This is a genomic window from Novosphingobium sp. (assembly GCF_031424035.1).
Classification (GTDB): Bacteria; Pseudomonadota; Alphaproteobacteria; order Sphingomonadales; family Sphingomonadaceae; genus Novosphingobium.
Map to the genome: position 1 here is coordinate 1 of NZ_JANPGP010000014.1, position 56,571 is coordinate 56,571.

General features: G+C 63.1%; 50 protein-coding genes and 3 tRNA genes (1 of these 53 only partly in view). 18 read left to right on the forward strand and 35 right to left on the reverse strand.

Translation table 11 applies throughout. The annotated features are described in order from the left end of the window. Positions 1-226: 226 nt before the first annotated feature. Positions 227-1,075, reverse strand: a complete 849-nt coding sequence (gene serB / locus RMO89_RS01600) for a phosphoserine phosphatase SerB (protein WP_310530818.1) — start codon at positions 1,073-1,075, stop codon at positions 227-229. A 28-nt stretch (positions 1,076-1,103) separates the two neighbouring features. Here serB and miaA point away from each other — a divergent pair, with 28 nt between their 5' ends. The 4 genes from miaA to ilvC all read left to right on the forward strand — a co-directional run bounded on the left by miaA (position 1,104) and on the right by ilvC (position 5,552). Then, positions 1,104-2,051 (forward strand): tRNA (adenosine(37)-N6)-dimethylallyltransferase MiaA, encoded by a 948-nt coding sequence (miaA, locus tag RMO89_RS01605; RefSeq protein ID WP_310530819.1) that lies wholly within the window; start codon positions 1,104-1,106, stop codon positions 2,049-2,051. Positions 2,052-2,200: 149 nt separating this feature from the next. Beyond that, positions 2,201-3,943, forward strand: a complete 1,743-nt coding sequence (gene ilvB, locus RMO89_RS01610) for a biosynthetic-type acetolactate synthase large subunit (RefSeq protein WP_310530820.1) — start codon at positions 2,201-2,203, stop codon at positions 3,941-3,943. Between the two features lie 15 nt (positions 3,944-3,958). Beyond that, positions 3,959-4,474 carry an acetolactate synthase small subunit gene (gene ilvN / locus RMO89_RS01615; RefSeq protein WP_310530877.1) on the forward strand — a complete coding sequence of 172 codons (516 nt, stop codon included), beginning with the start codon at positions 3,959-3,961 and terminating at the stop codon, positions 4,472-4,474. Positions 4,475-4,532: 58 nt separating this feature from the next. Then, positions 4,533-5,552 carry a ketol-acid reductoisomerase gene (gene ilvC, locus RMO89_RS01620; RefSeq protein WP_310530821.1) on the forward strand — a complete coding sequence of 340 codons (1,020 nt, stop codon included), beginning with the start codon at positions 4,533-4,535 and terminating at the stop codon, positions 5,550-5,552. A gap of 66 nt (positions 5,553-5,618) precedes the next feature. Here ilvC and RMO89_RS01625 read toward each other — a convergent pair whose 3' ends face one another. Beyond that, positions 5,619-6,764 carry an epoxide hydrolase gene (locus tag RMO89_RS01625; protein ID WP_310530823.1) on the reverse strand — a complete coding sequence of 382 codons (1,146 nt, stop codon included), beginning with the start codon at positions 6,762-6,764 and terminating at the stop codon, positions 5,619-5,621. Between the two features lie 139 nt (positions 6,765-6,903). Between RMO89_RS01625 and RMO89_RS01630 the strand changes: the two genes are divergently transcribed. From RMO89_RS01630 to leuA, 3 genes are all read left to right on the forward strand, one after another. Next, entirely contained in the window at positions 6,904-8,154 is a 1,251-nt protein-coding gene (locus tag RMO89_RS01630; RefSeq protein WP_310530824.1) for an MFS transporter, read from the forward strand. Positions 8,155-8,248: 94 nt separating this feature from the next. Continuing rightward, positions 8,249-9,049, forward strand: a complete 801-nt coding sequence (locus RMO89_RS01635) for a sterol desaturase family protein (protein WP_310530825.1) — start codon at positions 8,249-8,251, stop codon at positions 9,047-9,049. 398 nt (positions 9,050-9,447) lie between these two features. Further along, complete coding sequence (gene leuA / locus RMO89_RS01640) at positions 9,448-11,118, forward strand: 2-isopropylmalate synthase (RefSeq protein ID WP_310530827.1); 1,671 nt, start codon at positions 9,448-9,450, stop codon at positions 11,116-11,118. A gap of 40 nt (positions 11,119-11,158) precedes the next feature. On the opposite strand, the gene RMO89_RS01645 is transcribed toward leuA, so the two are convergent. Both RMO89_RS01645 and RMO89_RS01650 read right to left on the reverse strand, forming a co-directional pair. Continuing rightward, positions 11,159-12,322 carry a MaoC family dehydratase N-terminal domain-containing protein gene (locus RMO89_RS01645; protein WP_310530828.1) on the reverse strand — a complete coding sequence of 388 codons (1,164 nt, stop codon included), beginning with the start codon at positions 12,320-12,322 and terminating at the stop codon, positions 11,159-11,161. A 14-nt stretch (positions 12,323-12,336) separates the two neighbouring features. Then, positions 12,337-13,515, reverse strand: a complete 1,179-nt coding sequence (locus RMO89_RS01650; protein WP_310530829.1) for a MaoC family dehydratase N-terminal domain-containing protein — start codon at positions 13,513-13,515, stop codon at positions 12,337-12,339. A 160-nt stretch (positions 13,516-13,675) separates the two neighbouring features. On the opposite strand from RMO89_RS01650, the gene RMO89_RS01655 reads away from it, so the two are divergent. Continuing rightward, positions 13,676-14,656 carry a nitronate monooxygenase family protein gene (locus RMO89_RS01655; protein WP_310530830.1) on the forward strand — a complete coding sequence of 327 codons (981 nt, stop codon included), beginning with the start codon at positions 13,676-13,678 and terminating at the stop codon, positions 14,654-14,656. Here RMO89_RS01655 and RMO89_RS01660 read toward each other — a convergent pair. From RMO89_RS01660 to RMO89_RS01675, 4 genes are all read right to left on the reverse strand, one after another. Further along, positions 14,653-15,261, reverse strand: coding sequence for an AHH domain-containing protein (locus RMO89_RS01660; RefSeq protein WP_310530831.1), 609 nt, complete (start codon positions 15,259-15,261; stop codon positions 14,653-14,655). The genes RMO89_RS01655 and RMO89_RS01660 overlap by 4 nt on opposite strands. Beyond that, positions 15,246-15,995, reverse strand: a complete 750-nt coding sequence (locus tag RMO89_RS01665) for a hypothetical protein (RefSeq protein ID WP_310530832.1) — start codon at positions 15,993-15,995, stop codon at positions 15,246-15,248. Before RMO89_RS01665 ends, RMO89_RS01660 begins: the two co-directional genes overlap by 16 nt. Positions 15,996-16,104: 109 nt before the next feature. Continuing rightward, positions 16,105-16,593: an NAD(P)H-dependent oxidoreductase gene (locus tag RMO89_RS01670; RefSeq protein WP_310530833.1), complete on the reverse strand. Its 489-nt coding sequence runs from the start codon at positions 16,591-16,593 to the stop codon at positions 16,105-16,107. 18 nt (positions 16,594-16,611) lie between these two features. Continuing rightward, positions 16,612-17,805, reverse strand: a complete 1,194-nt coding sequence (locus RMO89_RS01675; RefSeq protein ID WP_310530834.1) for a hypothetical protein — start codon at positions 17,803-17,805, stop codon at positions 16,612-16,614. Between the two features lie 190 nt (positions 17,806-17,995). Between RMO89_RS01675 and recJ the strand changes: the two genes are divergently transcribed. From recJ to RMO89_RS01690, 3 genes are all read left to right on the forward strand, one after another. Next, on the forward strand, positions 17,996-19,792 hold the full coding sequence (recJ, locus tag RMO89_RS01680) for a single-stranded-DNA-specific exonuclease RecJ (RefSeq protein ID WP_310530835.1): 1,797 nt from the start codon (positions 17,996-17,998) through the stop codon (positions 19,790-19,792). A 79-nt stretch (positions 19,793-19,871) separates the two neighbouring features. Continuing rightward, positions 19,872-19,946 (forward strand) — tRNA-Glu (locus tag RMO89_RS01685). A 45-nt stretch (positions 19,947-19,991) separates the two neighbouring features. Continuing rightward, positions 19,992-20,066 (forward strand) — tRNA-Glu (locus RMO89_RS01690). Between the two features lie 5 nt (positions 20,067-20,071). Here RMO89_RS01690 and RMO89_RS01695 read toward each other — a convergent pair. The 3 genes from RMO89_RS01695 to RMO89_RS01705 form a co-directional block, all read right to left on the reverse strand. After that, positions 20,072-20,266, reverse strand: a complete 195-nt coding sequence (locus tag RMO89_RS01695; protein WP_310530837.1) for a hypothetical protein — start codon at positions 20,264-20,266, stop codon at positions 20,072-20,074. After that, positions 20,239-20,460, reverse strand: a complete 222-nt coding sequence (locus tag RMO89_RS01700) for a hypothetical protein (protein ID WP_310530839.1) — start codon at positions 20,458-20,460, stop codon at positions 20,239-20,241. The genes RMO89_RS01695 and RMO89_RS01700 overlap by 28 nt, the downstream gene beginning before the upstream one ends. Positions 20,461-20,551: 91 nt before the next feature. Next, positions 20,552-24,034, reverse strand: a complete 3,483-nt coding sequence (locus tag RMO89_RS01705; RefSeq protein WP_310530840.1) for an error-prone DNA polymerase — start codon at positions 24,032-24,034, stop codon at positions 20,552-20,554. A gap of 169 nt (positions 24,035-24,203) precedes the next feature. Here RMO89_RS01705 and RMO89_RS01710 point away from each other — a divergent pair, with 169 nt between their 5' ends. Continuing rightward, complete coding sequence (locus RMO89_RS01710) at positions 24,204-25,094, forward strand: alpha/beta hydrolase (protein ID WP_310530841.1); 891 nt, start codon at positions 24,204-24,206, stop codon at positions 25,092-25,094. Positions 25,095-25,100: 6 nt separating this feature from the next. Here the strand turns inward: RMO89_RS01710 and RMO89_RS01715 are convergent, their stop codons facing one another. The 4 genes from RMO89_RS01715 to RMO89_RS01730 all read right to left on the reverse strand — a co-directional run bounded on the left by RMO89_RS01715 (position 25,101) and on the right by RMO89_RS01730 (position 30,068). Continuing rightward, positions 25,101-26,549 (reverse strand): UdgX family uracil-DNA binding protein, encoded by a 1,449-nt coding sequence (locus RMO89_RS01715; protein ID WP_310530842.1) that lies wholly within the window; start codon positions 26,547-26,549, stop codon positions 25,101-25,103. Next, positions 26,546-27,793 carry a putative DNA modification/repair radical SAM protein gene (locus RMO89_RS01720; RefSeq protein WP_310530843.1) on the reverse strand — a complete coding sequence of 416 codons (1,248 nt, stop codon included), beginning with the start codon at positions 27,791-27,793 and terminating at the stop codon, positions 26,546-26,548. Before RMO89_RS01720 ends, RMO89_RS01715 begins: the two co-directional genes overlap by 4 nt. A 72-nt stretch (positions 27,794-27,865) precedes the next feature. After that, positions 27,866-29,401 (reverse strand): DUF6504 family protein, encoded by a 1,536-nt coding sequence (locus RMO89_RS01725; RefSeq protein ID WP_310530844.1) that lies wholly within the window; start codon positions 29,399-29,401, stop codon positions 27,866-27,868. Further along, complete coding sequence (locus tag RMO89_RS01730) at positions 29,340-30,068, reverse strand: hypothetical protein (protein ID WP_310530845.1); 729 nt, start codon at positions 30,066-30,068, stop codon at positions 29,340-29,342. Before RMO89_RS01730 ends, RMO89_RS01725 begins: the two co-directional genes overlap by 62 nt. A gap of 122 nt (positions 30,069-30,190) precedes the next feature. Here RMO89_RS01730 and RMO89_RS01735 point away from each other — a divergent pair, with 122 nt between their 5' ends. Next, on the forward strand, positions 30,191-30,682 hold the full coding sequence (locus RMO89_RS01735; RefSeq protein WP_310530846.1) for a pyridoxamine 5'-phosphate oxidase family protein: 492 nt from the start codon (positions 30,191-30,193) through the stop codon (positions 30,680-30,682). A 69-nt stretch (positions 30,683-30,751) separates the two neighbouring features. On the opposite strand, the gene RMO89_RS01740 is transcribed toward RMO89_RS01735, so the two are convergent. After that, a complete protein-coding gene (locus tag RMO89_RS01740; RefSeq protein ID WP_310530847.1) occupies positions 30,752-32,347 on the reverse strand; it encodes an amino acid permease in 1,596 nt (531 codons plus the stop codon). Between the two features lie 353 nt (positions 32,348-32,700). On the opposite strand from RMO89_RS01740, the gene panB reads away from it, so the two are divergent. Both panB and RMO89_RS01750 read left to right on the forward strand, forming a co-directional pair. After that, positions 32,701-33,570, forward strand: a complete 870-nt coding sequence (gene panB, locus RMO89_RS01745) for a 3-methyl-2-oxobutanoate hydroxymethyltransferase (protein WP_310530848.1) — start codon at positions 32,701-32,703, stop codon at positions 33,568-33,570. A 71-nt stretch (positions 33,571-33,641) separates the two neighbouring features. Beyond that, positions 33,642-34,691, forward strand: coding sequence for a DUF475 domain-containing protein (locus tag RMO89_RS01750; RefSeq protein WP_310530849.1), 1,050 nt, complete (start codon positions 33,642-33,644; stop codon positions 34,689-34,691). Here the strand turns inward: RMO89_RS01750 and RMO89_RS01755 are convergent, their stop codons facing one another. From RMO89_RS01755 to RMO89_RS01770, 4 genes are all read right to left on the reverse strand, one after another. Then, positions 34,692-36,455 (reverse strand): tetratricopeptide repeat protein, encoded by a 1,764-nt coding sequence (locus RMO89_RS01755; RefSeq protein WP_310530850.1) that lies wholly within the window; start codon positions 36,453-36,455, stop codon positions 34,692-34,694. After that, the gene (gene prsR, locus RMO89_RS01760; RefSeq protein WP_310530851.1) at positions 36,448-37,812 is read right to left on the reverse strand and encodes a PEP-CTERM-box response regulator transcription factor; all 1,365 of its coding nucleotides are present in this window, start codon (positions 37,810-37,812) and stop codon (positions 36,448-36,450) included. Before prsR ends, RMO89_RS01755 begins: the two co-directional genes overlap by 8 nt. After that, positions 37,813-39,855 carry an XrtA/PEP-CTERM system histidine kinase PrsK gene (prsK, locus tag RMO89_RS01765; protein ID WP_310530852.1) on the reverse strand — a complete coding sequence of 681 codons (2,043 nt, stop codon included), beginning with the start codon at positions 39,853-39,855 and terminating at the stop codon, positions 37,813-37,815. A gap of 70 nt (positions 39,856-39,925) precedes the next feature. Continuing rightward, the gene (locus tag RMO89_RS01770; RefSeq protein WP_310530853.1) at positions 39,926-41,311 is read right to left on the reverse strand and encodes a TIGR03013 family XrtA/PEP-CTERM system glycosyltransferase; all 1,386 of its coding nucleotides are present in this window, start codon (positions 41,309-41,311) and stop codon (positions 39,926-39,928) included. A 214-nt stretch (positions 41,312-41,525) separates the two neighbouring features. Here RMO89_RS01770 and RMO89_RS01775 point away from each other — a divergent pair, with 214 nt between their 5' ends. Next, a complete protein-coding gene (locus tag RMO89_RS01775; RefSeq protein WP_310530854.1) occupies positions 41,526-42,035 on the forward strand; it encodes a hypothetical protein in 510 nt (169 codons plus the stop codon). Between the two features lie 4 nt (positions 42,036-42,039). Here RMO89_RS01775 and RMO89_RS01780 read toward each other — a convergent pair whose 3' ends face one another. From RMO89_RS01780 to efp, 7 genes are all read right to left on the reverse strand, one after another. Beyond that, on the reverse strand, positions 42,040-42,636 hold the full coding sequence (locus tag RMO89_RS01780) for a DUF3501 family protein (protein WP_310530855.1): 597 nt from the start codon (positions 42,634-42,636) through the stop codon (positions 42,040-42,042). Between the two features lie 4 nt (positions 42,637-42,640). Further along, on the reverse strand, positions 42,641-43,966 hold the full coding sequence (locus tag RMO89_RS01785; RefSeq protein WP_310530856.1) for a heterodisulfide reductase-related iron-sulfur binding cluster: 1,326 nt from the start codon (positions 43,964-43,966) through the stop codon (positions 42,641-42,643). Between the two features lie 79 nt (positions 43,967-44,045). After that, positions 44,046-44,468, reverse strand: coding sequence for a rubrerythrin family protein (locus tag RMO89_RS01790; protein ID WP_310530857.1), 423 nt, complete (start codon positions 44,466-44,468; stop codon positions 44,046-44,048). Between the two features lie 158 nt (positions 44,469-44,626). Continuing rightward, the gene (locus RMO89_RS01795) at positions 44,627-45,940 is read right to left on the reverse strand and encodes an amidohydrolase (protein WP_310530858.1); all 1,314 of its coding nucleotides are present in this window, start codon (positions 45,938-45,940) and stop codon (positions 44,627-44,629) included. Positions 45,941-45,984: 44 nt separating this feature from the next. After that, a tRNA-Leu gene (locus RMO89_RS01800) sits at positions 45,985-46,068 on the reverse strand. Between the two features lie 53 nt (positions 46,069-46,121). Next, on the reverse strand, positions 46,122-46,946 hold the full coding sequence (locus tag RMO89_RS01805) for an inositol monophosphatase family protein (RefSeq protein ID WP_310530859.1): 825 nt from the start codon (positions 46,944-46,946) through the stop codon (positions 46,122-46,124). A 7-nt stretch (positions 46,947-46,953) separates the two neighbouring features. After that, a complete protein-coding gene (efp, locus tag RMO89_RS01810; RefSeq protein ID WP_310530860.1) occupies positions 46,954-47,520 on the reverse strand; it encodes an elongation factor P in 567 nt (188 codons plus the stop codon). A 193-nt stretch (positions 47,521-47,713) separates the two neighbouring features. On the opposite strand from efp, the gene RMO89_RS01815 reads away from it, so the two are divergent. Next, the gene (locus RMO89_RS01815) at positions 47,714-48,091 is read left to right on the forward strand and encodes a hypothetical protein (protein WP_310530861.1); all 378 of its coding nucleotides are present in this window, start codon (positions 47,714-47,716) and stop codon (positions 48,089-48,091) included. A gap of 3 nt (positions 48,092-48,094) precedes the next feature. Here RMO89_RS01815 and RMO89_RS01820 read toward each other — a convergent pair whose 3' ends face one another. The 4 genes from RMO89_RS01820 to thiE form a co-directional block, all read right to left on the reverse strand. Beyond that, complete coding sequence (locus RMO89_RS01820; RefSeq protein ID WP_310530862.1) at positions 48,095-50,032, reverse strand: OPT family oligopeptide transporter; 1,938 nt, start codon at positions 50,030-50,032, stop codon at positions 48,095-48,097. 162 nt (positions 50,033-50,194) lie between these two features. Continuing rightward, positions 50,195-50,758 carry a M23 family metallopeptidase gene (locus tag RMO89_RS01825; RefSeq protein ID WP_310530864.1) on the reverse strand — a complete coding sequence of 188 codons (564 nt, stop codon included), beginning with the start codon at positions 50,756-50,758 and terminating at the stop codon, positions 50,195-50,197. A 79-nt stretch (positions 50,759-50,837) separates the two neighbouring features. Continuing rightward, the gene (locus tag RMO89_RS01830) at positions 50,838-51,974 is read right to left on the reverse strand and encodes a L,D-transpeptidase family protein (protein ID WP_310530866.1); all 1,137 of its coding nucleotides are present in this window, start codon (positions 51,972-51,974) and stop codon (positions 50,838-50,840) included. A 71-nt stretch (positions 51,975-52,045) separates the two neighbouring features. Then, the gene (gene thiE / locus RMO89_RS01835; protein WP_310530867.1) at positions 52,046-52,681 is read right to left on the reverse strand and encodes a thiamine phosphate synthase; all 636 of its coding nucleotides are present in this window, start codon (positions 52,679-52,681) and stop codon (positions 52,046-52,048) included. Between the two features lie 77 nt (positions 52,682-52,758). On the opposite strand from thiE, the gene RMO89_RS01840 reads away from it, so the two are divergent. After that, entirely contained in the window at positions 52,759-53,136 is a 378-nt protein-coding gene (locus RMO89_RS01840) for a hypothetical protein (RefSeq protein ID WP_310530868.1), read from the forward strand. Between the two features lie 69 nt (positions 53,137-53,205). Here RMO89_RS01840 and RMO89_RS01845 read toward each other — a convergent pair whose 3' ends face one another. The 4 genes in view from RMO89_RS01845 to gap are tightly spaced (at most 51 nt apart) and all read right to left on the reverse strand, a layout consistent with a single transcriptional unit that may run on beyond the window. Then, positions 53,206-54,102, reverse strand: a complete 897-nt coding sequence (locus tag RMO89_RS01845) for a fructose bisphosphate aldolase (RefSeq protein ID WP_310530869.1) — start codon at positions 54,100-54,102, stop codon at positions 53,206-53,208. Between the two features lie 51 nt (positions 54,103-54,153). Continuing rightward, on the reverse strand, positions 54,154-55,356 hold the full coding sequence (locus RMO89_RS01850) for a phosphoglycerate kinase (RefSeq protein ID WP_310530870.1): 1,203 nt from the start codon (positions 55,354-55,356) through the stop codon (positions 54,154-54,156). Continuing rightward, positions 55,353-55,823 carry an MOSC domain-containing protein gene (locus RMO89_RS01855; RefSeq protein ID WP_310530878.1) on the reverse strand — a complete coding sequence of 157 codons (471 nt, stop codon included), beginning with the start codon at positions 55,821-55,823 and terminating at the stop codon, positions 55,353-55,355. Before RMO89_RS01855 ends, RMO89_RS01850 begins: the two co-directional genes overlap by 4 nt. 2 nt (positions 55,824-55,825) lie before the next feature. Beyond that, positions 55,826-56,571, reverse strand: partial view of a type I glyceraldehyde-3-phosphate dehydrogenase gene (gene gap, locus RMO89_RS01860; RefSeq protein ID WP_310530872.1) — the 3' portion only. Its footprint extends 262 nt past the window's final position; only the last 746 of its 1,008 coding nucleotides appear in the window; its start codon lies off the right edge, out of view; it ends in the stop codon at positions 55,826-55,828.

A 56,571-nucleotide genomic window follows, 5' to 3' on the forward strand; every position in this document is an offset into this window, starting at 1 on the left:
AAGATGTGGAAGACCTGCGTGGTATCTTCCTTGTTGCGGATCAACGCGCGGAAATGCGTCCAGGCGCGCTTCCAGTCGTACCGGGGATTGAGGCGACCGGGGATCAGGATCGGCGTTTCGGCGCGCGATTGCTGCGCGGCGATTGCGAATGCGTCATGGCTTGCTGGCATTTCCATGAAGCCTAGCTAGGATTAACTGACACTAATGTCAATAGTTCGTCCTGCGACTATTCCCACACCCAGCATTCGCGCGGGATGCCGAGCAGTTCAAGCACGCTCGTCAGGTCACCACGATCGATCCAGCCGTCCGCCGCTGCGCGCGCCTTCGGCTTGGCGGCATAGGCAAGGCCGTAAGTCGCTGCCTCGATCATCGGAATGTCATTCGCACCGTCTCCGGTGGCGAGCGTGACAGCCCCCTCGCCCAAGCGCGCCGCTTCTTCCAGCAAGACTGCTTTCTTGACGCTGCTATCGGTGATCGATCCGATCAATCCGCCGGAAAGTTCGCCACCCAGAACCTCCAGCCGATTGCCGACGACCATCTCAAAGCCAAGCTGCTCCGCCACCGGATCGGCAAACTGGTGGAAACCACCGGTGACAAGCACCGTCTTGCAGCCATGGGCCTTGAGCGTTTCGACCAGCACTCGTGCGCCGGGCATCGGCGAAATTCGCGTGGCAAGGCATTCGGCAATTGCACCTTCCGAAAGCCCCCGCAGCAGCAGCACGCGCTCACGCAGCGCCGCCTCGAAATCGAGTTCGCCCTGCATCGCGCGCTCGGTAATCGCGGCGATCTGCGGCTTCAGGCCCGCGAAGTCCGCCAGTTCGTCGATGCATTCAGCCATGATCATCGTCGAATCCATGTCTGACACGAAAAGCGAGGGCACGCGCGGCACGTGATCGGCGACGATCAGGTCGCTGGGCTTGAACTGCGCGTCAAGTACTTCGCGCACCACAAGCGGATCGCCATCGACAATATCGAATTCGAGGACATTGGCGCAGGCATCGAGCATCGCCGCCCCCGCCACCTTGCAACCGCGCACGGTCATGCTGGCAATCGCCGCATCGACGTGTGCCGACATCTGGTCTGGTTCTGCTATGACGCGCGCGATGAGCAACGTAGATTCTCCTGATAAGCCGCCGCTGGCGCTCATTGCAGGGCCGACGGCGAGCGGCAAGAGCGATCTGGCAGTCCGGCTGGCCAAGGTGCTGGAATCGGTTGGCCGGCGCGGCGTGGTGATCAATGCCGACAGCGCGCAGGTCTATGCCGACCTCGAGGTTCTCAGCGCCCGCCCATCCGTAGATGAGATGCAAGGGGTGGAGCACCGGCTCTTTGGCGATTGGGATGGCGCGCAGGCCTGTTCCGCCGCGGACTGGGCTGAACGCGCGCGCGTTGAGATCGAGCTCGCCCACGAAGACGGCGCGGTCCCGATCCTCGTCGGCGGCACCGGGCTCTACATCCGTACCTTGCTTGACGGGATTGCCCCCGTCCCTCCCGTCGACCCGCAGGTGCGGGAAGCCGTGCGCGATATGCCCCTGGCTGACGCGGCCATGGCCTTGCAGGCAGAGGACCCGGATCGGGCAGCACGGCTTGGCCCGGCGGATTCAGCGCGTATCCGGCGTGCTCTGGAAGTGGTGAGGTCGTCGGGCCAACCCTTGGCACATTGGCAGCAACAGCTGAGCGGCGGCATTGGCGGAGCGGTAATCCTGCACCCAGCGATCCTGCTCCCTGACCGTGCGTGGCTCTACGAGCGATGTGACCGCCGCTTCGCCGCCATGCTGCAACGCGGCGCGATTGCCGAAGTTGAAGCATTGCTGGCCCGGCAACTTTCCCCTGACCTTCCCGTCATGCGTGCCATCGGTGTGCCGGAGATCGCTGATTTCCTGCGAGGAACCGCCATTCTTGAGGATGCGTTGGCACGCGGCAGCCAGTCGACGCGCAATTACGTCAAGCGCCAGATCACCTGGCTCCGCCACCAGCCCCCGACCGATTGGCCAAGGGTAGAGTCAGAACATTTTAATGAGGGCAATATATTCGCATCATTATTACGTGATTAGCTATTGACACGTTATTTCCTGTCGCCTACCGCGCTGCACAACGAGCCACCCCGGTGGTTCTAGCGAGCTGGAGAGGTGACCCGGCGCAGTAACCTGTGCCGGGTCAGTCTTTTTAGCGGCCCAGAGTGGTAATTTGAGGAGTGAGTACTGTGAGCCAGGAGCGCAGCGGCGCAAGCATTCTGGTCGAAAGCCTGGTGCGGCAGGGTGTCGAATTCGTATTCGGCTATCCCGGCGGCGCGGTGCTGCCCATTTACGACGAACTGTTCGCCGAACAGCGCGTCCGCCACATCCTCGTCCGTCACGAAGCCGGCGCGGCCCACGCTGCGGAGGGCTATGCCCGCTCGACCGGCAAGCCTGGCGTCGTGCTCGTCACCTCCGGCCCCGGGGCGACCAATGCTGTCACTGGCATTGCCGACGCTTTCCTCGATTCGATCCCGCTGGTGGTCATCACCGGACAAGTGCCAAGCTCGCTGATCGGATCGGACGCGTTCCAGGAAGCCGATACAATCGGCATCACCCGGCACTGCTGCAAGCACAACTACCTCGTGAAAGACCCGAGCGAGCTCGCCGCGGTCATCGACGAGGCGTTCCAGATCGCCACCACCGGCCGTCCCGGCCCGGTTGTCATCGACATTCCCAAGGACGTCCAGATCGCCACGGCGACCATGTCCGATGGCCCGCCGCAGCGCCGCAACCGCTACAACCCGCGCACCTCGGCGAGCGAGAGCGAAATTGCCAAGGCGATCGAATTGCTCGCCAATGCCAAGACGCCGGTGTTCTATACCGGCGGCGGCGTGATTAATTCCGGCCCGCGCGCCAGCGACCTGCTGCGCCAGTTGCAGACACTGACCGGCGCCCCGCTGACTTCGACGCTGATGGGCCTTGGCGCTTTCCCGGCGGACCATGCCGACTGGCTCGGCATGCTGGGTATGCATGGCACTTACGAAGCCAACATGGCGATGAATCAGGCGGACCTGATCGTCTGCGTAGGCGCGCGGTTTGATGACCGCGTTACCGGACGTCTGGATGCCTTCGCGCCCAATTCGACCAAGATCCACATCGATATCGACCGCAGCTCGATCAACAAGACCGTTGCCGTCGACCTGCCGATCGTGGGCGATTGCGCCGAAGTCCTTGGCCAGCTGATCGAGGCATGGGGCAGCCGCAAGGCGCAGGACCTGACCGCGTGGAAGGCCCGCGTTGAGGAATGGCGCGGCAAGAAGAGCCTGTCCTATACCAAGTCGAAGAGCGAAATCGCTCCGCAGCTGGCTATCGAACGCCTGTTCCAGCTGACCAAGGACAAGGACCCGATCATCTCGACCGAGGTCGGCCAGCACCAGATGTGGGCGGCGCAGCACTTCCACTTCTTCGGCCCGAACAAGTGGCTCACCTCGGGCGGTCTTGGCACGATGGGCTATGGCCTGCCCGCCGCCATCGGCGCGCAGCTCGGCAATCCGGACAGTCTGGTCATCGATATCGCCGGCGAAGCTTCGATCCAGATGAACATCCAGGAGCTTGGCACTGCCAGCCAGTTCCGCCTGCCGGTGAAGATCTTCATTCTGAACAACGAATACATGGGCATGGTCCGCCAGTGGCAGGAACTGACCTATGAGAGCCGCTATTCGAACTCCTATTCGGACAGCCTGCCCGACTTCGTGAAGCTGGGCGAAGCCTATGGCTGGAAGGGCATCCGCATTGAAAGCGAAGACCAGCTCGACGCCGGCATTCAGGCGATGATCGACCATGATGGGCCGGTGATCGTCGATTGCATGGTCGCCAAGCAGGCCAACTGCTTCCCGATGATCCCCTCGGGCGCGGCGCATACGGACATGATCCTGCAGGGCGATGTTGTCGCCGGGACCATGGATGATGAAGCCAAGGCGCTGGTGTAAAGGGGGGACCTCATGATGAAGATCAAGCAACAGGAATCCGAGCGACACGTCCTCGCCATCACAGTCGATAACGAGGCGGGTATTCTCGCCAAGATCGCCGGGCTGTTCACCGCGCGCGGCTATAACATAGACAGCCTGACCGTGGCCGACATTTCGGAAAACCACGCGGTCAGCCGGATCACCATCGTCACCCAGGGCCCGCCCGCAGTGATCGACCAGATCCATGCCCAGCTTGAACGGCTGGTGCCGGTGCACAAGGTCGTCGACCTCAGCGAAAACGGCCCGCATGTTGAGCGCGAACTGGCGCTCATCAAGGTTGCCGGCAAGGGCGACAGCCGGGTCGAGGCGCTGCGCGTCGCCGACGTGTTCCGCGCAAAGGTGGTCGATACCACGACTGCCAGCTTCATTTTCGAACTGACCGGCACGCCCGAAAAGATCGACAGCTTCATCGCCATCATGCGCGAACTGGGGCTGGTCGAAGTGGGACGCACCGGCATCGTCGGCATGACGAGGGGGCCGGAGGGGGCCTGAAATTTCGCTGCGCCGCAGGGCGCGGCTTCATCTGCATCAATATTCAAGAGGAAGTGACATGAAGGTCTATTACGACGCCGATTGCGATATCAACCTGATCACGGACAAGAAGATTGTCGTGCTCGGCTATGGCTCGCAGGGCCACGCCCACGCCCAGAACCTGCGCGACAGCGGCGTCAAGGACGTCGCCATTGCCCTGCGCGAAGGTTCGGCCACGGCGAAGAAGGCCGAGGGCGCCGGCTTCAAGGTGATGTCGAACAAGGACGCAGCTGCCTGGGCCGACATCATCATGATCCTCGCTCCCGATGAACATCAGGCCGCGATCTATGCCGAAGACCTGCACGCCAATCTGAAGCCCGGTGCGGCGCTGGCCTTCGCTCACGGCCTCAACATCCACTTCGGCCTGATCGAGCCCCGCAATGACATCGACGTGATCATGATCGCGCCGAAGGGCCCCGGCCACACCGTGCGCAGCGAATACCAGCGCGGCGGCGGCGTTCCCTGCCTCGTCGCCGTCCATCAGGACAAGACCGGCAACGCGCATGATGTCGCCCTCGCCTATGCCTCGGGCGTTGGTGGCGGCCGCAGCGGCATCATCGAAACCAACTTCCGCGAAGAATGCGAAACCGATCTGTTTGGCGAGCAGGCCGTGCTCTGCGGCGGCACCACCGCACTCGTCCAGGCTGGCTTCGAAACGCTGGTGGAAGCCGGCTACGCCCCCGAAATGGCCTATTTCGAGTGCCTTCACGAGCTCAAGCTGATCGTCGACCTGATGTATGAAGGCGGCATCGCCAACATGCGCTATTCGATCTCGAACACCGCCGAATACGGCGACATCAAGACCGGCCCGCGCATCATCACCGAAGAGACCAAGAAGGAAATGAAGCGCGTCCTCGCTGACATCCAGTCGGGCCGCTTCGTCAAGGACTTCGTGCTCGACAACCGCGCCGGCCAGCCCGAACTGAAGGCTTCGCGCATCGCTGCGAAGCGCCACCAGATCGAGGAAACCGGCTCCAAGCTGCGCGCCATGATGCCGTGGATCGGTGCCAACGCACTGGTCGACAAGTCGAAGAACTGATCCAGCCTTACCGCTGACAACAATGCAGGCGCCCGGTCATCACGACCGGGCGTTTTGCGTTGGGGCTCAGCGCGGGTCGATCGCGGCGAAGGCGGCGCGCAGTTCGCGGGCGAAGATATCCGGCTGCTCCCACGCGGCAAAGTGTCCACCCTTCTCCGCCGGGTTCCAGTAGACGATATTGCGGAACATTCGTGTCGTCCATTTGCGCGGGGCCTTGGTGATCTCGCGCGGGAACGGGCTGAACGCGGCAGGCACATGAACCTCGCCGGTCTGGGCGATGGCGTCGAAGCTCTCCCAATAGAGCCGTGCGGCGGATGCGCCGGTCGCGGTCAGCCAATAGACCATGATGTTGTCGAGCACCGTGTCATAAGACAGCGCGTCTTCAGGCCGGCCGGCATTGTCGGTCCAGGCCCACATCTTCTCATAGATCCACGCGGCGAGCGCAACGGGACTGTCGACCAGCCCATAACCGATCGTCTGCGGCCGGGTGGACTGGATCTTCGAATAGCCCGAATCCCAGTCCATGTAGTGCCGCCCCGCCCGCAGCGCCTCCTTGACTTCGGCGTCATCATCGAGCCGATCCTCGGCAGTCGGCCGCGCCATCGGCATGTTGAGATGCAGGCCTGCCAGGCCTTCCGGGGCCTGCGCGCCCAGGGCTGCCGTGACGATCGCTCCCCAATCGCCGCCCTGCGCGAACCACCGCCTATACCCGAGCCGCGCCATCAGCTCGGTCCAGGCGCGGGCAATCCGCTGGACGTTCCAACCAGCGCTCGCCGGTTTACCAGACCAGCCGTAACCCGGCAGCGATGGCACGACGACGTGGAAGGCATCACTTGCCATGCCGCCATAGGCCTCTGGATCGGTCAGGCGCGGGATTGCTTCGAGGAATTCGATCACCGACCCGGGCCAGCCGTGCGTCAGGATCAGCGGCCGCGCATCCACGTGCCGCGAACGGACGTGGAGGAAATGGATATCGAGCCCATCGATCTCGGTGACGAATTGCCCGAAGCCATTGAGACGATCCTCGCACTGCCGCCAGTCATACCCTTCGCGCCAATAGGCAACGAGGCCTTGCAGCGCCGCGAGCGGAACCCCCTGTGACCAATCGCTAACGCATTCGCGCTCTGGCCAGCGGATACGGGCAAGCCGTTCCGCCAGATCGTCAAGTTCCCCCTGGCCAATCTGGAGCGCGAACGGCCGAATCGTTGTCATTGCCGCATCATGCCCCCGCGATGAATGTTTCGCGACGCCCTGCATGGCATTTCACCCGCTTGGTCATCTTTCCTTTCCCGCCGCGACGTTCATAATCGCCGGAAATCGGGCAAGCATCGCCCGAGTACAGGGAGACGGCATGGAACGCTCATTCGCAGTCGGTTGGCGGCAAGTCGGGGCCTGCATGGTCTTGCTGGCGGTTACGGCGATGATCACTTCGTCCTACAGCGTGCTGGCCGTGCCGCTTGGCAAGGAATTCCGGCCGAGCCGAATGGTCCTCATGTTCACGATGACCGTCCTGTCGGGTGTGTCCGCAGTCATATCGCCCAGTGTCGGCAAGCTCCTTGACCGGGTGTCGCTGCAGGCCGCGATGGCAGTGGGGGGAGTGCTGCTCGCGCTGGGGTTCATCGCCATCAGCTTTGCGCAGACCTTCAACCAGGTGCTCATCGTTTATGGCGTGCTTGTCGCCCCGGCAAACCTCCTAATCGGGCCGCTGGCCTGCACGGTGCTGCTGACCCGCTGGTTCGCCAAGCGGCGCGGGGCGGCGCTGGGCGTGGCTATCGCCGGCATTGCTGCGGGCGGCGTCATTTTTCCGCCGATCATCCAGTACCTGCTCGCCGAGTACGAATGGCGCATGGGGCTGCGACTGCTGTCGCTGATCGTCCTTGCCATCACCCTCGCGGCGGCAGCATTCGTAGTGAATAATCCGGCCGAGCGCGGGTTTCATCCCGACGGCGCGACGGTTGATCCCGAGGCTGCGGTAGAGGTCAACAAGGTGCGCACGATCGCAGCCAGCACCCTGCTGCGCGATCCGTCTTTCTGGATGGTAGCTGTGCTGGTGGCGACAGTCACCGCCGGTCTCAAGGGCATGGTGACGAACCTTGTCTCCCTGGCCACCGATGTCGGCATCGCGGCAGGTTCTGCGGCGTTCCTCGTCTCGATGTACGCTTCCAGCGGCTTCGTGGCCAAACTCGGTTTTGCCGCGATGGCTGACCGGATGAACCCGCGCCACCTGATGGCCACCAGTCTTGTCGGCTATGCCGTTGGCTGCGTGGCGATGATCTGGGCCGACGCCGGCTTTGCCGCGATTGCGCTGGGCGTCATGCTGATGGGGTTTTTCGGTGGCATGATGATGCCGATGGAGAGCTTCCTGATCCCGCGCATCTGGGGCCGCGAAGTCGTCGGGCGCGTCGGCGGTATGCTCAATCTGGTCATACTCTCGTTCCTGCTGATTTCGCCGCCCCTTTTCGGGCGGATCTATGACATCACCGGCAGCTATGACGTGATCTTTGGCCTGTTCGCCGCACTTGCCATCATGATGCTCTTGCTGGTTCCAGTCGTCCGCCTGGGGGCCGCCAAACCTTCGATCGAGGCAGATCCGATCGCCTGATCGTTTTTGCGCTCGATCAAGGATGGCACTGGCCGTCTTCGTCTAAACCGCGATTTGAGAACACCGTTCTCAGCATTTGCCGGAGGACAAGACAATGGATCTGATACCCGCCAGCCTCGCTGCCAATTACAACTGGCAGCAATCGCTGATAGCCGCCGTGGCCATCATTGCCATCACCATGGCGCTGCGTGCTCTGGGCACTGCCCTAATACCCACGTTCCGCGAATCCGCGCGGATCAACAAGGCCAGCTATGTCGAAAAGATGCAGCGCCCAACCTATGCGGCCAACCAGGCCTGGAACCGCAAATGGGGCTTCTTCTTTTGGGTAGTGATCTTTGCCGCCATCGTTCCGTTCGCGATATCGACAGAACTGCATTCGATTGGCCGGGTTCTGCGCGACTGCGCGATCATCCTGCTGGTCTACGACTTCTTCTACTACCTCGTGCACCGCTTCCTGTTTCACGATAGCGGCTATTTCAAGGGCCCGCTGATGTGGGTCCATGCCGTCCACCACCGCCAGCACAACCCGTGCCGGGGCGATTCGAGCTTCATCCATCCAGTTGAAGTGGCGGGCGGTCTTGGCCTTTATGTCGGGACGATTCTGGGACTGTCCTTTCTGCTGGGCGTGTTCTCGGTGCCAACCGTCGTCATCACGTGGATCGCCTTTTCGGAGATCAACCAGCACAACCACGATCTGTGGCCGACCGACAAGTTCCCGTTCAAGTACCTGAACACGATGTCGGTGATGCACCACAACCACCACGCCCATTTCACCGGCGGCAACTTTGCGACGATCAGCCTGCTTTATGACTGGATTTTTGGCACGCTCGATTACGGCAAGGGCTATGGCAATGTCGTTCATGCCCGACCCAAGAAGGAAGCGACCGAAGCCTGAGCGGGGCGGCTTTCCTACAGGCGGGGACAAGGTGTATGCTTCCCCCCTCCTGCACCCGAATACACCCATACGATGCCGTTCCGCTTCAATCTGTTCGAACTCTTGAAAGCCGCGCCGTTGGCGCGGCTTTCACGCATCCGGGCCTGCGCTTATGGAAAATTCACGCGAATGGTTCAGCGCGTATTTCATCAACTTGCATTTCGCGCAATTGGCCGAAACTGGGGCTTTACAAGGCCCGCGCGCTTGCCCATAGGCCTTGGTCATGATCAGGAACCTCGGACTTACGCTGCGACTTACACGCCCTTGGGCGTGAATTGCCGTGTCGGCTCTCCCGGCGCGGCTAACGCCCAAGGGATTGACCGCCGAACGCACCGCAGCCCGATTTTCCGAGTAACGCCATGACCATGTTGAAAGATCCTTCGGCCAAGTACCGGCCCTTCCCGCAGATCCAACTGCCTGACCGGCAGTGGCCATCACGCACGATCACCAAAGCTCCGCGCTGGCTTTCGACTGACCTTCGCGATGGCAACCAGTCGCTGATCGATCCGATGGGCGCGGAAAAGAAGACGCGTTTCTTTGATCTGCTGATCAAGCTGGGCCTCAAGGAAATCGAAGTTGGTTTCCCCGCCGCCGGCGCGACCGAATATGACTTCATTCGCGGCCTCGTTGATAACGGCCGCATCCCGCAAGACGTATTGGTCCAGGTGCTGACCCAGTCGCGGGAAGACCTGATCCGCACTTCGTTCGAGAGCCTCGCCGGCGCCCCTGCGGCCATCGTCCATGTCTACAACGCGGTGTCGCCACTGTGGCGGCAGGTCGTGTTCGGCATGGAAAAGGCCGACATCCGCGCCATCGCCGAGAACGGCGCAAAGTATCTGCGTGATAACGCCGCGCGCTTCCCACAGACCGACTGGCACTTCGAATATTCGCCGGAAACCTTCTCCACTGCCGAAGTCGATTTCTCGATCGAATGCTGCGAGGCGGTGATGAATATCCTGCAACCGACGCCCGAAAAGCCGATCATCCTCAATCTGCCAGCCACGGTGGAAGCCTCCACCCCGAACATTTACGCCGACCAGATCGAATACTTCTGCCGCAACCTGCCGAACCGCGAGAGCGCAGTGATTTCACTGCACACCCACAACGACCGGGGCACCGGCGTTGCGGCGGCGGAATTGGGCCTGATGGCTGGCGGCGACCGCATCGAAGGCTGCCTGTTCGGCAACGGCGAGCGCACCGGCAACTGCTGCCTGGTGACCGTCGCGCTCAACCTCTACACGCAGGGCATGGATCCGGAACTGGACTTCTCGGACATCGACGAGGTCATCCAGACGGTCGAATATTGCAACCAGCTCAAGGTGCCTGAGCGCCATCCCTATGGCGGCGAACTTGTCTTCACGGCATTTTCAGGCAGCCATCAGGACGCGATCAAGAAGGGCTTTGCGGCGCAGGAAACGCGCAACGATCCGCTGTGGTCGGTGCCTTACCTGCCGATCGATCCGGCGGACCTTGGCCGTTCTTACGAAGCCGTGATCCGCGTCAATTCGCAAAGCGGCAAGGGTGGTTTCGCTTGGGTGCTCGAACAGGATCAGGGGCTGAAACTGCCCAAGCGGATGCAGGCGCATTTCAGCCGGCATGTGCAGGATCTGGCCGATGAACTGGGCCGCGAATTGCAGGCGCCGGACATCTGGGACGTGTTCCGCAAGGTCTACCGCCTCGACGATCCGCAGCACTTCCAGTTGGTCGATTACGAGGAAACCAAGGCTGCCGATGGCTCCCGCCTGTTTGCCGGCAAGATCGGCGTCGATGGCCGCGAGCAATCGGTTTCGGGACGCGGCAACGGGCTGATCTCGTCAGTCTGCGCGACCTTGGCCGAATCCTTTGAAATCCAGCTTGAAGTGCGCGACTATTCCGAACACGCAATGGGCAAAGGCGCCGATGCGCGCGCCGCCGCCTATGTCGAATGCGTCGGACCGAATGGTCAGGTGATCTGGGGCGTTGGTATTGACGAAGACGTTGCCACAGCGGGCGTCCGCGCCGTGCTCAGCGCGGCGAATGCCCTGAAGTAAAAAGCGGCCTCCTCCCTGACTGCGGGAGGAGGCTGGCTTTTCAGTCAGCTTTTTTCGGCAGCCAGATTTCGGCGGTGCCGGTGCACATCTTCACGCCGCGCTGGTTTTCCATCAAGTGCTTGACGTGGATCAGGTGGCGGCCCTCTGTGTCGACCGACTTTTCGGTCACTTCGGCAGTCTGGATGGTGACATCACCAGTCAGCGCCGGACCGCGATAGTTGGCGGTGGAATGCACGACCATGCCGTGCTCCCCTGCCCAGCCCGACAGGTAATCCGTAACCCACGAGCCCATTGATGCGCCGTAACCATAGCCGCGCGGCATGCCGATGCGGCGGGCATATTTGGGGAACAGGTGCCCGCGTGACGGGCCGTAATAGGCGCCGTCGGTCAGGAACGTGTTGTCGAGCAACATGTCGGGATCGTTCTCGTACCCGGCCATCTCGCGCGTGAAGCCCAGCGCTTCGAGATCGTTCTTCCGCAGGTCCATCGTGCCCCAGTTGTTCACCAGATAGGCGCGCCATTCGGTGGTGAAACTGGCGACCGAATGTGGCCCGAACAGGCGTTCATCCAGCTTGTCACCCACTGAGACGTCATCCCACCAGCGCTCCTTGTGGCCTAGGTCGCGCAGCATCTTCACCCAGGTGAAGCGGCGCGCATCGAAGGCGTCCATGTCTTCGTCGGTCCATTCCGGCTCAGCGAAGTCGGCCTCGTTGACAGAACCGCCGCCCGCCGAAGCGAGATAGCGGATCGCAGTCGAACGCTGCCTGGCAATCGCCTCGCCGTTCTGGTTGACGTAATTGTTGTCACCGCGTTGGAAGCAGGTCGGGCCAAAGCCGGTTTCCTTGACGACATAGTCGAAGGGAACACGCTTGTTTTCCACAGTGTCGCCCGGAAGGATCCGCGGGCCATAGAACCACCATTCGTCGCCGCCGAACAGCAGGTGCGAATTGGCGATCTTGCCAACGCAGGCCGGACCGGCGCCGTGTCCGTCATCGGTAGCAATCGCGAAGCTCTGCGGTGCGACCAGCTTGGCGAACCGGCCCTCTCCGGCGAACTTCGGATCAAAGTGCAGCAGGTTGGGATAGTGCATCGCATGGACCCACCGGCGGATGTCATTCCCGGCGATTGGCTCGCGCAGAAATGACTGATCCATCGGCTTGCCGAGGTAGTTGTCGATATCCGAACAGTCGAAGACTTCGGCCATGCTGATTGCTTTCCTTATGCCGGGCGCACGGGCAGTTCGACCGTGGTCTTGGCCGTGGCCAGAACCGAACCGAGCTGGTTGGTCATGCGGACGTCCATCTTGACCATGTGGCGGCCGTCTTCATCGACGAACTTGTCGGTGATCTTGGCGGTCTGAATGGTGATGTCGCCGGTCAGCGCGGGGCTGCGGTAGTTGCAAGCCGAATGGCGGACCATGCCCCATTCACCGGCCCAGCCCGAAGCATAGTCAGTCAGCCATGCGCCCATCGACGCACCGTAGCCATAGCCGCGCGGCATACCGATGTAGCGAGCCCAGCGAGGGAACAGGTGGCCGCGGCTCGGCCCAATGTAGGCGCCGTCGGTCTGTTCAGGGTTGATCCGTTCCAGCGTGGGGTCCTGCTCCTTGCCGGCCATGGGGCCGACAAAGCCGAGCGCCTCGATATCGAGATCTGTGCGGCGGTGCGTGGTGCCCCAGCTTGTGAACAGGTAGCTGCGCCATTCAGTGGTGAAGCTGACGATCGAGTGCGGCCCGAACACGCGCTCGGGCAGGTCCTCACCAACGGTGACCGTGTCCCAGTAACGCGGCGAATGGCCAAGATCGTGCAGCATCTGGATCCAGGTGAACTTGCGATCCTCCAGCGATTCCAGCTCTTCATCGGTCCACACCGGATCGTCCTGACCTTCGGTGCTGCCGCTCTGGCTCGCTTCGCCGGCGGCCTGCAGGTAGCGGATCGAGGTCGAGCGCTGCTTGGCGACGAGCTCGCCGTCCTGATTGTAATAGAAATTGTCGCCGCGCTGGAAGCAGGTAGGGCCGAACGACGAGGTGTTCTTGACGTTGTAATCAAACGGAATACGTTCATTGAAAACGCGCTCGCCCGCCTTCAGCGTCGGGCCATAGAACCACCATTCATCACCGCCGAACAGCATGTGCGAATTGGGGATCATGCCGATGCACGACGGCGCCGAACCGTGCGCGCAATCCATCACCACCGGGAAGCTCTGCGGAGCGACCAGCTGGCCGTGGCGGCTCTGCGAGGCGTAGTTGTGATCGTAGTGCAGCAGGTTGGGATAGTGCATCGCCTGGACCCAGCGGCGGATATCGCTGTTGGCGATTGGATCGACCATCCGGGCCGGCTGCATCGGCTTGCCGATGTAGTTGTCAAGATCGGAACAATCGAGTTCTGGCGCGCTCATCGGTAAAGTCTCCCGCAAATCAGTTGCCGATGCCTTCGGCCAAGTGCCCTGCAAAGGCAATCTGACTTGATCTGGCTGACCACCTGAACAGCCGAAAAGCGCCCGCGCGATCACCCCTGATTGCTCGACAATGGGGGCAAACTGCGGCTATCGCCCGGCAATGAGCTTGCCCGCACCGTTCGATCGCCTTCGCCTGCCCGTCATCGGGTCGCCGCTTTTCATCATTTCCGGCCCGGAACTGGTGATCGCCCAGTGCAAAGCCGGGATCGTCGGCAGTTTCCCGGCTCTCAATGCCCGGCCAGCGAGCCAGCTTGACGAATGGCTCCATCAGATCACCGAGGAACTGGCCGCGCACAACCGCGCCAATCCCGAACGGCCTGCGGCTCCGTTTGCCGTCAATCAGATCGTCCACAAGACCAATGACCGACTGCAAAGCGACCTTGCCGCTTGCGCCAAGTGGGCCGTGCCGATGCTGATCACCTCGCTGGGCGCGGTGAAGGAAGTCAATGACGCGGCGCACAGCTGGGGCGGCATCGTGCTCCATGACGTCATCGACGACCGCTTTGCCCGCAAGGCCATCGACAAGGGCGCAGACGGATTGATCCCGGTGGCTGCCGGTGCCGGTGGCCATGCTGGCGTACTTTCGCCCTTTGCGCTGATGCAGGAAATCCGCAGCTGGTTCTCCGGCCTTGTCGCGCTGTCCGGCTCAATCGCCTGCGGCCGCTCAATCCTTGGCGCGCAGGCACTCGGCGCGGACTTTGCCTATATCGGCAGCCCGTGGATCGCCACTACCGAGGCCAACGCTGTCGATGCCTACAAGCAGGCAATCGTCGCCGGCAGCGCTGATGACATCGTCTATACCAACCTGTTCACCGGCATTCATGGCAACTACCTGAAGCCCTCGATCGCCGCTGCCGGCCTCGATCCCGATGCCTTGCCTGAGAGTGATCCAAGCAAGATGAACTTTGGTTCGGGCGGGAACGCTGCGGCAAAGGCATGGAAGGATATCTGGGGCTCGGGCCAGGGCATCGGCGCGGTGGACGCGGTTGAAAGCGTGGCCGAGCGGGTCAACAAGCTCGCCGCCCAATATGCCGAGGCCCGCACCGAACTGGCTGGGCGGACCGCGGGCTTCGCGCTTTAAGGGCCTTCGGTCGCCGCCCAGAGCAGGTCGGCCATGGCGTCAAGGTCACTGAAGTCGGGCTTGTGCAATGCTGGATCGCGGCTGTTGAGCGGGATCGGGTGGCGCGATGGATCAAGCAAGCGCCGGCGCAGCGCAGATTGCAGCAGGTCCAGACGGAACAGCGCGTCTTTCGCCGCAACGTCGGACCTGCCGCCTGCTCGCCAGTCGCGTTCGATCCGGGCGACGCGGTCTATGGCCAGCGCATTGTAGCGATGGTGCGGCCCGCGGTGCATCGGCAGCGCCATCATAGTCGCCGTCCTGTCGCTGCATGGGAGCAGCAAGCCGTTGCGGCGGAAATCGTCAAAGCCGATGCGGTCGAGTCCCACGCTCTCGAAGAACTGGCCAAAGCACCGCATCGAGAGCAGTTGCAGCGGCAACAGATGATGTCGCTGAAGGCCAGCGTTATAGTCCGAGCAACCATAGCGATTGACGGCGCGGAACCGCAGCTCCTTGGTTCTGGTTTCGCCGGTGCCTTGATTGGCCAGTGACCCAGATGCTGTTTCCGGTCTCCTGACCTGTCTGATTCCCTGCGGCTCGCCCGCGCGGATCGTCAGACCGATCGCCACAGACGCAGCACTCCGTTTTGTGCCGGCAGGTCGGCGTGAATTGCCCTGCCCTGGCTATCGACCAGCTGGCCGATGTCGCGGGTCCCCGACAGAACGATGGCATGCATGGCCCGCGCGGCCAGCTTGGCACGATCAGCCATCGATTCGCCAGCGAGCGGTTCGATGGCGATTTCGTATCCGGCGAACAGGGCGAACCCTTCGCTTTCCAGGCCACCATCATCACGTGTCGTCAAACCTGTCAGGCCGAGCGCGGGAAATGCGCCGCCCGAAAGCCAGGCCCTGACGCTACTCATGAAATAGGACGGTGCCATGCGCGTGGCCGATGTCACCCAGCCGACCGCCTCGAGACCGGGCAGCCGCGCAAGTTCTGCGCCAAGTCCGGCGAGGATGCGCAGCACCGGCAGCATGGTCGCCGAACCGGCAAGGTGCGGGCCGGGCGTCAGTCGCAGCGCATCGCTGCCTTCGGCATAGTCGCCCTGGGAAAGCCCGAAATAGTGGCTGGCGGGATCGATCCCTTCCGCCGGAAAGGGCTCAAGCCCGTGCAGGTCGAAAGTCAGCCCCATGGCCAGCAGTTCAAGCCAGCCTTCATCGGGCTCTGGCATCAGGCTGACGGAGAATGCCGTGCTCTCAGCCGGACGCGTCGCAAGGCGCAGAATCGCCTCGACATTCGGGCGCATGCCCTTGGCAAAGTGCAGGCTGAGTCCCGGACTGGATGGAATTGGTCTATCGTTCACATGCGCGGCAAATTGAATTGCCCTCCCTGCCTGTACATGGTGAATTGCTTGCTTTTCCAAGCGCGTCGACCCCTCAATCCACGATATTGACTAATATATCCGTGCGGCTTCAGTAGATACCGATCCGTATACCTTCGGCGAAGGCCTTGCCCAGATCGTGGCAGCGTTCAAGGTCTTCTGCCTCAACCGTCTTCCACGCCCGTATCGATTCGGGACTCTGGGCATTCAGGTTCACGATCAACGGATCGGCTACCCGGCGAAGACGCCAGCCGGCCACGATCCGGTCAATCTGGACTCCGGCACCCTGCCCGCCAGACCCAGCAGCAATTGCAGTGACATAGGCGCGGCCTTCGATCTTGCCCAGCACAGCAAAGTAGGTTCGATCGAACATGTCTTTCATGATCCCGCTCATGCTGCCGAGGTTCTCGGGACAGACGAAGATGAGACCCGCCGCGCCGAGTATAGCATCGACATCCGCATCCTGCGCGCGATGCAGCCGTGCGAGGTCGCCAGCGCCTTCGGCAATCGACCGCGCCATGGCTTCGCCCGCTCCGGTCCGGCTGTGCCAGATGATGGCCAGTCCACCGGCTTCAGCCATCGCTTTCGCTCGGCAGCCTCAGCACCCCGTTCTCCCTGTGAGAACTCCGCCCATGATACCGCCCAGCCCCTTAGGCTTGCAATTCGGGCGAGGTTGCTGCGGCCCCCGCTCATCATCCGAAGCCATTCCGCCGGGCATACCGCCCGACATTCCGGGCATGTCCATCCAGCTCGTCGTCGAGCGGTGGCGGACGCGCGCTGTCCATTGCAAGGCCCAAGCCGCTTTCGGGTCCGCCGGGCGCGGCGGATAGGAGAAGGCCTCCTCCGGACCGAAGGCCGTCAGTGTTCCCATACGGAAATCCGTAGCTGCCTTGACCTCGGCAGGCACGATGCATGTTGTCGCGCCGGGCGGCAGTAATGTCTTGTTGGTCACCAGCGGAGAGACTTGCGACGGCGAAAGCCAGTCCTGCAGTCCGCCGCCGAACTGGCGCGAGGCGCTGCTCGACCACATCACCATATCACCCATGTCGCCGTTCGGGCCCTGCCTTGCGCCGAACAGGTGGGCATAAAATCCGGTGGCATCGGGAACCGCGTTCCAGCGCAGCATGCCCGCGCCCGATGGCAGCGAACTGGTGCGTACATTGAGCGCGGTCATGAAGTCCTTCATCAGGGTGAAGCCGATCTCCGGGCTGTAATTGCCAGCAACCCGGTGCGCGCCAAGCAAGGATGCATCAGTTCGTATCGCCTTGTTGCCGCCCATCGTATCCTCGTTCGGCCAGCGTCCGAAGGTCTTGCTGTTGGTCAGCGTCGGGCCCCAGTCGCGCAGTACCGTGATGGACCACATGCCCGGCGGCATCTGGCCGGCAGCCAGCTTGGCGAAATCGATCACCACCGGCTGACCCTTTGGCGCATGTTCGCCGCAGCCCCAAAAGATCAACATGCGGCCCTTCGGCCTTTCGTTGCCCATCTGCGGCAATTCATCGCGGGCATCACGTTCGGCCTGCGGGGTAAGCAGCGGCACCGATTTGCCCAGTTTCGCCGCCGGCGGCATGAAGTGATCGGCCTTGGGCGCACCCTTCACCGGAGGCTGCCCTGAACCGAGCCGCAAGTATAATTCATGCTGCGGGGCGCTGTTGCCGCCGCCGCCAAACGCCATGCCCATCGCACCGCGCATCCCGCCGCCCATCGCTCCCATCCCGGTCACAGTTCCTGCGCGCATGTCATAGCGCGCAACCGGGCCGCTGGCAGGCTTGGTCTGCGCCTGCAAAGGCATCGCCAATCCGGCGACGGTGCAAACGGCAATAGAAGCTAAAAGGGCAGACTTCGGAGATGCGAACATGGCTCGATCCTTTCGATTGGACACCCGCGGCCACTCAATACCCCCCTGCCGCGATTGTCAATTTTCGGCAGACGCGGCCTGCCTGCCCTTTCCGCGCGGGCCCAGAGAGGCTAGCGCGGATGGCATGGCCACCCGTGCATCCTCCGTCGCCTCAGTCGAACAATCGCTTTCAGGCAAGGCGTGGCGTTGGCGTGCCGGCAACATGGACCTGGGGGATGGCGCTTTCCGTGGGGGCGGTCTCGGGGACGACCTCGTCGCCCAGTTATTGATGGCGCGCGGCGTGGCCCGTGATGATCTCGATCGGCACCGCAATCCCAGCCTGCGCGGCTTCTTGCCCGACCCGTCGATCTTCCGAGATATGGAAGATGCCGCCAAGCGCCTCGCCGCCGCCGTGACCAGCGGAGAGAAGGTTACGATCTACGGCGACTATGACGTCGATGGTGCCACCAGTGCCGCCCTGCTGATCCGCCTGATGCGGGATCTGGGCGCCGATCCGGCCTATTACATTCCCGACCGCCTGCTCGAAGGTTACGGCCCATCCGGCGAGGCGTTGGTCCGTCTCGCGCACGACGGCTCGACGCTGATCATCACGGTTGATTGCGGTGCTATGGCCTATGAGGCGCTGCAAATGGCAAAGGATGCCGGCGTCGACGTGGTCGTTGTCGACCATCACAAATGTTCGGCCGTGCTTCCCGCTGCGCTCTGCCTCGTCAATCCCAACCGTCTGGATGAAAATGACGAAGCCGCTGCGCATGGCCACCTTGCGGCTGTAGGCGTTGCCTTCGTACTGGCAGTCGCGCTGGTCCGGAACCTGCGGAATGCGGGCTGGTTCGCCGAGCGCAAGGAACCGGATCTGTTCGGCCTGCTCGATCTCGTTGCGCTGGGAACGGTTGCTGATGTGGCGCAGATCAGGGGCCTCAACCGCGCTTTCGTGGCGCAGGGTCTGAAAGTCATGGCCCGGCGTGAGAACATAGGCATGGCGGCGCTGATCGATGCCAGCCGGCTGTCGCGCGCGCCGACCTGCAGCGACCTCGGCTTCGCGCTCGGTCCGCGGGTGAATGCCGGCGGGCGGGTGGGCGAATCCACGCTGGGCGTGCGCCTGCTGACCACGCAGGACCCCGACGAAGCCCGCGCCATTGCCGCGCAGCTCTCGCAATTGAACGAAGAACGCCGCGCCATTGAGGCAGCCGTGCAGGAAGCTGCCGAAATGCAGATCGACCGCCAGCACAACCGTGCGGTGATCGTGCTTGCCGGCAATGGCTGGCATCCAGGGGTCATCGGCATCGTCGCCGGGCGGGTGAAGGAAAAGACCGGCAAGCCCACGCTGGTCATCGCGCTCGATGCTGACGAGGCGGGCAACGGCAAGGGATCAGGCCGATCGATCACCGGCGTCGATCTGGGCGCAGCGATCATAGCTGCGCGCGAATCCGGACTGCTGATCGCCGGCGGCGGGCATGCCATGGCGGCGGGTCTCACGGTGGCGCCCGGCAAGCTGGAAGCCTTGGCTGACTGGCTTGACGAAAAGCTCGCTACCGATATCCTCGCCGCGATGGCGGGCCAGTCGATGCTGCTCGACCTCAGCCTGTCACCGCGCGGACTGACGCCGCAGCTGGTGACCGAACTGGAAAGCGCCGGCCCCTTCGGTATGGGCTGGCCGGCACCGCGAATCGCGATCGGGCCGGTTCACCTGATCAAGGCAGACATTGTCGGCACCGATCACGTCCGTCTGCTGGCTGGCGGCAACGATGGCGCGAGCTTCAAGGCGATCGCATTTCGTGCCGCGCAGAGCGATCTCGGTCAGGCGCTGCTGCATGGCTCCAAGGGCCGAAAGCTTTGGCTGGCCGGGCGCGCCAAGATCGATGACTGGGCCAGCCGCCCTCAGGCGGAGCTGCATCTGGATGACGCAGCCTGGGCCGATTGATGATTTGTTCAATTACAGGGCTTGACCGTTTTTAGGTCTCCCACTAAGTGCGCGGCCTCGCCTCGGCGCAAGCTGGTGCGGCCCCTTCGTCTAGCGGTTAGGACGCGGCCCTTTCACGGCTGAAACACGGGTTCGATTCCCGTAGGGGTCACCAAGCTTTTGCAAGTTTGGGCTTTTGCAGGCTCGGCCGGACCTATCCGGCCCCTTCGTCTAGCGGTTAGGACGCGGCCCTCTCACGGCTGAAACACGGGTTCGATTCCCGTAGGGGTCACCAGCCGTTCAGCGCTTAACCAAGCCCTGCACGAAGTTCCTCGCTTCATGGCGTGCGCGGTCTTTGTTCGTCTGGACGGGCTCGACATCGTTGCGGTCGCGCGTGGCGATCAGGACTTGCGCCTTGAGCGGTTCGTAAAAGCGCACGCCGCAGGTTCGCAGGCTGGCCCAGACGATCATGCCGAAAGCATCGAAATCGCCCATTCGATCAGTACGTCCTGCCCCGGCTGCGGCGGGTCATCGCAGGCGATGCGGCCGCCGAAATAGGACAGGTCGAGCAGTTCTGCCGGCCATGCCTGTGCGGTGGTCATCATGCGCGCAGCGAGGCGCAGGCGCAGCCGGCTGGTGACGCGCTTGCCGACTTCCGGCAGGATGTGATCAAAGCTGATATGGCCCATGTGCGCATCATGCCGCCGGACAGGCAAACAGGCGCTGTGCGCGGGGCTAGGCATTTTTCCGTGGCGGCTTTTGGATGAAAACCTTCGGAGTTCAGTGAAAGTCGCGCGAACCGGGGATGATCCGGGCATCGCGCGGGTGGCCGTGGCTCCATCCGCAGTCGCGGTTTGCCGGGCCCGGCGCCTGCCAATCTTCGGCTTGCCATTCTTCGGGCTGGAACCGCGATGGCTGTGACCGTGATGGGAGGGGTCGGCTGACATGATCGGCGCGGGCGACCGGGCTGCTGAGCATATCGTCGGACAAGGCATGGAGGCTCGCCGTGGCGTCGGTCAGCTGGCTGACGATCACGTGGATCACCTCGTCATCGTATTCCACCCGCCCGCGCACTTCCATCAGCCGGGCGCTCATGATGATCTTGCGCTGTTTTTCCATGATGTCGGGCCAGATGACGAGGTTGGCGACGCCGCTTTCATCCTCGATGGTGATGAAGCAGACGCCCTTGGCGCTGCCGGGGCGCTGGCGGATCAGCACGACGCCGGCGACCTGCACCGCCGAGCGATACTTGCGCGCGCGCAGGTCCGCCGCCCGGACGAAGCCGCGCTCGGCCAGTGCGGGGCGCAGGAAGGCCATGGGGTGGGCTTTGAGCGACAGCCGCTGGGTCTGGTAGTCGGCGACCACCTCCTCGCTGAGCGGCATGGCGGGGAGCTGTGTGGCGCGTGCCTCAGCCCCCTCGCCCCGCGCCTTCATAGCGGCGAAAAGGGGTAGCTCCGGCGCTGCAATCAGGCTGCGCGCATCCCACAAGGCCTGCCGTCGGGTGATCTCGAGCGAATTGAAGCAATCCGCCGCCGCGAGCCGCTCGACCAGCGCCGGGGATAGTCCCACCCGCTCCTGCAATTCGCGCACGTCGGCAAAGCGCCCGGCCTCCTCCCGCGCCGAAACGATCCGCGCTGCCGCCGCTTCGGAAAAGCCATCGACCTGCCGTAAGCCGAGGCGAAGAGCGATGTGCCTGCCCTCCTCTTCCAACGTGTTGTCCCAACCGCTGCAATTCACATCGACTGGCAGCACCGGCACGCCATGCTCGCGCGCATCGCGGACGATCTGCGCCGGGGCGTAGAAACCCATCGGCTGCGAATTGAGCAGCGCGCAGGCGAAGGCCGCGGGGAAGTGGCACTTCAGCCACGATGAGACATAGACCAGCAGGGCAAAGCTGGCCGCGTGGCTTTCAGGGAAACCATATTCGCCGAAGCCCTTGATCTGGTTGAAGCACCGCTCCGCAAAGTCGGGATCATAGCCGCGCGCGATCATGCGGCCGACCATCATGTCCTGCAATTCATCGACCATGCCGCGCGACCGGAAAGTCGCCATCGCCTTGCGCAGGCGGTTGGCCTCTGCCCCGGTGAACTTGGCCGCATCGAGCGCGATCTTCATCGCCTGTTCCTGAAAGATCGGCACCCCCAGCGTGCGACCGAGGATCGAGGTCAGCTCGTCCGGAGGGCCATGCGCCGGGCCGGGCGCGGGTATCTCCACCTTCTCCGCCCCGCGCCGCCGCTTGAGATAGGGGTGGACCATGTCGCCCTGGATCGGTCCGGGCCGCACGATCGCCACTTCGATCACCAGATCATAGAATTGGCGCGGGCGCAGGCGCGGCAGCATGTTCATCTGGGCGCGGCTTTCCACCTGGAACACGCCGAGCGAATCGCCCTTGCATAGCATGTCGTAAACCGCCGGGTCCTCCTTGGGCACGGTGGCCAGCGTCAGGTTCTGCCCGTGGTGCGCACCCAGCAGGTCGAGGCACTTGCGGATGCAGGTGAGCATGCCCAGCGCCAGAACATCGACCTTGAGGATACCCAGCGCCTCGATATCGTCCTTGTCCCATTCGATGAAGCTGCGCTCGGGCATGGCGCCGTTGCCGATCGGCACGGTTTCGGTCAGCGGGCCCTGCGTGAGGATGAAGCCGCCGACGTGCTGCGACAGGTGGCGCGGCATGCCGATCATCTGCTCGGTCAGCGCCAGCACGCGGCGCAAGTGCGGATCATCGAGATCGACGCCGGTCTCGCTGGCGACATGGGCCTCCTTGATCGAGCGCCCGTGCCCGCCCCAGACCGTGCGGGCCAGCACGCCGGTCAGGTCTTCGGACAAGCCCATCGCCTTGCCCACCTCGCGGATCGCCATGCGCGGGCGGTAGTGGATCACCGTGGCGCAAAGCCCGGCGCGGTGGCGGCCATAGCGGGCGTAGATGTACTGGATCACCTCCTCACGCCGCTCGTGCTCGAAATCGACGTCGATGTCGGGCGGCTCGTTGCGGTCCTCGGAGATGAAGCGGTCGAACAGCAGCGAGTGCCGCGCGGGATCAACCGCGGTGATTTCCAGCACGTAACATACCGCCGAATTGGCCGCCGACCCGCGCCCCTGGCACAGGATCGGTGGCTCCTGCGAACGGGCGAAATCGACGATGTCCTTGATGGTGAGGAAATAGCGGGCGAGTTGCAGCTTGCCGATCAGCTCCAGTTCGCGGGAGAGCGTGGTGCGCACGTCCTGGGGCAGACCACCCGGATAGCGCCCTTCCGCCCCCTGCCAGGTCAGCCATTCAAGCTGCTCCTGCGGCGTGCGGCCTTCCGGACAGGTTTCCTCGGGGTATTCATAGCGCAGTTCGTCAAGGCTGAAGCGGCAGGCATCGGCCACCTGCCGCGCCGCCTCGATCGCGTGCGGCCAGCGGGCAAAGAGCCGGCACATGTCCTCTGGCGATTTCAAGTGCCGCTCGCCATTGGCCTCAAGCAGGTAGCCGGCCTTGGCGACCGTGGTCTTGTGTCGGATCGCGGTCATCACATCGTGCAGCGGGCGGCGTTCGGGGGCGTGGTAGAGCACGTCGTTGGTGGCAAGGATGCCCATGCCGTTTTCTCGCGCCATGGCATCGAGCGCGGCGATGCGGCGGATGTCGTCACCGACATGGAGATAGCTCACCGCGATGTGGCGCAGGCCTGGCAATTGCGCGCGCAGGTTGGGGAGCAGGGTTTCCAAACACCCTTTAAGCAATCGCTCCCCGGATACTGGTTCTCCGTCCAGCCCGATAACATTGCTCGCCACCGCCAAGGTGAATTCCGAGGCCAGATCCCTCGGCGGCACCAGCACCAGCTGCACCCCCTCGGCATGGTCCGCCAGCATGGGAACCGTGATCTCGCAGACGCCCTTGTCCTGCCATTCGCCATCGGGCCGCGCCATGCGCCCGGCGGAAATCAGGCGGCACAGGCGGCCATAGGCCATGCGGTCCACCGGATAGGCGAGGAAGGTCAGCCTCTCTACCGTCTCGATCCGGCAACCGATGACTGGCCGCAGCCCCAGCGCCTTGGCCTCGCCATGCAAGCGCACCACGCCGGCCATGGTGTTGGCATCGGCAATGCCCAGCGCGTCATAGCCAAGCCGCCGCGCGGTGAGCGCCAGGTCCACCGCATCGGACGCCCCGCGCAGGAACGAGAAGCAGCTCGCCAGGCCGAGTTCCACGAAAGGCGCGGCATCGGCAGGCGGCAGCATGGATTGCTCCACGCGGCGGCGTTCGGGGGTCAGGGCGGCTTCAGGCACGGGTGCGACAACATCGGTAAGTGGGTTATACGTTCCTTTTATGTTCTTTTTATCGAGCCGGCGAATCCTTTTGTCGGCAAGCCGCACTCTCCCGGTCGCAAATCCCGGCCCCGCCCCGGAACGCCTTTGATTCTGGGGCGTTGCACAGTCACCCATTCGGAGACCAACCATGCACATGATCGAAACCGGCGACGCCCACCTCTATTCGAAGGCATGGGGCGAAGGTCCGCCGGTCGTGCTGATCCACGGCTGGCCGCTATCCGCCGATAGCTGGGATCCGATCAGCCACGCGCTGGCCGATGCCGGATTCAAGGCGATCTCCTATGATCGGCGCGGTTTCGGCCGGTCGAGCCAGCCCTCGGGCGGCTATGACTACGATACCTTTGCCGATGACCTTTCCGCCGTGATGAAGTATCACGACGCCGAGGACGACGTCTCGCTGGTCGGCTTCTCGATGGGCGGCGGCGAAATAGCCCGCTACATGTCGCGCCATCAGGGCAAGGGCGTGAGCCGCGTGGCTCTCGTATCGTCGGTGGTGCCCTACATGCTCCAGGACGAAAGCAACCCGGACGGCGTGCCGCAGGAAACCTTCGACGAAATGACGCAGGGCATGCTGGAGGACCGGGCGAAGTTCTTCACATCCTTCTTCAAGGACTTCTACGGCGTCGGAATGATCAGCAAGCCGGTGAGCCAGGAAATGCTCGACCTGTCATGGCAGACCGCCATGCAGGCCGGCTTGCGCCCGACCCTCGCCGCCGCCAAGGCTTTTGCCACCACCGATTTCCGCCCCGACCTCGCCCACTTCAAGGTGCCGACGCTGATCATTCACGGCACTGATGACAAGACCGTGCCGATCGAAGCCACGGCGCGCGAAGTGGCGCGCAAGGTGCCGGGATCGCGGCTGATCGAATACGATGGCTCGGCACACGGCGTGTTCGCCACCGATACCGAGCGGCTGAAGAACGACCTGCTGGCCTTCATCGCCGGTGAAAACGCGCCGATACCGCAGGAAGCGCTCGACGAGATGACACGTCAGACCTTCGCCGCTGACCCGATCTAACGTGTTTCAGACAAGTTCGCGGCGGCGGGCCGCAACGGCTGCCAGGTCTGCCGCGAACTTGCTGCTTTCGGTCTCCAGCGCTTCACCATCGAGCCGCAGCAGATAGGACGGGTGGACCGTCAGCCACAATTCGCTGCCGTCAGCCAGGGCAATCGGTCTGCCGCGCACTTGCTGAATCGATGTCGTCTTGCCGAGGAGCGATCGGCCTGCGCTTGCCCCCAGTCCCAGCACCAGTTTGGGCCGAACGATGGCGCGTTCGGCATCGAGCCACCAGCGGCAGATATCGATCTCCTTGGCGGTGGGGTTCTGGTGCAGGCGGCGCTTGCCGCGCGGTTCGAACTTGAAATGCTTCACTGCATTGGTCAGCCGCGCCTGCGCCCGGTCGATGCCGGCCTGACCGAGATAGTCGGTCAGCAACTGGCCGGCGGGGCCGATGAACGGCCGGCCCTCCATCTCCTCGTTATCTCCCGGCTGTTCGCCGACAATCATCAGCGCGGCATCGGTTGGCCCCTCGCCCGGCACGGCGCGCGTGCCGTTGCAGCCGATCGGGCAGCGGCGGCAATCGCGCAGTCCGCGAGCGAGGGCATCGAGATCCTGCGGGAGCGGGACCCCGGCAAAGGTGTCGCCCCCGGCGGAAACCATGGCTGCCTCCCGCGCCTGCGCCCCTGCGATCAGTTCCGGGATCAGCGCGGCTTCGGGCAGGTTCTTCCAGTATCGGCGCGGCATTTCCTTGACCATCGCGCCGACTTTCAGGCGCGCCGGATTGAAAATCGAGGAATAGTACTGGCGCCACAGGTCTTCGGCGGGATCGCCGCCGGGGGCATCCTCGCGCCGGGCAGGCGGCCCTTCGTGCAGGACGGCGCCATCCCAGTGCAGGCTGCCGCGCGGCGTGAGGATCGACCAGCGCATCTGGGTGAAGCGATTGACGAAGAACGCGGCGTTGGTGCGCAGGATATGGTGCGACGGTTCGAACCAGGCTACGTATTGCTCCTGACCGTCCGCGTCAGCCACGCTGCGGAAACGCACGAAGGCGCGCATCTTGTGAATGTCGCGCCGCACCGCGCGGGACAGGTCGTTCAGCCGCCGCACGTCTGCATCGGCGGCATCCTCAAGCAGGCCGGGCTTGCCCTGTAGCCGCCACAGCAGACGATATAGCAACGCGAAACGGTGCGGATTGGAATGGATCGCCGCTGCTTTCGCCAACGTGAGGAATGCGCGCGATACGCGAGGTTGCGGGGCAGCAGGGGCCGGCGCGGGAAGCCGGCGAGACTGCCCCAGTGCTTCGGCAAACAGATCGCCGTTGCCCTCGCCGGGCACGGTCCAGACGACGCGGTCAGGCGGCACCTCGGCCATGATCAGCCGCCGCGCCTGTTCCCGCCAGCCATCGAAGTCATCGGGCGCGGCCAGGGGCACGGCGCAGGCATCGGCAATGCGGGCGTCGCGGAACGGGGTCATGCGGCGAACAGTTCAAGCTGCTCCGATCGCTGCGGAGCAATCAGGGCGCGAAGGTCAGCGCGGTCTGTCAGCAGGACCGGCCGCCAGTCTGCCGTGACGATGAAAGGGCGCAGTTTGGTGACCGAGACAGTGAGTTTGGCGACATCCTCAAGCCGCAGCGTGCGGTGCCGCCGGCTGGCGAGGATCGCACCAACCGCCTTTGTGCCCAGCCCCGGAACCCGTAGCAGCATTTCGCGCGGCGCTCGGTTGACGTCCACCGGGAAACTCTCGCGGAACTTGAGCGCCCAGGCCAGTTTGGGATCGATATCGAGCGGCAGCATGCCATCGGCCCCGGCGGCGGCCTGCACTTCCCTTGCGGCAAAACCGTAGAACCGCATCAGCCAGTCGGACTGGTACAGTCGATGCTCACGGATCAGCGGCGGGCGTTTGAGCGGCAGCACGCTGCTGGCATCGGGGATCGGGCTGAAGGCCGAATAGTACACGCGGCGCAGGCGGAACTTCCCGTAAAGCGCGCTCGCCTTGCCGACGATATCGGCATCGCTTGCGGCATCCGCGCCGACGATCATCTGGGTCGATTGGCCGGCTGGCGCGAATTTCGGGGCGGAGCGGAAGTGTTTGCGGGCGTCCTTGTTCTCGGCGATCGCCTCTTTCACGTCGGCCATCGCGCCTTCGATCACGGCTTCGCTCTTGTCAGGCGCGAGTTTGGTGAGGCCGGCTTTGGTCGGCAGCTCGACGTTGATCGAGACGCGGTCGGCCCAGAGGCCCGCTTGCCGGACCAGTTCGGGATCGGCCTCGGGAATGGTCTTGAGGTGGATGTAGCCGCGAAAGTCATGCTCCTCGCGCAGGATGCGGGCGACCTCGACCATCTGTTCCATTGTGTGGCTGGAGTTTCTGACGATGCCCGAGGAGAGGAACAGCCCTTCGATGTAATTGCGGCGATAGAAGCTTAGCGTGAGGTCGACGACTTCCTGAGGGGTGAACCGCGCGCGCCGCACGTTCGAACTCTTGCGGTTGATGCAGTAATGGCAATCGAACACGCAGTGGTTGGTCAGCAGGATTTTGAGCAGCGAGATGCAGCGGCCATCGGGTGCATAGGCGTGGCAGATGCCCATGCCCTCGGTCGAACCGATGCCTGTGCCGCCCTTGCTGTTGCGTTTCGACGTTCCGGACGAGGCGCAAGAGGCATCGTACTTCGCGGCATCGGCGAGGATGGCGAGGCGTTCGATCAGGCTGGGTTGCGACATATGTTCCTTATATGTTCTGGTTGCTGGAAAGGCCAGAGATTTTGCGTTGGGCCGAGAGGGCGCTGTGGCCGGTCAACCACACAGCCCTTGCAGAAACCATTCGGGCATCCCGCCCCGCCCGTCGCCCGCAAGCCCGGCGCGATAGATCCAGTAACGCCGGCCGGCCTCGTCCTCGATCCGGTAGTAATCGCGCAGCCGTGCCGAGGAGCGTTCGCGCCACCATTCGGGAGCGATCCGCTCCGGCCCTTCGGCGCGGGTGATGTCGTGGAGCTTTCCGCGCCAGCTGAACCGGCGCGGCAGGCCATCGGGTGTGGCATAGATCACGGCGATCCGCTCCGCCCGGTCGAGCAGCTTCAAGGGGCGTTCGTGAAACGCGAGTTCGCCCTGGCTGGCGGGCTGCGGCTCCAGCGGCGGGTGCCAGCGCTGGGCGCGTTCGGGCAAGTGGCTGGCGTGGGGCACCGGACGGCGCACCGCACCCTCGCCAAGCCGCACCACCAGCCGGTCCATGCAGGCGGCAAGGCTGGTGCCGTGCTCTTCGGAAGCGGCATCGAAATCGCGCTGCGACAGCGCGACAGGCTCGCACCACGGCGCGCGCAGGCGGACCATCTCGATCCCGAAGCCGGCATCGACATCGTCAAGCCGCGCGGCGAACAGGCGGACAATGTGCGCCGCATCCCGGCTGGCCGAGGCGAGTTCGAGCCGGCGCACCAGCACTTCGCCATCGACGCGCCACAGTCCTGCCTCAAGCCGCCGCGCGCCCTCACCCCGCGCTTCGAGCAGGCGGGCCATGTCATTGGCGAGGTCGGCCATCACCCGGTCGAGCAGCTCGCGGTGGCGGATCGGCTCCATCAGGCGGCGCTGCACCAACGGCACCTCATGCGCGATCACCGGCAGCAGCGGCTCGGGCACGCGGCCGAGCAACTGGTCTAGCCGGATCAGCGGATTGGCGGCGGGGTTGTGGCGGTTGCGGAACCGTCGCGCCAGTGCTGGCCGGGCCACCCCGCCAAGGTCGCCGATCCGCTTGAGGCCGAGCCGGCGCAGCAGCAGGTTCACCGCCGGATCGAGCCGCAGTGCCGCGACCGGCAGGTCGTCGAGGCTGTCGCCGCCATGCATGATCGCCGGTTGCGGGCCATAATGGGCGAGCGCCCATGCCGCCCCGGCGGTCGGCGCAATCGCGGCACGCACAGTCAGCCCGCGGGCAAAGAGCCGCCGTCCGGCATCGCCGAGCAGCGCCGCCTCGCCGCCGAACAGGTGCGAGACGCCGGTGACATCGATGATGATGCCATCGGGCGGATCGATCGCCGACCACGGCCCCCAGCGCTGCGCCCACAGCGCCAGCGCTTCGAGGAAGGCCAGGTCGCCCGCCGGATCGGCCGGACTGGTCGCCAGAGAGGGGCAAACCGCCCGCGCATCGGCGAGCAGCGCATCGCGGCGCACCCCGGCCTGCACGGCCGCGGGGTTGATCGCGGTGATCCTTGAACCGTGCGCCGTTTCGGCAATCAGTGCATGCGGCTGAGCATCGGCCCCTGTCCCGCGCGCGCAGCCTTCAGGCGCTGGAAGACTTTGGCGCCAGCGGTCGATCGACAGGTGCGCGCACCAGATCGCCATGATGCGGCGCGTTAATGTGGAGCACTCCTCCTTCATCGCGCAGGGTCCATTCTCCGGGAGGGTGACTTCGCGCGCGGAACAGTTCGGCCTGCCAGGTGGCCGCTCCCGGCGCGCGGGGGTTGCGGTGGGGCCAGGCGGAGGGGGCAGAGCGTGCCTGCCAGCGCATCCGCGCCGAACCCAGGTCGCGCGCCGCATCGAGCCGCACCAGCCACAGGGGAACACCGTGCCGCTCCACCGCCAGGCTGAGCCGCCGCGATGCGGTGAAATCCAGCGCGCGCGGGTTGCCGGCAATCTCCCCCACGACAAAGGCAAGGTCGCGGCAGCGCAGCCCCTCCTCAATGGCGAACAGGGCATCGTCGGGCTTGTCTGCGGCGACATGGATCAGCCGGTGGCGCAGTTCGCGCGGCAGGCCGGGGCGATAGGGACGGCCCGAGAGGCGGATCGCCGCCTTGTCCTGCACCCACAGCCATGCCCGCTCGTCCGGGACGTCGGCCAGGGGATCGCCCGCCGCGCCGCGCAAATGATCGCGCGCCAAGGCAAGCGCCAGCGCCGCACCTGTCCCCTCCCCGCCCGGAGCGAACAGCTCGGCATGCTGCGCCGCGCCGGCCAAACCGGGCTGCCATCGCGCGGTCTGCGGGGCGGATAGAGGCATGGTGCTGGTCATCATTATCGGAACACGAATCGTCTATATGTTCCTTTTATGTTCTCATTGCCTCAGCTTGGCAAGGGAACCGATGCGCGGCTCGGCGGTTCCATCCACACCCCCCACCTGCACGAAGCGAGACCGACATGACCGACCATGACAACAATCACGAGATCAAGGAGAAGTTCTGGAAGAACATGGTGCAGTCGCCGATGGTGATGCTCCAGCTTGATGCCGACCCGGACAGCGCCGCGCCGATGACCGCGCAGCTCGACAAGGAAGGCCACGGCAACATCTGGTTTTACACATCACGCTCGGGCCGCTTCGCCCAGGGCGGGCCGGCAACCGCTACCTACGCTTCCAAGAACCACGATCTGTTCGCCCGCTTCCACGGTGTGCTGGTCGAGGAAACCAGCCGCGAACGGCTTGAACAGCACTGGTCGAACTTCGTCGAGGCATGGTTCCCCGGCGGCAAGGACGATCCCGACCTGATTATGCTGCGCATGGACCTCGGCGATGCGTCGATCTGGGATTCGGACCTTGGTCCGGTGACCACGGTCAAGATGATGCTGGGCATGGACGTGCGCGAGGATGCCGAAGGCTATCACCGTGAAACCCGGCTCGACCGGGCCAACTGACCCTGTTCCCACAAACGAAAGGGGCCGCACCATGCCGGAGCGGCCCCTTTTTATTGCCGAATCAGAAGATCAGATCCCCGGAAGCGGCGGCACCGAGCTCGGCGGGATGTCATCATCATCCTCATGAACTTCGACCAGACCGCGGCCAACGTGGCTGTGGTGACGGCTGTAGAAGTAATAGATCAGCAGACCCAGAACTGCCCAGCCAACGAACAGGCGCAGCGTGTACCAATCGAGGCTGAAGAACAGGTAGAAGCAGCCAATGATCGCCAGCGGCGCCGTGATCATCACCGCCGGAGTGCGGAACGGACGCACCCGGTTCGGATCGGTCTTGCGCAGGACCATCACCGCAATCGCCACCATGGCGAAGGCGAACAGTGTGCCCGAGTTCGAAATATCGGCAAGCGCGCCCACCGGGAACAGTGCGGCGAAGATCGCCACGACAATGCCAGTGATGATCGTCACCACGTGCGGCGTCTTGTACTTCGGGTGAATGGTCGAGAGCTTTTCAGGCAGCAGGCCGTCGCGGCTCATGACGAAGAAGATGCGGGTCTGGCCGAACATCATCATCAGCACGACCGAAGGCAGGGCCAGACCGGCAGCAAGGCCGACGAGGTTGCCAATCTGCTTCCAGCCGATTTCGCGCAGCGTCCAGGCCAGCGCCTCCTTTGAGCAGACCACCGCTTCGTTGGCGATGCTGGCACAGGCAGCGGCCATGGCCGTCGCATTGCCGGGAGCGATACCCTTGCCCGCTGCATCGAGTACCGGCTGCGCACCAACGGTGCCGATTACGCCGGCAGCAACGAGCAGGTAGAACACCGTGCAGATGGCAAGGCTGCCGATCAAACCGATCGGCATGTTGCGCTGTGGGTTCTTGGTTTCTTCGGCCGCGGTAGAGACCGCATCGAAGCCGACGTAGGCAAAGAAGATCGAGGCTGCGGCAGCGGAAACACCGCCAAAGCCCAGCGGTGTGAAGGGCTGGAAATTCTCCGACTGCATCACCGGCACGGCGAGCACGACAAACGCCGTCAGCGCAGTGATCTTCACCACCACGAGCACGGCGTTGACGAAGGCGCTTTCCTTGGTGCCGATGACAAGCAACCACGTGACCAGCAGGGCAATGATGAAGGCCGGGAGGTTGATGTAACCGCCCACTTCCAGTGCCGAAGACAGTTCAGCCGAAGGCGCCGCACCGAAGGCAAGCTTGATATGAGCGATCAGCGCGTTGGCATTGACGATTTCCTGCGGCAAACCAATGCCAAGATATTCACGCAACAGTCCGACGAAATAGCCTGACCAGCCCACGGAAACCGCGCCGGCGGCCACCGCATATTCCAGCACCAGCGCCCAGCCGACCATCCAGGCCAGCAGTTCGCCCATGACGGCATAGCTGTAGGTATAGGCCGAGCCCGAAACCGGGACCATCGATGCCATTTCGGCATAGCACAACGCCGCCACGGCGCAGACCAGGCCGGCGATAATGAAGCTGAGCATCATGCCCGGTCCGGCCTTCTGCGCGGCTTCGGCAGTGAGAACAAAAATGCCGGTGCCGATGATGGCGCCGACGCCCAGCATGGTCAGCTGGAATGCTCCGAGCGAGCGATGTAGTGATTTCTTCTCTGCCGTCGCCAAAATGGCGTCCAGCGATTTTACTCGACCGAACATGCGGTTCCCCCGATCGGATTGATTTATGGCGCGGAAGCTAGCGGGACTGGTTTCATTGGCAAGCACTAAACACGCGCATTCCCCAGACGTTTGTCGCATGCTGGGGCGGAAAGGCTGTCCTACAGCCGCTTTTCTGTGGCTTATCGGCACAATGCAAACGCTGCCCCATCAAGAACCTGCGCGCGCTTCGCGAAGTGTCACCCGTGACCCGTCTGCCCAAAACTGGCGGGAATTGGCCGAATACTCCCCCGGACAACAGGGTGACACGGTGTCACCTCTGTCACCCATGCACCACGGATTTCTGCCACTCTCGCGTCTGGCGCTTTGCTGAAATCGCGCTTAAAGGAACCGCCATGTCGTCAACTTTCCAGCTTGATACCGCCACCAGCCGGGCCAATCCCACGCCCACGCCGATGAAGCGGTTGACCGTGCCCGCGATCCGCAAGCGCAAGGAGGGTGGTGTTACCGCCGAACCGATCGTCATGCTCACCGCCTACACGGCCCGGCAGGCGCAATTGCTTGACGCCCATTGTGACGTGCTGCTGGTCGGGGATTCGCTGGGCCAGGTAATCTATGGCCTGCCTTCCAGCGTGCCGGTGACGCTCGACATGATGGTGGCACACGGCGCGGCAGTGGTGCGCGGATCGTATCATTCGGTGGTCATCGTCGACATGCCGTTCGGCAGCTATGAGGCCTCCCCCCAGCAGGCCTTCGAAAACGCCTCGCGCCTGCTCAAGGAGACTGGCTGCGCAGGCGTGAAGCTTGAAGGCGGCGAGGCGATGGCACCAACGGTCGAGTTCCTCGTCAAGCGCGGCATCCCGGTGATCGGCCATGTCGGGCTGACTCCGCAAGCGGTCAACGTGCTCGGCGGTTACAACGCGCGCGGCCGCAGCGATGCCGAAGCCGCCAAGATCGTCTCGGACGCGAAAGCGCTCGACGCCGCTGGAGCTTTCGCAATCGTGATCGAAGGCGTGGTCGAACCGATCGCCATTGACGTGACCAAGGCCGTGGCCTGCCCGACCATCGGCATCGGCGCTTCGGCGCAATGCGATGGGCAAGTGCTCGTCACCGAAGACATGCTTGGTATGTTCGAACGCGTCCCCCGGTTCGTCCGCCGGTATGAGGAAATTGCCGATACCATTTCGGCGGCGGCAGAGCGTTATGCAACCGATGTGCGTTCGCGCGCGTTTCCGGGCGTCGAACAGACGTATCAACCCAAGTAATCCACTCCCCCCACTTTCAACAATCCCCCCACTTTCAGCAATCCCCCCACTTTCAGCAATCGAGGCCTGCCTTGCTCCGTTTCTACAAGGGTTCCATCCTTTTTACCGTCATTTGCCTTGCGCTTGGCGCGCTGTACGGTTGGCAGCTTCACGGCACGATGAGCGGCATGCTTTCGGTCCTGTGGATCGTCGTCGTGCTGTCGATCCTCGAAATCTCGCTGTCGTTCGACAACGCTGTGGTCAACGCCACGGTGCTGCAGGAAATGGATGAAGTCTGGCAGCGCCGGTTCCTGACATGGGGCATGGTCATCGCCGTGTTCGGCATGCGCATCGTGTTTCCGCTGGCGATTGTTGCCATCGCGGCGGGGCTTGGCCCGGTTGAGGCGGTGAAGCTATCGCTCAACAACCCAAAGGAATACGAGGCGATTGTCTCCAGCGCGCACGTTGGCATTGCCGGTTTCGGCGGCGCTTTCCTCGCCATGGTCGGGCTCAGCTTCTTCTTCGATTCGGACAAGGAAGTGCACTGGATCAAGGGGCTGGAATCCTGGCTGAGCAAGTATTCGAGCATCAAGGCACTGGAAATCGCGCTGCTGCTGCTGGTGATTTACGGGATTTCGCTGTTGCTTGAACCGGCCGAGGCGCTGACGTTCCTCGTCGCCGGCATGCTAGGTCTGGTCAGCTTCATCGCGGTCGAGGCCATCGGCACGATCATGGAAATGCGCGAAGCAGCGCACCGTGCGGCGGGCGCGGTGGTGCGTTCGGGTCTGGGCGGATTTCTCTACCTCAACGTGCTCGACGCCTCGTTCAGCTTTGACGGCGTGATCGGTGCTTTTGCGCTTTCGAACAACATGATCATCATCGCGCTGGGCCTTTCGATCGGCGCGATGTTCGTACGATCGATGACCATCATGCTGGTCCAGAAGGGCACGCTGGCGGAATATCGCTTTCTTGAGCACGGCGCATTCTGGGCGATCATCGCGCTGGGCGGGATCATGCTCGCTTCAGCGAAGTTCCACATTCCAGAGGCGATCACCGGACTGATTGGCGCGGCGATGATCGGGCTTTCACTGTCGTGGTCCGTCCGCTGGAACCGCCGCCACGGCGCCGAAGCCGAAGCCTGATCAGGGACGCGCCGCCCGCGCCGTGAGTGCGGCGGCAAGCGCATCGTTCTGCTTGCCGGTCTTGAGCGCCATGGCAAGAGCCTGTGCCGCAACCGGACTGGCAGGCTGGAGATCGAGGGCGCGTCGGGCCGATTGGACAGCGGCCTTTGTGTCGCCAAGACGCAGCTGGGCGAATGACAAGTCGCTCAGCAGCCGCATGTCGCGGCCACCGCTGCCCGCCGCAAGGTTTTCGAGCAGCATCCGCGTCCGGCCCCAGTCGCCAGCCGAGGCGGCATAGTCGGCGGCAAGACGGGCAGCGACCGGGCTCTGCGGGTGCGCGGCGAGGAAGCTAGCCGCCACTTGCGCTCCGGTCGCCATTCGGCCTTGCCCGGCATTGGCGAGCACGAGCCGAACCGCGAGGTTGTCATCCCCGCGAACCCGGGCAGCCTCGGCAAAGGAGCTTGCGGCAAGGTCGAAACGTCCGGCGGCGAAATAGGCGTCGCCGGCCAGCAGGTGCGCTGATCCCATGCCGCGCCAGTCGTTGCGGAGACGCTCGCCGATAGCAACCGCCTCATTGGTCCGCCCGCTGACGAGAGCTGCCCGAACCTGTGCTGCCGCTGCATCCGCCGGGGGCGAACCGGTGGCCGCAAACCCAAAGGCTGGTCGCAATCCTGCTTGTTGAACGGCAGCGGCCCGGTCGAGCAAGGGGGCTGCAAGCACCCGGTCGCCGGTATCCTCATAAGCGCGGGCCACCAACGTCAACAGGTAGGGCGGAGCAGACGAACTTGATGCCCAGTCGGAATAACGCGCGATTACGCCCTTCTGATCGCCGGCCTCGTACAGTGCACGGGCGAGCAATAATTGCGCTGCCTCATTCTGCGGCTGCTGCCCGGTAATGCGCTGGAACGCGTCAACCGCAAGCTTTGGATTGCCATCCTGCAGGTGGATAATGCCGGAAAGCAGGCTGGCTGAGGGCATATTGTCGGCCACCGCTCCTGCCCGGTTAAGGCAAGCCCGCGCCAGCGAGAGGTTGCCCGCCCGCGCTGCCAGCACCCCTTGCAGATATTGCGCCCGCGCTTCCGCAACACCCAGCTCCAGCATGCGCCGGGTTACCACCAGCATCTCGCGGTAGCGGCCAAGCTCGCCCAACGTTGCAGCGTAGTCCGCCAGCAAGACACCATCGTTCGGCGATTTCATCAGTCCGCGCTCAAACCACACCAGCGCCGCTTCCGGACCGAACTGATCGCGGACGATCAGGCCCTGAAAGTCCAGCGCACGCAGATTGTCAGGCCCGACCTTCAATGCGGATTGCAAGGAATCAAGCGCGGCTAACTGGTTGCCGGTGCGGTACCGTAATTGTGCGAGATCCACCCAAGAATCGGCGTCCTTGGTATCGCCTTCGATCGCCTTCTCAAGCGCCGCCAATGCTGCAGCCGTGTTGCCTTGCTGGCTTTCGAGGCGCGAAAGCATGCGCAATCCACGCGTCTGGTCAGCTTCGGCGAACTGCGCAGGACCCAGCCATTCGCGCGCTTTGTCGAGTTTCCCCTCGGCGAGGAAGGCCTCGCCCATGCCGGCGGCAATCGTACGTTTGTCGGCGCCCTGCGCCTGCGCATCCCTCAGCGCGATTTCGGCCGCGACACCATCACCGCGAGCCAGCGCGGCGCGGGCCTTGGCAAACGCAGCATCGCGGCTGCTGATATCTCCAAGGCCTGGTGAAGCTGAGGCGGCCAGCGCCAATGCGATAGCTGCAACTTTCCACCAGCCCGGGCGCCCGGTCTCAGCCATGGAGGTCGTATTGTTTGAGCAAATCGTAAAGCGTCGGCCGGCTGATGCCGAGCAGCTTGGCCGTGCTGGAGATGTTACCTTCGCTGCGCGCCAAGGCATGCCGGATCATCTTGCGATCGGTATTCTCCCGCGCAGACTTGAGGTTTAGCGGATTGCTCACCTCGCTCGTGCCGCCTGGCAGATCGAGGTCAGCCGCTGCCACCAGCTTGCCATCAGCCATGATCACCGCGCGCTTCACGCGGTTCTCAAGTTCGCGCACGTTGCCCGGCCATTGCCAGCCATCGATTGCAGCGAGGGCATCGGGAGCCAACCCCTTGACCATCGGGTTCATCTCGCGGGCAAAGCGCGACAGGAAGGCCTTGGCAAGCAGTGTTGCGTCGCCAGGGCGTTCGGCCAGACTGGGGATCCTCACAACAATCTCGGCCAGCCGGTAATAGAGGTCTTCGCGGAAGCGTCCTTCGGCGATCATCGCCTCAAGGTTTTGGTGCGTAGCGCAAACAATGCGGGTGTTCACCGGGATCGCCGTGCGCCCGCCAATCCGTTCGATCACCCGTTCCTGCAGAAAGCGCAGCAGCTTGACCTGCAGCGGGAGTGGAATGTCTCCCACTTCGTCAAGGAACAGCGTGCCGCCGTCGGCCATTTCGATTTTGCCCTCGGTGGTCTTGACCGCCCCGGTGAAAGCGCCCTTTTCATGGCCGAAGAGCTCGCTTTCGAGCAGGTTTTCAGGGATCGCCGCACAATTGATCGCAATGAACGCGCCTTTTGCCCGGTCGCTGGCATCATGCAGGCCGCGTGCGAGCAACTCCTTGCCTGTTCCGCTGGCCCCAAGCAGCATGACCGAGACATTGGTGTTGGCCACTCGCTCGATGGTCCGGGCAACGCGCACCATTTCGGGCGCGGCTGTGATCATCCGGCCGAGCACGCGGTTCTCATCCCCGGCACTCGATGCGAGACGCCGGTTTTCTTCCTCGATCTCATACAGATGGAAAGCCCGGCGGACGATCAGGCCAATGGCATCGATGTCGAGCGGCTTTTGGTAGAAATCGTAGGCACCGTGCGCGATTGCCTGCAGCGCGGATTCCCGCGCACCGTGTCCGCTGGCGACGATGACCTTGGTGTCAGGCTTGATAGCCATGATCTCGTCAAGCACGGCAAAGCCTTCGCTCGTCCCGTCGGGATCAGGCGGCAGTCCGAGGTCGAGGGTGACCACTGGCGGTTCTTCGGCACGCACGGCGGCAATTGCCGAAGCGCGATCTCCGACGATCACGACGTCGAAATCCGGATAGGCCCATTTAAGCTGGGCCTGAAGACCGGCATCGTCTTCAACAATCAGCAACTTGGGCTTTTGCTCGGGCATTCAGGCAACTTTCCAGTTTTGATTTTCGCGCCCCGACAGCAGTTCCGCCGTGGTGGCGAGCGGCAGGCGCATGATGAAGCGGGTTCCGAGACCCTCTCGGCTTTCGACATCAAGCCGGCCCTTGGCTGCGCGTACAAGTTCGCGCGCTTCGAAGGCGCCAATGCCAAACCCGCCGGGCTTGGATGAAACGAACGGCCTGAACAGGCGCGTGCGGACAAATTCGGGTGACATTCCCACGCCCGAATCGACGATCTGTATTGTCACCGTCAGGCCGTCGGTCGACTGGTCGATGAACACCGGCGTGCCGCGATCGCTGGCATCTATGGCATTCTGGACAAGGTGGATCAGAGCCTGCTCGATTCCTTCGCGGTTCAGGCAAAGCTCACCGCCCTGCCGCTGGACGACGTTGACCTGATGGCTGCTGGCGAATTGCTGCGCGACACGTTCGACGAGCTCTGCGGCGTCGCACTTCTCGGCCCGGTCGCTTCCGCCCGCCCCGTAACGCGAAAGGCGGGCAATCAGGGCGTTAAGCTTGTCGGCAGAGCTGCGCAGCGTCACCAGCATGTCAGCGCGGAATTCGGGGTTGTCCGCATGAAGTTCGGCATTGCGAGCAAGCAGACCGAACTGGCTCGCCAAGTTCTTGATGTCGTGCATCACGAAAGCGATGCGGCGATTGAATTCATCGAAGCGGGCGGCTTCAGCCAAAGCATCCTGCCCGGTGTGTTCGGCCAAGGTTGTTGCGAGTTGCTGGCCGATGACCCGAAGGACATCAAAATCTTCCCAATCGAGCGCCCGGTCATTCGCCGGCCGTGCCAAGACGACGAGTCCGACCAGCCTTTCGTAATGCAGCAGAGGGACAATAACCCACGCTTGCGGATCGTCGCGCAGCCACGCGGGAATGACATCGCGTTCGCCGCGGTGATCCTTGCCGGCGCGCACCTGATCGAGTTCGACAATGAAGCCAGTCTGTTCGAGCAGCCGCGCTGCCTCTGCATCAAGGGCGATAGCCGGGACTTCGGCAAGGCGCCATTGCCAAGAGCTAGACAGAACGAAGTCGCCGCTGTCGCCGGGAACCAGCAACAGGCCGGCGGGGCTTTCGGTAATCTGGGCGACAGCCTGCACCGCGCGCTGTTCCAGCGGCAGCGCATTTTCACCACTCCGGCCGATCGTGCCGGCAAAGCGCAGCCATTCCGTCCGGTAGTCATAGCGGTGGCGGAAGAGGTGCTTAGTCAGCACGACCTTGACCCACGACCGCAGGCGCTTTGACGGCACCAGCATGACAGCGAGGGTGGATGCCGCAATGAACAGCCCGAACTGGAACAGGTTGGCATATTTCGGACCGACCAGATGGACGAGTTGCGAAGCCAGCAGCATCACACCGAAATATCCACCGATCCCAAGCAGCGCGACCGACTGGAAGGTGACCATGCGCGATGGGCTGAAGTGCAGTTCCTCTTGCCGCTTTGCCAGCGCCGGCAGCAAGAATAGCGCCCCACAGGCGAGCGACAGACCGCGCAAGGCGGCCAATCCCTCAGGCCAGTAACCGGCAATCCATGCAACGGTGTAGATGTTGAGATCATAGATCCAAAGCACTGCAAGGCCCGCTGCCGGCCAGCGCAAAGCAAGCCGCGCCTGCTTGGATGCGCCGCTGTACAGGTTGTGAAGCAGGACGAGACCGCCGATGGTAAAGATCAGGCGGAAGCTTACCATCATCTCGAACGCCTGGTCCTGATCAAGGAAACCGCTCAGCGGGCGATGCAGCAAGATTAGCAGCGACCCGGCGATAATCTCGACTGCGCCCAAGGCAACAACAAGCGGTCGCACCGCCTTGATGGAGTTGTTGCGGCCATCAGTTTCGAAAAGCATCCAGACGACTGCTAGCCAGGCAATGTTTCGCACCGATTCAGCGAAATACGTGCCAGCGCTTTCGGTGCCGGTGGCTCCTGCCGTGATTGACCAAGACACGCTTACCGCCAGCGCCAGGACACAGGCCAGTCCGACCCGGCCCAGCTTTGCCCGGCGCGGCATCAGCCAGAACGCCATTCCTGCCGCCGTGCAGGCGCCAAAAATGTGCGTGATTGCCGCAAGGAGAGGCCAGCCCGATGTCACGGCCCTAGCGTGCCCCTTCGTGCCAGAGCACGACGCGGAGGGTCTGCAACAGGATCAGCAAATCAAGGAACGGCGTATAGTTCTTGGCATAATAGAGGTCGTATTCAAGCTTGTGGCGCGAATCTTCGAGGTTCGCCCCATATGGATAGTTTATCTGCGCCCAGCCAGTGATGCCTGGCTTCACCATGTGTCGTTCGGCATAATAGGGTAGCTTTTCCTCAAGATCGGAAACGAATTCCGGCCGTTCGGGACGCGGGCCGACGAAGCTCATTTCGCCCTTCAGCACGCTCCAAGTCTGCGGAAGTTCATCGATGCGAACCTTGCGGATGAAGCGGCCGATGCGGGTGACACGTGGATCGTTTTCCTGCGCAAACTGGGCTCCGTTGATTTCGGCGTCGGTGCGCATGGACCGCAACTTGAGCACGTCGAACGGCTCCCCAAACAGTCCCACGCGGGTCTGGCGGAAGAAGGCTGGACCGCGGCTGTCGAGTTTCACGATGATGGCGAACAGCACGATCAGCGGCGCGGTGAGCGCAAGCAACAGCAAGCTTGCGACGATATCGAATACACGCTTCGCAGCACTGGAAAATGCGCGGCCCGACGAAAAACCGTCAGAGAAGATCAGCCAGCTCGGGTTGACGGTATCAAGATCAACACGGCCAGTTTCGCGTTCGATGAAACTGGAAAAATCGTTTACGTGAACGCCGGCAGTCTTGATCCGCAGCAGGTCCTGCAACGGCAACGAATTGCGCCGCTCTTCCAGTGCGAGGACCACTTCACTGACGCCTAGGTTTTCCACGAAGCGCTTGAGGTTGTGAATGGCGCTGCGGTTGATCGCCTCTTCGACCTGGTGCGGGCCGTCACTCATTCCGACATACCCTACGATCACGAAACCGCTCTGCGGACGCTCGCCCAGCTTGCGCAGGCGATCGGCGCGCTGTCCGGCGCCGAGTACGAGGACGCGCCTGCGGAAGGCTGACGCACCCAGGATGCCACCGACAACCAGCCGGTTGCCGATCAGGAAGAGGATAGCAAAGGCCATGGCGTATGCGAGGACCGAGCGCCAGTAATGTGCGCCGCCCGTCAGCCAGTCGAGGAACGACAGGGCAATCACGCCAAGTGAAATGGCGACCAGCAGCCGGGCCGTGGCAAAACGCATCGACCTCAGGCTTTCAGATCCATAGACCCCTACAGCGATCATGACGGTTAGCATGACTGCGGAAAAGCCGCCTAGCAGGCTGACCCGGTCAAGGGGGGAACCCACGGCGATGTCGATCTGGGCCGCCCGGAGCCGCCAGGCGGCCTCGCCGGCCAAGGCCAGCAGCACGACATCGATAAGTCCCAGCAGCAAGACTGCATGCGGAATATAGTGTTTGAACAGCCGGATCATTCGGCGGGTTTAGAGGCAAGGCGTAAATTGTCGGTAAAGCTGACAAGGGCGCGGGTGATGCGAAATGGCAGATTTCCGCTCGCTCTGTCTGGGACGTGCGCCGAAATGTCGGGCAACTTTACAATCTAGCTGGATACTGAATGAATTGCCTCAACCTCGTTTTAACCATGTTACGCCCCCAAGGCTTAACCTGGTGCACGCTAACGGGGATACCGTGAAAGAGCTCCTCGCCTCGATTCCGGTGCCTGCCAAGGTCATCCGCCACTTTGCTGCGGTCACTCTGGCGATCACCGCGTGCATCGCGCTGTTTGCCGATGGCGAGCGTCGTGAGGCGATTGGGGCCGAGATCAAGGCGGACCGCCAGCGGCAGGAACTGCGAACGCTTGATGCCGAACGCAATGGTCCCCAAAAGATCGGTGCCAAAGAAGAATTCAACCGGGGTAATGGCTTCGGCGCAGAATCAGCTCAATCGTCGGAGGACACATCCATAGATCCGGCAGCAAATGGCGAGCCTGCGATGGGACCGAAACAGTATCGGCCGCAAGGCCAGGACACCACACTCATGCCGCCGGGCTATTTCAATCCTGGGATCGGCATACCCAAAGGAACGCAAATTGCCCCTGCCCGCCCGCTGCCGCCAAAGAAAGTCACACCCGCGGACATCGAACGCATGATGCGAGCGGGCGAAGAGCGCGCCGGCCCCGCTACCCAGCCCGGCAACTAGCCGTTTAGAAGCATTCCCTCGCCAGATAGGTACGTGCTTCGGCGCCAATTAGTGCGGCATGGCCATAAGCCGGATGGTCGATCATCAGCATTGCCTGCCCTTCCCCGCTCTTCCACGCGGCAATAGCGCTGGGCGTGAAATCGAAGTGGAGGAAGTGAACCGCGCTCGCCTTGCCGTCGCTTTCGCGCGTGCGTTCGACATCGCCTTCAGGACGGGCGCGAAGGATTTCGCCACCTACCTGGATGGCCATGTGATCCTCTATGCCGCCGATGGTCCGCAAGAATGCATCGCGGCGGACCGGATCGGGCACTTCGAACAGCAACGTCGCGGTCAGTTCACTGCCCTTGGGGACCATGGGATTGTAAGCCGCGAGCTCGTCAGGAACCTGCGCTTCGCCGCCTTTTTCGATCCGCAGCATTTCCTGAATCTGCAGCCACATCGAATCCCACGTCTCGAACATGGCGCTGGCATTGGGGCCTACCGCGATGCGGGTAAGCGTCTTGCGAAGGATGGCCTCCTGCTTCTTGTCGGCGCGAATCGATTCATACTCGCTCAGCGGCATGATGTCGGATGCAGTGATGGAACGGGTGTCGCGTGGCATCGGTTTACAATCCATAAGCTTTGGCGACCACTTCGATGGGGTGGCCGATCCGTTCAGGCGGGGTTTGTCCATTGGCGGCGATAACCTGGCGCAAGTGCGGCCCGGCGAGCGGGCATTCGCTGACGACAATCGCGGGTTCGGTCTTCATCAGGTTGCGCGCGGCCGGCTTGCCGACCTTGATCGCGCGGTCGAAATTCTCGGCAAAGATGCCCCACTTGCCGCCGTGGCCCGAGCAGCGCTCGGTCAATGCAGGCGCGGCGCCGGGGATCAGGCGCAGCATTTCCATCGCCTTGGGTCCCATGTTCTGAGCGCGGGCATGGCAGGCGAAATGGACCGATATGGCCGCCGGCATCTCGGCAATCGGCGCGAGCCCGGTCTGCTTGGCAAGAGCGACGATATATTCGCTGACATCGAAGGTGTGGCGAGAGAGGGTTTGCACGTTGTCATTGCCCGGCTCTATCAATGGCCATTCGAACTTGAGCATCAGCGCGCAGCTTGTGGTCAGTGGCACGATATCCCAACCGTCGGCAATCAGTGGCGCGAAGTGCGCGGAAATCCGTTCAGCAGCAGAGGCCACGCCTTTCATGTCGCCGTTTTCAAACAGCGGCATTCCGCAGCAGTCTGGGTGGTCGATGCGAACCTTCACGCCGTTGTGCGCCAGCACCTTGACCAGCGCGAGGCCGGGAGTCGCGTCGTTGAATTCATCATGGCAGCCAGCATAGACGACCGCCTTTCTGCCAAAGGCCGGGCCATCCGGATTTGGTGGCGGCACGAGTGCGGGGGCTTGGTTCGTCAGGCGCGTATCAAGGAACGGCGGGAGGTGGGCACGCGTGTCGATCCCCATCACGGCTTCCATCGCCGGGCGAGTGAGCGCGTTGCCTTCCCTTGTCGCCCAGTTGGCAGCACCGGCGACCATCGAGCCGAACTTGCCGTTGCGCTCCATCTTCGCCAGTTCGCGATCGGCGAACGAGGTGTTGCCCTTGCGGTGCTCGGCCGCGCGGTGGCGCAGCATGAGGTGGGGGAAATCCAGATCAAACGAATGTGGCGGAACGTAGGGGCACTTCGTCATGAAGCACATATCGCAAAGCGTGCAGGCATCAACGACCGATGCCAACTGCTCAGCGCTCAGGTCTTCGACTTCCTCGTTCGGGCTTTCGTCGATCGAATCGAACAAAATAGGGAAGCTGTCACACAGGTTGAAGCAGCGCCGGCACCCATGGCAGATGTCAAAAACGCGGCGCAGCTCGGCGTCGAGCGCGGCCTCGTCATACCATGCTTCGTCCTGCCATGGGATAACGTGGCGGGTCGGTGCTTCAAGACTGCCTTCCATGAGGGCCCCTCCCCAAGTGCTGTGCGTCGCAGATAGAATCCGGCCGGCAACCCGCAAGTCGCCGGCCGGGTTTTTGGCTTCAGCCTTCAAGAACCGCGTCGAGCGTCTTCTGGAACTTGCCGGCATGGCTCTTTTCCGCCTTGGCGAGCGTTTCGAACCAGTCGGCGATTTCGTCGAAACCTTCGTCGCGTGCCGTCTTGGCCATGCCAGGGTACATATCCGTGTACTCATGGGTTTCGCCGACGATGGACGCCTTCAGGTTGGCGACGGTATCGCCAATCGGTTCGCCCGTTGCCGGGTCGCCGCATTCCTCAAGGTATTCGAGGTGCCCGTGCGCGTGGCCGGTTTCGCCTTCGGCAGTCGAACGGAAAACCGAAGCGACATCGTTGTGGCCTTCGATGTCAGCCTTCTGTGCGAAGTAGAGATACCGGCGGTTGGCCTGGCTTTCGCCGGCAAACGCAGCTTTGAGGTTTTCCTCCGTCTGTGATCCCTTCAGTCCCATGTCATGCTCCTCTTTTTAAGACGGTGAATTGGAATTCTTGCGCAGCCAGATTGCGCCCAATCCGTCATGAACGGAAAGCGGATTTTCTGAAATGGCTGATCGATAAAATCGATCATTTTAATGAGAATAATTCTCAAAAACCGATCAGACGCTTTGCCTTATCGCGCCGGTAGCAGTTTGATTGTTGCGGCAATCAATGCCTCGGCGGCAGTGCTTATCACCTTGTCGGCCTCGGGTGCGAACAAGGGACTATGTGTTCCCGGAATGTTGGCCCAATCGCCTTTGGCAACCTTTTCCGCCGGAGTGCCGCCGACCCAGAAAATCATCGATTTTATCTTGTCCGGATCGGCCCGGTAGAATTCGCCGAAATCCTCGCCGCCCATGCTGGCCGTGACTTGCCGGGCGCGTTCCTCGCCGAACCGCCCCTTGAAGAACGCCAGCATGTCACGACTGAAATCGGGCGAATTGAAGGTGGAGCGGGTGTAGGGTTCGCGTACGACGACGGTGGGCTTCAATTCGGCTGGAATTCCCGCGACCATCGCTTCGCCCTCTGCGACGCGGCGGATTCCGGAGAGCAAGCTCTGCCTGACAGCATCGGCATAACTGCGAACGGTGAGCTGCAGTTCTGCCTTATCGGAAATGATGTTGTGCTTCGCACCTGCATGGAACGAGCCGACCGTCACGACGGCGGGCACGGACGGATCATTTTCACGACTGACCAAGGTCTGGACGCGGCTCACAAAGGCCGCTGCAACAACGATTGGGTCCTTGGTTTGATGAGGGCGCGAGCCGTGACCGCCAACGCCCTTGAACGTGATGTCGACGCTATCGACGTTGGCCAAGGCATAGCCTGGCGTCACGCCGATCACGCCGCTGGCCAATTCGTGCGTGTCGTGAAAAGCAATTGCGTAGTCGGGTTTCGGAAAGCGGCTATACATTCCGTCAGCGAGCATCGCTTTCGCACCTAGGCCTAGTTCTTCGGCCGGTTGTCCGACCATAACGATTGTGCCGGACCAGTCAGTCTTGTTCGCAGCGAGGTAGCGCGCGACGGCGATCCACGCAGTCATGTGCGTATCATGCCCGCAGGCGTGCATCACGCCGCTTTCGACGCCAGCCGTGGAGACGCCGCGCACCTTGGAAGCGAAAGGAAGACCGGTCTGTTCGATTACCGGCAGGCCGTCCATGTCGGCGCGGATAAGAACCACCGGCCCCGGCCCGTTCTTCATCACCGCAACCACGCCGGTCTTGCCGACGCCTTCGATCACCTCGAACCCGGCCTTCTTTGCCGCCGCCGCCATGATCCCGGCCGATCGCTTCTCCTCGAAGCTGAGTTCGGGATTGGCGTGAAGGTCGCGGTAGATCGTCATCAGGCCGGGCATCTCGGCCCTGATAGCATCGCTGACCTGATCGGCCTGAGCGGGAACTGAGGAAAGCGCTGCGGCGCCGGCGAGCAAAAAGGCAATGTGCTTCATGGACGGCGAGACTAGCCGTCCAGTCAGGACTGGCAAGTACGGATTGGTGCCCCTGGCCCGACTCGAACGGGCACGTATTGCTACAAACGATTTTGAGTCGTTCGCGTCTACCATTCCGCCACAGGGGCACTTTCCGCAGCCGTAGCCGCTGCGGCCGCGTTAGCCGCAGATTTGAAGAGGTTCAACCGGCCTTGAGAGCCTGAGTGATTGCCTTGTGCAACTTTGAATGGATCACGTCGTTGCCGGCGATGACTTGGCTGTCGCAGATCTGCTCCGACCGGCCGCGATAGTCACTGACGAATCCGCCGGCTTCACGCACCAGCAGGCAGCCCGCAGCAGTATCCCAAGGCTTGAGGCCGGTTTCCCAGAAGCCGTCGTAGCGTCCCGCCGCGACCCATGCGAGATCGAGCGAGGCTGCGCCGAAGCGGCGGATACCTGCAATCTGCGGCGCGAGGGTGGCATAGATTCGCATCCACTCCCCCGGATCGCCAGCGCCGGCGAAGGGAATGCCGGTGGCGATCAGGCTCTCATCGAGATGGCGGCGCGAGGACACGCGCAGGCGCGCGTCCTGAAGCCAGGCACCGCGGGTCTTTTCGGCCCAGAAGCTCTGGTCGGTGACCGGCTGGTAGACCAGCGCCGAGGTCACATCGCCCCAGCCACTGCCATCAAGCCGGGGTTCCTGCACCGCAATCGAGATTGCGAAATGCGGGATGCCGTGGAGGAAATTGCTCGTACCATCGAGCGGATCGATGATGAAGCGCGGCTTGTTCGGATCGCCTTCGACGACGCCGGCCTCTTCGAACACATAGCCCCAGTCCGGCCGCGCAATGCGCAGCTCGTCCCACAGCGTGCGTTCGGCATGCTGATCGGCCTTGGAAACAAAGTCGGCCGGGCCCTTGCGGCTAACCTGGAGGTGCTCGACCTCGCCGAAATCGCGCCGCAGGCGGTTACCCGCCTTGCGGGCAGCTTTTTCCATGACGCGGATGAGACCGGGAACAGCAGCCATGATCTGATCAGTTCGCCTTGCCGACGTATTCGCGGTCGTAAACGTTCACCACGATGCGCGTGCCACTTTCAATGTGCGGCGGAACCATCACGCGCACGCCGTTGTCGAGGATTGCCGGCTTGTAGCTTGACGAGGCAGTCTGCCCCTTCACCACTGCGTCAGCTTCGACGATGGTGGCTTCGACCTGATCGGGCAGCTGAACCGAGATCGGGCGCTCGTCATACATTTCGAGCAACACGGTCATGCCGTCCTGCAGAAACGCCGCAGCATCGCCCAGCAGGTCAGACGGGAGGTTGATCTGGTCATAGGTTTCCACGTCCATGAACACCAGGTCGTCGCCCTCGGCATAGAGGTACTGAAAATCCTTGGTGTCGAGGCGCACGCGCTCGATCGTGTCCTGGCTGCGGAAGCGGACGTTGGTCTTGCGGCCATCGATCAGGTTCTTCATCTCAACCTGCATGAAGGCGCCGCCCTTGCCCGGCTGGGTGTGCTGGGTCTTGGCAACTTTCCAGATGCCCTTTTCGTATTCCAGAATATTGCCGGGACGGATGTCCACGCCGCTGATCTTCGCCATGACGGATGCCTTCGAGCCAGATGACTTTGGGATGAGAAAGAACCCCGAAGCTCGGGGAAGGCCGCGCCCTTAGCCTGTGCGGGGCGACGGGGCAACACCCTGAATAGTTAGAGTACGACGGGGAATGGCATCCGGGCGATCTGGTGTGGCCATTCATCTGGTGCTAATCCGCCATGGCAAACAGGATAAGTCCATGAAGCACCTCATCGCCATAATCACCGCCGTCCTTGTCGGGTCAGCACTTGTTGCCCCAGCGTTGGCTGCTCCGGGCGGCGAGCTCGGAACCATGCCCAAGGGTAGCTATGCCTGCGAGCGTCCCGGGGATGCGACCGGCGCACTCGGGGTTCGCGTACTGGACGAGGATTTTACCGTCGAGAACGGATCGGCCTATACCACGGCGCGCGGGCGCGGGGTTTACCTGTTGACCGGTGACCGGTTGGTCATGACGTCCGGTCCATTTCAGGGCGCGACATATCGCCGCAAGTCTGGCGGTTTCCTGCGCCGGCTGGCCGCCGATAGCAGCGAAACTGACCTGCGCTGCGTGCTGGGCGTTTCCAACAATTTCCGCTGAGCTTTAAGCGGTGATCGCCTTGCGCTTCGTCCAGCTATAAGTCCCGTAAAGCAGCGCGGCGACCGCTGCGATGCCGATCCATTCGGCTGTCGGGGCAAAGCCATCACTCACGATCGATAGCTTCGCCGGATCGCCCACAGCCGCGACTGCGCCGGCAAAGGCCAGCCCGAACAGACTGTCACCAACGACAAGGCCGGTCGCCAGCAACACGCCAAGCCGCACGGTGAATTCGGGACGCGCAGTTCGCGCCGCCCACTTGTTCCAGAAATGCCCGATCACCGTGCCGATCACCGTCGGCAGGACCAGCGTAACCGGCAGGTAGATGCCCATGCCGACAGCAAGCGGAGGCAGCTTGCCCCGTCCGGTGGCGCGCAGGGCTTCGTCGATCACCACGACCACGACCCCGATCCCGGCACCCAGCCCCACCAGATCCCAGCGCAGCGTCCCGCCCAGCACGCCCTGCGCGATGGCGGCGAACAGCGAAGCCTGCGGAGCGGCCAGGGCATTCGGGCCGGCCCCCGGTGCACCGGCAAAGCCAAAGCTGGTGAAGAGCAATTGCAGCACAGGCGGCAGGACCAGCGAGCCGGCGACTACACCAATGATCAGCGCGACCTGCTGCTTCCACGGGGTCGAGCCGACCAGTTGCCCGGTCTTGAGATCCTGCAGGTTGTCATTGGCAACGATGGCGATGCCGAAAACGAAAGCAACCAGGAACAGGGCAAAGGCGATCAGCGGCGCCTTGTCCACTTGCCCGGCACCAAACATCGCCGTGATCAGGACCGAGACTATCAGCACCGAGAGGATGCCGACGCCCGAAACCGGGCTGTTCGAAGTCCCGACAAGCCCGGCCATGTAGCCCGTGACGACGGCGGTAAATATACCGATCAAGACGATAAACAGCACCGACAGCAGGAATACCGCGCCTATCGACCCGGCAAGTGGTCCGCCTTGCACGAATTCCCAGACGAGATAGAGGATCGGGCCGAACATGGCCGCGCTGATTCCCAGCACCCAACCGCCCGGCAAATCGCGTTCGGTCAGCGCGATGACCTCTCCGCCACGGCGCGCCCGCGAGGTGGCGGCGATGCCAGCGAGGCCGCGCATCATCGCGCCCGATATCCGCATCAGAGACCAGACCGCCGCCACGGCCATGGCCCCTGCACCCACCATCCGTACCTGCTGGCTGAGCACCGTGCCGACGACTTCCTCTGGCACACCGGGCAGGCCAGCACTCAACCATGGGAGCAGGACCAGCTTGCCCGTGACCAGCCCGGTGAACATGGCAAAGCCGGTCGCCAGCCCGATCAGGTGGCCAATGGCAACCAGCCCCAGCGACAGCGAACTGCCCATCGTGCCGTAGCCAGCGCCGAGCTTGAAGACCTTGGTCACTTCGCCTGCCGCGATGCGCAGCGTGGTGAGCAGGCCCATCCCTGCGCCAGCGAGCGCGCCGACGATGATCGTGGCAAGCCCCGCCTTGTTCTCGCTCGCCCCTTCGGCGTCAGCCATGCCGACCCGCAGGATTTCAGCCCCTGCCACACCTTCGGGGTACGGCAGGTCGGAATCGACCACCAGCGCGCGGCGCATGGGAACCGAGAGCATGACGCCAAGAATTCCACCGGTCGCGCAAACCAGCATGGTCTCCCAGTAGGGAATCTCGCTCCACCAGCCGACCATGACGAAGCCCGGCAACACGAAAACCATGGTTGCCACGGCCCCGGCGGCGCTGCCGATGGTCTGAACAATGTTGTTCTCGACAATGGTCGATCCGCCCAAAGTGCGCAGCAGGGCCATCGAGACCACGGCGGCGGGAATGGCGGTGGAAAAGGTCAGTCCGACCTTTAAGCCGAAATAGACGTTGGCCGCGGTAAAAACGAAAGTCAGCAAGGCGCCTAGTACGACACTTCGGATTGTCAGTTCACGCTGTGCGGTTCCTACGCTCATCACTCCATTCCCTTCGCGTTTCCGCCTCCGCTGGACACATTGGACACAGTCCTGAAGAAAGTTGTCACCTTGGCCGGCGGCGGCTTTGCTTGCAGGGACATGACACAGTCGCCAGCGTTAGGAAACACAACACCATTTCCGCTTGTGGACGGCGTGGGGGGATCAGCGGCGCGTGAGCAATGGGTAGGGGTTCACCGGCATGGCCTGCTCGTGCCAGCGCGCTTCGGGCCGTGTCACCAGCATGGCGAAATGAAGGTGCGGTCCGGCCGGGTTGGCATTGCCGGAAAAGCCGACCGTCCCGATCACCTGCCCTGCACTCACAGGCTGCCCTTCAACCAGATCGGGCGCGTATTGATCGAGGTGCGCGTAATAGTAGATCACCCGGCGATCGGGTGAGCGCAGATAGATCGTATTGCCGCCATCGCGGGAAAGAAACAGCTTCTCTAGCCGCCCCGCCGACGCCGCCCGCACCGGAGTGCCAGTGGGTGCCATGATGTCTATGGCATCATGGCGCCGCATCCCGCCAGCGCGGGCTTGAGTGAACGTGTCGACCAGCTGGCGGGGCGCTACGCCTTCAACCGGGATCACCAGAGAAGGAATTGGCGGCAGGGCATAGACCGGCGGCGGCGCGGCTGGCCCAGCAGGTGCAGTCCGGCCCGGTTCAGAGCGAGACAGCTGCGCGCTTTGCACATCGACCTGCTGCGAAGCCGGCGGCGCGGTTGGCACTCTTCCAACCGCGAAGACGAGCGCACCCGCCACGGCAATTCCGCCCAGCCCCCGAAACATGAGATCGCGCAGCCGCACGTCAGGCCTCGAACAGGACCTGCGTGCCGGCGTGAACCATCTGCGCCAGTCTCGCCACGTCCCAGTTTGTCAGCCGCACACAGCCGTGGCTTTCCGCGCGGCCAATGGTCTGCGGATTTGGCGTGCCGTGGATGCCGTAGTGCGGCTTGCTAAGATCGATCCACGCGACCCCGACCGGACCGTTCGGCCCCGGCGGCAGCATGGCCTTCTTGTCACCCTCTTTCGCATCCCAGAACAGGTCGGGATTGTAATTGAACTTGGGGTTGTAGGACGTGCCGTTGATCTTCCATTCGCCGATCGGCAGCGGATCGTGCTTTGATCCCATCGTCGCGGTGTAGACGGCGACCAGCTTTTCGGAGCTGTCATAGACCTTCATCGTGCCCTTGGATTTGCTGACGACAATCCGTTCGGCGCGCGGCTGCGTGCTCGCAACGCCGAGCATGACCAGCGTCTGCCCCCATGCGGCATCCTTGACCTGTGCCGTATCGACCCGGTCATTGCCTACGTTCGGCACGCGGATTTGCTGCCCGGCGGCGAAGTAGTTGGTCGGAACCTTTTCATCCGCAGGGCTGGCAGAAGCCTTAGGTGCACCCGAAGCTTCTGGCGGGACAATCTGCGGATTGAGCAAGGCCAAAGTCTCGACCGTGGTGTGGAACCGTTCGGCCAGCTTTTCGTCCAGCGATTCGTAACCCAGCGCAGGCAATTTCGCCTGATCGGCGGCATCGTCGGGCACGGCGACGAACGGGCCTGCGGCAAATTCTGCAGGGATCGTCACGACGCGAGTCGCCGAGATCGATTGATACTGCGAGAGAGCCTTGGTCGTCACTTCATCCAGTTCGCCGGTGACTGGCATGCCGTTTGCTTCCTGATAACCGGAAATCGCGTTGCGGGTGGAAAGCCCCATCTTGCCGTCGACCACACCGGGAGTGAAACCCAGTCGGTCCAGCACGACCTGCGCCTGCATCACCGGGCGTGCTTCCGTATCCTGCGGCCCGGCATCGGGCAGACCATCGCGCGAATTGAGATCGCCAGTCGCCGCAGCGGCCTGCGACGGGGCGGCGGACGGCGTATCCATCTTGCAGGCAGCAAGCGACAATGACGATGTAAGCAGCAGTGCGACCAACAGGGGGCGTTTCATTCAGGCTTCCCAAATTTGCGACAGCTCAGCGCCGCCGGGAAGCACAACGAACGGAAGCCGGAAAGGCTCCCCTACTTGAGACCGAGCGCCTCGGCGAAGGCCTTGACCGCCGCCACTTCATCGCCGTTCCACACCGCGCCCGAAACCGCGATAAAATCGGCGCCGGCCTCGGCCAGTCCAGCGCAGGTTGCCGGCATGATCCCGCCAATCGCCACGCAAGGAAGCTCGAAGATCGATTGCCACCAGGTCAGCGTCTCGGGATCAGCGAAGTGTTCGACTTCTTTGGTCGTGGTCGGGAAAAACGCGCCGAACGCGACATAGTCGGCCCCGGCCTCGCCCGCTTCCATGGCGAGGTCCCTGCTGGCGTGGCACGTCACGCCGATCTGGGCATCGCGGCCCAGGCGTTCGCGCGCATCGCGCACGTCGCAGTCCTTCTGGCCAAGGTGCACGCCATCCGCGTCAAGCCGTTTGGCGAGGCTGATCGAATCGTTGACGATGAAAGCAGTGCCGGCCTCGGCGCAAATCTTCTGGAGCGGTTCGGCAAGGTCTGCGGCGGCATGTTCGTCCATGTCCTTCACGCGGAACTGGAACGCAGCGACCGGCGCTGCGGCGAGCGCCCGCTTCAGACGCTCAGGAAAGTCTCCCCCCACCTCGAGCGGTGAGATGAGGTAAAGCTGGGTGGGTTCGCGCTGGAATTCTTCGGCCATGGCGGCGCTCTATCGCGCACAATTGCCCGCGCCAAGCGTTCCGGTGCGATTAATCTGATCCTTCGTAGGAAAGCGCCATGATTGCACGTGTCCTTTTGCCCGCCCTCTGCCTCGGCCTGTCTGCCTGCGCGAGCCTGCCCGATGACCGCCTGGACGACTGGGCGAAGTTCGGCGAGCGCGCCCGGACCGGCGACATCGTGGTCCGTCCAGACCGACTCGTCGAGGACAGTCGATGCCCGATGAATGCCCGCTGCGTCTGGGCCGGGCGCGTGGTGATCGATGCGACAGTATGGGCAGAAGGCGCACGGCGCACGGTGCGGCTTGAGTCCAACAAGCCGCTGGCGCTTGGAAGCGGCGAGCTTGCGATCGCGGAAATCCGCCCGGACAGCTTCATGACGAATGCCAAGCCGCGCCGCGCCGACTACACTTTCCGGTTCACTTTCAACTGGCGCTGAAAAGATAACCGCCGGGTCAGGTTTCCCTGCCCGGCGGCCTCCTCTCCAACTCTGAAACGCTAAAAAAGCTCAGACGGCCTTCTGCGTTGAACCCGTGTAGATTTCGTCAATAGCACCGCCGAGCGATGCGTCAAAGTCTTCATCGCTCATGTGCGCGCGCAGGTCCTGAAGCAGGGCACGGCTGAAGCTGGCTATGATGCCGCGGTTCTTGGCCAGTTCAACGCAGGCTTCGGGGCGTTCGTAGCCGCCCGAGAGCGCGACGACGCGCAGCACCTTGGGGTGATCGACCAGCGCGTCAAAGGTGCCCGGCACGACCGGCAGCGACAGCTTGAGCATGACCTGCTGGCCTTCTGGCAGGGCATCAAGGTTCTTGAGCATCTCGTCGAGCAGGATCGCATCGCATTCGGCGCGTGTTTCGCTCTTGATGTTCACCTCGGGCTCGATGATCGGCATCATGCCGTGCGAGAGGACCTGCTGGCCCACTTCGAACTGCTGCTTGACCACGGCCGCGATTCCTTCGCGGTTGGCCGAGTTGATTACCGAGCGTTCCTTGGTGCCATATACGCCCAGCGCCTTCGACTTTTCGAGCAGCGCGTCAAGATCCGGCATCGGCTTCATCAGCTGGCAGCCGTTGACTTCGTCCTCAAGGCCCTTGTCGATCTTGATAAAGGGAACCACGCCCTTGGCGATCAGCGCTGCCGGGGTTTGCGCGCCGTCAACCGTGCCGTCCATCGTGCGTTCGAACAGGATCGCGCCGATCACCTTCTCGCCGGTGAACACTGACGAGCGGATTATGCGGCTGCGCATATCGTGGATCAGGCCGAACATTTCCTCTTCGGTGTTCCACGCGCCTTCGTCCACGCCATAGCCTTTGAGCGCCTTGGGGGTCGAGCCGCCAGACTGGTCAAGAGCGGCGATGAAGCCGTCACCGGAGGCCATTTGTGCGGTCATTGCATCAGTATTCATCGTCTGTTTCCCTGATTTCCTGCGTCGTTCGTATTCTTTCGGTGCCTGTATTCAGACTACCTGAAGTGCGGCAACCCCGGGCAGTTCCTTGCCTTCCATCCATTCGAGGAAGGCCCCGCCTGCGGTTGAGATATAGGAGAAGTCGTCGGCCACACCGGCCACGTTTAGCGCCGCGACAGTATCGCCGCCGCCTGCCACCGAGACCAGCGAGCCTTCCGCCGTGAGTGCCGCCGCCACCTTGGCCAGAGCCACCGTTGCCGTGTCGAACGGCGGCGTCTCGAACGCACCCAGCGGGCCGTTCCAGACCAGCGTCTTGCAGGTCTTGAGCACGTCAGCCAGCGCTTCGGTCGCCTGCGGGCCGATGTCGAGAATCATCTCGTCGGCGGCAACTTCGTGGACCGCGCAGGTGCGCAGCGATGGCGGGTTGGCGGCGAATTCCTTCGATACAACCACGTCGTAAGGCAGGTGCACAGTGCAGCCGACCTTGTCCGCCGCGCTGAGGATTTCCAGCGCCGTGTCTTTGAGATCATGCTCGCAGAGCGACTTGCCCACATCGACGTCGCTTGCGGCGAGGAACGTGTTTGCCATACCGCCGCCGATGATCAGGTGATCGACCTGCGTGACGAGGTGCATCAGCACATCGAGCTTTGACGAAACCTTGGCACCGCCCACTACGGCCGCAACAAGGCGCTCAGGATTGCCCAGCGCCTTTTCCAGTGCTTCCAATTCCGCCTGCATCGAGCGTCCTGCATAGGCCGGCAGCACCTTGGCGAGGCCCTCGGTTGTCGCATGGGCGCGGTGCGCGGCGGAAAAGGCATCGTTTACATAGAAATCGCCGTTGGCCGCGATGGCCTTGGCGAGTTCGGGGTCATTTGCTTCCTCACCCTTCCAGAAGCGCGTGTTCTCCAGCAGGGCAACGTCGCCATTGCCGAGGATGCCCACGGTCTGCGCCACGATGGGGCCGGCGATCTCGGGGCAGAACATCACTTCCTTGCCGATCACGTCCTGCACCGCATCGATCACCATCGACAGCGACTGGGTCGACACCCGCTCACCCTTCGGGCGGCCGAAGTGCGCCAGCAGCAGGACCTTGGCACCCTTGGCGGTGAGCTCATTGATGGTCGGTGCGGCGGCGCGAACACGGGTATCGTCGGTTACTGCGCCATCATGCATCGGCAGGTTGAGATCGACGCGGACCAGAGCGACCTTGCCGACAATATCACCCAGATCGTCAAGCGTGCGAAACTTCGTCATGCCAATATCCTTATTTCGTCGCCCACGGCGATGTCACCTTCGGCGATTACCCGGCCCAGTACGCCGCCGCGCCAGTCTGGCGTCAGCACGGCTTTGAGGCCGGAGGCGATTTCTTCCATGCGGCTGCACGGATCGCATTCGGTCGTCACTTCAATTCGCAGGTCTGCGCCAATCGCGATGATGGCGCCAGCTTCGCGCGGCAGGCGGATGTCCTGCGTCAACAGGTTCGCCCGGCGGACCCACCACGGCATTGCCGGATCGTCCGGCCTGTCCAGCTCGGCAAGCGCCGCTGCCCAGCTTTCCGCCTCGATCAGCGAAACCTGACGCCGCGGGCGCTTGCCGGGGCGCACTGCGCCGCGAAAATCCCCATGCAGCCCTTCGGAAAAGGTCACGGCCACATGGTCGAGCGTCTCCATGGGCCCGCGCGGCCGATCGTGCCGCGCGATACCCATGAGACGCCCTGCCATCATCAGATGAGCTTGCCCATTGCGCCGGCCGTATCGACCATGCGGTTGGAGAAGCCCCATTCGTTGTCGTACCAGCTCAGCACGCGGACCAGCTTGCCATCGAGGACCGAGGTTTCGAGGCTGTCGATGGTCGAACTGTGTGCGTCGCCGTTGAAGTCGATCGATACCAGCGGTTCGTTGGTGAAGCCGAGCACACCCTTGAGCGCGCCTTCCGACGCGGCCTTGAGCAGGGCGTTGACCTCTTCCTTGGTCGTGTCGCGCTTCGGCGTGAAGGTCAGGTCGACGACCGAGACGTTCGGGGTCGGCACGCGGATTGCCGAACCGTCAAGCTTGCCCTTCAGTTCGGGCAGCACTTCACCCACAGCGCGGGCAGCGCCGGTGGTGGTCGGGATCATCGACATGCCGGCAGCGCGGGCGCGGCGCGGATCTTCGTGGATCTGGTCGAGGATCTTCTGATCGTTGGTATAGGCGTGGATCGTGGTCATCAGGCCGCGTTCGATGCCGATCGCGTCGTTGAGGACCTTGGCAAACGGCGCGAGGCAGTTAGTGGTGCACGAAGCGTTGGACACGATGGTGTGACCGGCTTCGAGCTTTTCGTGGTTCACGCCGTAAACAACGGTCAGGTCAACGCCCTTGCCCGGTGCCGAGATCAACACCTTCTTCGCGCCGGCGGCGATGTGCTTTTCGCACGAAGCGCGGTCCGTGAAGAAACCGGTGCATTCAAGTGCGATGTCAACGCCGTTGGCGG

Excerpts from the sequence above, each read along its gene's own strand:
- RMO89_RS01805 (WP_310530859.1), bottom strand. The coding sequence starts at position 46,946 with ATGGCTGCTGTTCCCGGTCTCATCCGCGTCATGGAAAAAGCTGCCCGC.
- RMO89_RS01735 (WP_310530846.1), top strand. The coding sequence starts at position 30,191 with ATGACCGACCATGACAACAATCACGAGATCAAGGAGAAGTTCTGGAAG.
- ilvN (WP_310530877.1), top strand. The coding sequence starts at position 3,959 with ATGAAGATCAAGCAACAGGAATCCGAGCGACACGTCCTCGCCATCACA.
- RMO89_RS01830 (WP_310530866.1), bottom strand. The coding sequence starts at position 51,974 with ATGAAACGCCCCCTGTTGGTCGCACTGCTGCTTACATCGTCATTGTCG.
- RMO89_RS01780 (WP_310530855.1), bottom strand. The coding sequence starts at position 42,636 with ATGCCACGCGACACCCGTTCCATCACTGCATCCGACATCATGCCGCTG.
- panB (WP_310530848.1), top strand. The coding sequence starts at position 32,701 with ATGTCGTCAACTTTCCAGCTTGATACCGCCACCAGCCGGGCCAATCCC.
- RMO89_RS01630 (WP_310530824.1), top strand. The coding sequence starts at position 6,904 with ATGGAACGCTCATTCGCAGTCGGTTGGCGGCAAGTCGGGGCCTGCATG.
- RMO89_RS01720 (WP_310530843.1), bottom strand. The coding sequence starts at position 27,793 with ATGTCGCAACCCAGCCTGATCGAACGCCTCGCCATCCTCGCCGATGCC.
- RMO89_RS01625 (WP_310530823.1), bottom strand. The coding sequence starts at position 6,764 with ATGACAACGATTCGGCCGTTCGCGCTCCAGATTGGCCAGGGGGAACTT.
- RMO89_RS01845 (WP_310530869.1), bottom strand. The coding sequence starts at position 54,102 with ATGAATACTGATGCAATGACCGCACAAATGGCCTCCGGTGACGGCTTC.
- RMO89_RS01820 (WP_310530862.1), bottom strand. The coding sequence starts at position 50,032 with ATGAGCGTAGGAACCGCACAGCGTGAACTGACAATCCGAAGTGTCGTA.
- ilvC (WP_310530821.1), top strand. The coding sequence starts at position 4,533 with ATGAAGGTCTATTACGACGCCGATTGCGATATCAACCTGATCACGGAC.
- RMO89_RS01815 (WP_310530861.1), top strand. The coding sequence starts at position 47,714 with ATGAAGCACCTCATCGCCATAATCACCGCCGTCCTTGTCGGGTCAGCA.
- RMO89_RS01755 (WP_310530850.1), bottom strand. The coding sequence starts at position 36,455 with ATGGCTGAGACCGGGCGCCCGGGCTGGTGGAAAGTTGCAGCTATCGCA.
- RMO89_RS01700 (WP_310530839.1), bottom strand. The coding sequence starts at position 20,460 with ATGGGCCATATCAGCTTTGATCACATCCTGCCGGAAGTCGGCAAGCGC.
- prsK (WP_310530852.1), bottom strand. The coding sequence starts at position 39,855 with ATGGCGTTCTGGCTGATGCCGCGCCGGGCAAAGCTGGGCCGGGTCGGA.
- serB (WP_310530818.1), bottom strand. The coding sequence starts at position 1,075 with ATGTCGGCACACGTCGATGCGGCGATTGCCAGCATGACCGTGCGCGGT.
- prsR (WP_310530851.1), bottom strand. The coding sequence starts at position 37,812 with ATGCCCGAGCAAAAGCCCAAGTTGCTGATTGTTGAAGACGATGCCGGT.
- RMO89_RS01790 (WP_310530857.1), bottom strand. The coding sequence starts at position 44,468 with ATGGGACTGAAGGGATCACAGACGGAGGAAAACCTCAAAGCTGCGTTT.
- RMO89_RS01795 (WP_310530858.1), bottom strand. The coding sequence starts at position 45,940 with ATGAAGCACATTGCCTTTTTGCTCGCCGGCGCCGCAGCGCTTTCCTCA.
- RMO89_RS01670 (WP_310530833.1), bottom strand. The coding sequence starts at position 16,593 with ATGGCTGAAGCCGGTGGACTGGCCATCATCTGGCACAGCCGGACCGGA.
- RMO89_RS01730 (WP_310530845.1), bottom strand. The coding sequence starts at position 30,068 with ATGATGACCAGCACCATGCCTCTATCCGCCCCGCAGACCGCGCGATGG.
- leuA (WP_310530827.1), top strand. The coding sequence starts at position 9,448 with ATGACCATGTTGAAAGATCCTTCGGCCAAGTACCGGCCCTTCCCGCAG.
- RMO89_RS01645 (WP_310530828.1), bottom strand. The coding sequence starts at position 12,322 with ATGGCCGAAGTCTTCGACTGTTCGGATATCGACAACTACCTCGGCAAG.
- recJ (WP_310530835.1), top strand. The coding sequence starts at position 17,996 with ATGGCCACCCGTGCATCCTCCGTCGCCTCAGTCGAACAATCGCTTTCA.
- RMO89_RS01675 (WP_310530834.1), bottom strand. The coding sequence starts at position 17,805 with ATGCCTTTGCAGGCGCAGACCAAGCCTGCCAGCGGCCCGGTTGCGCGC.
- RMO89_RS01770 (WP_310530853.1), bottom strand. The coding sequence starts at position 41,311 with ATGATCCGGCTGTTCAAACACTATATTCCGCATGCAGTCTTGCTGCTG.
- RMO89_RS01635 (WP_310530825.1), top strand. The coding sequence starts at position 8,249 with ATGGATCTGATACCCGCCAGCCTCGCTGCCAATTACAACTGGCAGCAA.
- RMO89_RS01695 (WP_310530837.1), bottom strand. The coding sequence starts at position 20,266 with ATGGGCGATTTCGATGCTTTCGGCATGATCGTCTGGGCCAGCCTGCGA.
- RMO89_RS01715 (WP_310530842.1), bottom strand. The coding sequence starts at position 26,549 with ATGACCCCGTTCCGCGACGCCCGCATTGCCGATGCCTGCGCCGTGCCC.
- RMO89_RS01655 (WP_310530830.1), top strand. The coding sequence starts at position 13,676 with ATGAGCTTGCCCGCACCGTTCGATCGCCTTCGCCTGCCCGTCATCGGG.
- RMO89_RS01710 (WP_310530841.1), top strand. The coding sequence starts at position 24,204 with ATGCACATGATCGAAACCGGCGACGCCCACCTCTATTCGAAGGCATGG.
- RMO89_RS01840 (WP_310530868.1), top strand. The coding sequence starts at position 52,759 with ATGATTGCACGTGTCCTTTTGCCCGCCCTCTGCCTCGGCCTGTCTGCC.
- RMO89_RS01785 (WP_310530856.1), bottom strand. The coding sequence starts at position 43,966 with ATGGAAGGCAGTCTTGAAGCACCGACCCGCCACGTTATCCCATGGCAG.
- efp (WP_310530860.1), bottom strand. The coding sequence starts at position 47,520 with ATGGCGAAGATCAGCGGCGTGGACATCCGTCCCGGCAATATTCTGGAA.
- RMO89_RS01725 (WP_310530844.1), bottom strand. The coding sequence starts at position 29,401 with ATGGCGATCTGGTGCGCGCACCTGTCGATCGACCGCTGGCGCCAAAGT.
- RMO89_RS01740 (WP_310530847.1), bottom strand. The coding sequence starts at position 32,347 with ATGTTCGGTCGAGTAAAATCGCTGGACGCCATTTTGGCGACGGCAGAG.
- miaA (WP_310530819.1), top strand. The coding sequence starts at position 1,104 with ATGAGCAACGTAGATTCTCCTGATAAGCCGCCGCTGGCGCTCATTGCA.
- RMO89_RS01855 (WP_310530878.1), bottom strand. The coding sequence starts at position 55,823 with ATGGCAGGGCGTCTCATGGGTATCGCGCGGCACGATCGGCCGCGCGGG.
- RMO89_RS01850 (WP_310530870.1), bottom strand. The coding sequence starts at position 55,356 with ATGACGAAGTTTCGCACGCTTGACGATCTGGGTGATATTGTCGGCAAG.
- thiE (WP_310530867.1), bottom strand. The coding sequence starts at position 52,681 with ATGGCCGAAGAATTCCAGCGCGAACCCACCCAGCTTTACCTCATCTCA.
- RMO89_RS01650 (WP_310530829.1), bottom strand. The coding sequence starts at position 13,515 with ATGAGCGCGCCAGAACTCGATTGTTCCGATCTTGACAACTACATCGGC.